The 43529-nt window shown below is 42.0% G+C and carries 41 protein-coding genes, 1 rRNA gene and 1 riboswitch; of the genes, 37 read left to right on the top strand and 5 right to left on the bottom strand.

Annotated features, from left to right (window positions below; all coding sequences use genetic code 11):
* The first annotated feature begins 179 nt into the window (after positions 1 to 179).
* The 15 genes from rrf to purD all read left to right on the top strand — a co-directional run bounded on the left by rrf (position 180) and on the right by purD (position 14644).
* Positions 180 to 296 (top strand): 5S ribosomal RNA (gene rrf, locus M3610_RS25665).
* 130 nt (positions 297 to 426) lie between these two features.
* Positions 427 to 1284 (top strand): mechanosensitive ion channel family protein, encoded by an 858-nt coding sequence (locus M3610_RS25660; RefSeq protein ID WP_251463358.1) that lies wholly within the window; start codon positions 427 to 429, stop codon positions 1282 to 1284.
* Positions 1285 to 1311: 27 nt separating this feature from the next.
* Positions 1312 to 1509: an NETI motif-containing protein gene (locus M3610_RS25655; RefSeq protein ID WP_373561645.1), complete on the top strand. Its 198-nt coding sequence runs from the start codon at positions 1312 to 1314 to the stop codon at positions 1507 to 1509.
* 94 nt (positions 1510 to 1603) lie between these two features.
* Positions 1604 to 1705, top strand: a riboswitch (purine riboswitch).
* A 126-nt stretch (positions 1706 to 1831) separates the two neighbouring features.
* On the top strand, positions 1832 to 2320 hold the full coding sequence (gene purE, locus M3610_RS25650) for a 5-(carboxyamino)imidazole ribonucleotide mutase (protein ID WP_251463357.1): 489 nt from the start codon (positions 1832 to 1834) through the stop codon (positions 2318 to 2320).
* Positions 2313 to 3461: a 5-(carboxyamino)imidazole ribonucleotide synthase gene (gene purK, locus M3610_RS25645; RefSeq protein ID WP_098571090.1), complete on the top strand. Its 1149-nt coding sequence runs from the start codon at positions 2313 to 2315 to the stop codon at positions 3459 to 3461. The genes purE and purK overlap by 8 nt, the downstream gene beginning before the upstream one ends.
* A gap of 3 nt (positions 3462 to 3464) precedes the next feature.
* A complete protein-coding gene (purB, locus tag M3610_RS25640; protein ID WP_098571089.1) occupies positions 3465 to 4763 on the top strand; it encodes an adenylosuccinate lyase in 1299 nt (432 codons plus the stop codon).
* A 196-nt stretch (positions 4764 to 4959) separates the two neighbouring features.
* Positions 4960 to 5673, top strand: coding sequence for a phosphoribosylaminoimidazolesuccinocarboxamide synthase (purC, locus tag M3610_RS25635; RefSeq protein WP_098571088.1), 714 nt, complete (start codon positions 4960 to 4962; stop codon positions 5671 to 5673).
* Positions 5666 to 5920, top strand: a complete 255-nt coding sequence (gene purS, locus M3610_RS25630) for a phosphoribosylformylglycinamidine synthase subunit PurS (RefSeq protein ID WP_098571087.1) — start codon at positions 5666 to 5668, stop codon at positions 5918 to 5920. The genes purC and purS overlap by 8 nt, the downstream gene beginning before the upstream one ends.
* The gene (purQ, locus tag M3610_RS25625) at positions 5917 to 6600 is read left to right on the top strand and encodes a phosphoribosylformylglycinamidine synthase subunit PurQ (RefSeq protein ID WP_098571086.1); all 684 of its coding nucleotides are present in this window, start codon (positions 5917 to 5919) and stop codon (positions 6598 to 6600) included. Before purS ends, purQ begins: the two co-directional genes overlap by 4 nt.
* On the top strand, positions 6584 to 8809 hold the full coding sequence (gene purL, locus M3610_RS25620) for a phosphoribosylformylglycinamidine synthase subunit PurL (RefSeq protein WP_098571085.1): 2226 nt from the start codon (positions 6584 to 6586) through the stop codon (positions 8807 to 8809). The genes purQ and purL overlap by 17 nt, the downstream gene beginning before the upstream one ends.
* Positions 8785 to 10188, top strand: a complete 1404-nt coding sequence (gene purF, locus M3610_RS25615; RefSeq protein WP_098571084.1) for an amidophosphoribosyltransferase — start codon at positions 8785 to 8787, stop codon at positions 10186 to 10188. The genes purL and purF overlap by 25 nt, the downstream gene beginning before the upstream one ends.
* Positions 10189 to 10203: 15 nt before the next feature.
* Positions 10204 to 11238, top strand: coding sequence for a phosphoribosylformylglycinamidine cyclo-ligase (gene purM / locus M3610_RS25610; RefSeq protein WP_251463356.1), 1035 nt, complete (start codon positions 10204 to 10206; stop codon positions 11236 to 11238).
* Positions 11235 to 11837 (top strand): phosphoribosylglycinamide formyltransferase, encoded by a 603-nt coding sequence (gene purN / locus M3610_RS25605; protein WP_251463355.1) that lies wholly within the window; start codon positions 11235 to 11237, stop codon positions 11835 to 11837. The genes purM and purN overlap by 4 nt, the downstream gene beginning before the upstream one ends.
* Positions 11812 to 13350 (top strand): bifunctional phosphoribosylaminoimidazolecarboxamide formyltransferase/IMP cyclohydrolase, encoded by a 1539-nt coding sequence (gene purH / locus M3610_RS25600; RefSeq protein ID WP_251463354.1) that lies wholly within the window; start codon positions 11812 to 11814, stop codon positions 13348 to 13350. The genes purN and purH overlap by 26 nt, the downstream gene beginning before the upstream one ends.
* 19 nt (positions 13351 to 13369) lie before the next feature.
* A complete protein-coding gene (purD, locus tag M3610_RS25595; RefSeq protein ID WP_251463353.1) occupies positions 13370 to 14644 on the top strand; it encodes a phosphoribosylamine--glycine ligase in 1275 nt (424 codons plus the stop codon).
* Here the strand turns inward: purD and M3610_RS28540 are convergent.
* Entirely contained in the window at positions 14641 to 14754 is a 114-nt protein-coding gene (locus M3610_RS28540) for an EYxxD motif small membrane protein (RefSeq protein WP_373561643.1), read from the bottom strand. The genes purD and M3610_RS28540 overlap by 4 nt on opposite strands.
* Positions 14755 to 14821: 67 nt before the next feature.
* Positions 14822 to 15127, bottom strand: a complete 306-nt coding sequence (locus M3610_RS25590) for a YgaP family membrane protein (RefSeq protein ID WP_098571079.1) — start codon at positions 15125 to 15127, stop codon at positions 14822 to 14824.
* Positions 15128 to 15298: 171 nt separating this feature from the next.
* Here M3610_RS25590 and M3610_RS25585 point away from each other — a divergent pair, with 171 nt between their 5' ends.
* The 8 genes from M3610_RS25585 (at position 15299) to pruA (ending at position 26857) form a co-directional block, all read left to right on the top strand.
* Positions 15299 to 17044, top strand: a complete 1746-nt coding sequence (locus M3610_RS25585) for an adenine deaminase C-terminal domain-containing protein (RefSeq protein WP_251463352.1) — start codon at positions 15299 to 15301, stop codon at positions 17042 to 17044.
* 65 nt (positions 17045 to 17109) lie between these two features.
* Entirely contained in the window at positions 17110 to 18162 is a 1053-nt protein-coding gene (locus M3610_RS25580) for a DUF3048 domain-containing protein (protein ID WP_098571108.1), read from the top strand.
* Between the two features lie 118 nt (positions 18163 to 18280).
* Positions 18281 to 18595, top strand: a complete 315-nt coding sequence (locus M3610_RS25575) for a YerC/YecD family TrpR-related protein (protein WP_098571077.1) — start codon at positions 18281 to 18283, stop codon at positions 18593 to 18595.
* A gap of 199 nt (positions 18596 to 18794) precedes the next feature.
* On the top strand, positions 18795 to 19478 hold the full coding sequence (pcrB, locus tag M3610_RS25570) for a heptaprenylglyceryl phosphate synthase (protein WP_098571076.1): 684 nt from the start codon (positions 18795 to 18797) through the stop codon (positions 19476 to 19478).
* Positions 19479 to 19549: 71 nt separating this feature from the next.
* Positions 19550 to 21826 (top strand): DNA helicase PcrA, encoded by a 2277-nt coding sequence (gene pcrA / locus M3610_RS25565; RefSeq protein WP_251463351.1) that lies wholly within the window; start codon positions 19550 to 19552, stop codon positions 21824 to 21826.
* A 70-nt stretch (positions 21827 to 21896) separates the two neighbouring features.
* Entirely contained in the window at positions 21897 to 23906 is a 2010-nt protein-coding gene (gene ligA, locus M3610_RS25560; protein WP_251463359.1) for an NAD-dependent DNA ligase LigA, read from the top strand.
* A 13-nt stretch (positions 23907 to 23919) separates the two neighbouring features.
* Positions 23920 to 25077 (top strand): CamS family sex pheromone protein, encoded by a 1158-nt coding sequence (locus tag M3610_RS25555; protein WP_251463350.1) that lies wholly within the window; start codon positions 23920 to 23922, stop codon positions 25075 to 25077.
* Positions 25078 to 25309: 232 nt separating this feature from the next.
* Positions 25310 to 26857: an L-glutamate gamma-semialdehyde dehydrogenase gene (pruA, locus tag M3610_RS25550; protein ID WP_251463349.1), complete on the top strand. Its 1548-nt coding sequence runs from the start codon at positions 25310 to 25312 to the stop codon at positions 26855 to 26857.
* A 45-nt stretch (positions 26858 to 26902) separates the two neighbouring features.
* Here pruA and M3610_RS25545 read toward each other — a convergent pair whose 3' ends face one another.
* The gene (locus tag M3610_RS25545; RefSeq protein WP_251463348.1) at positions 26903 to 27733 is read right to left on the bottom strand and encodes a hypothetical protein; all 831 of its coding nucleotides are present in this window, start codon (positions 27731 to 27733) and stop codon (positions 26903 to 26905) included.
* A gap of 143 nt (positions 27734 to 27876) precedes the next feature.
* On the opposite strand from M3610_RS25545, the gene M3610_RS25540 reads away from it, so the two are divergent.
* The 10 genes from M3610_RS25540 to M3610_RS25495 all read left to right on the top strand — a co-directional run bounded on the left by M3610_RS25540 (position 27877) and on the right by M3610_RS25495 (position 38077).
* Positions 27877 to 28104, top strand: coding sequence for a hypothetical protein (locus M3610_RS25540; RefSeq protein WP_098571072.1), 228 nt, complete (start codon positions 27877 to 27879; stop codon positions 28102 to 28104).
* Between the two features lie 23 nt (positions 28105 to 28127).
* Positions 28128 to 29114: a hypothetical protein gene (locus M3610_RS25535; protein ID WP_251463347.1), complete on the top strand. Its 987-nt coding sequence runs from the start codon at positions 28128 to 28130 to the stop codon at positions 29112 to 29114.
* Positions 29115 to 29312: 198 nt separating this feature from the next.
* A complete protein-coding gene (gene nirB / locus M3610_RS25530) occupies positions 29313 to 31727 on the top strand; it encodes a nitrite reductase large subunit NirB (RefSeq protein WP_251463346.1) in 2415 nt (804 codons plus the stop codon).
* A gap of 6 nt (positions 31728 to 31733) precedes the next feature.
* On the top strand, positions 31734 to 32054 hold the full coding sequence (gene nirD, locus M3610_RS25525; protein WP_251463345.1) for a nitrite reductase small subunit NirD: 321 nt from the start codon (positions 31734 to 31736) through the stop codon (positions 32052 to 32054).
* A gap of 27 nt (positions 32055 to 32081) precedes the next feature.
* Positions 32082 to 33530, top strand: a complete 1449-nt coding sequence (gene cobA / locus M3610_RS25520) for a uroporphyrinogen-III C-methyltransferase (protein WP_098571068.1) — start codon at positions 32082 to 32084, stop codon at positions 33528 to 33530.
* Positions 33531 to 34172, top strand: coding sequence for a precorrin-2 dehydrogenase/sirohydrochlorin ferrochelatase family protein (locus M3610_RS25515; protein ID WP_251463344.1), 642 nt, complete (start codon positions 33531 to 33533; stop codon positions 34170 to 34172).
* Between the two features lie 178 nt (positions 34173 to 34350).
* A complete protein-coding gene (gene aceB, locus M3610_RS25510; RefSeq protein WP_098571067.1) occupies positions 34351 to 35943 on the top strand; it encodes a malate synthase A in 1593 nt (530 codons plus the stop codon).
* A 42-nt stretch (positions 35944 to 35985) separates the two neighbouring features.
* Entirely contained in the window at positions 35986 to 37269 is a 1284-nt protein-coding gene (aceA, locus tag M3610_RS25505; RefSeq protein ID WP_098571066.1) for an isocitrate lyase, read from the top strand.
* Between the two features lie 119 nt (positions 37270 to 37388).
* On the top strand, positions 37389 to 37607 hold the full coding sequence (locus tag M3610_RS25500) for a hypothetical protein (RefSeq protein WP_251463343.1): 219 nt from the start codon (positions 37389 to 37391) through the stop codon (positions 37605 to 37607).
* 32 nt (positions 37608 to 37639) lie between these two features.
* Positions 37640 to 38077, top strand: a complete 438-nt coding sequence (locus tag M3610_RS25495; RefSeq protein ID WP_251463342.1) for a YueI family protein — start codon at positions 37640 to 37642, stop codon at positions 38075 to 38077.
* An 80-nt stretch (positions 38078 to 38157) separates the two neighbouring features.
* Here the strand turns inward: M3610_RS25495 and M3610_RS25490 are convergent, their stop codons facing one another.
* Positions 38158 to 38610 carry an OsmC family protein gene (locus M3610_RS25490; RefSeq protein ID WP_098571064.1) on the bottom strand — a complete coding sequence of 151 codons (453 nt, stop codon included), beginning with the start codon at positions 38608 to 38610 and terminating at the stop codon, positions 38158 to 38160.
* A 91-nt stretch (positions 38611 to 38701) separates the two neighbouring features.
* On the opposite strand from M3610_RS25490, the gene M3610_RS25485 reads away from it, so the two are divergent.
* Entirely contained in the window at positions 38702 to 39196 is a 495-nt protein-coding gene (locus tag M3610_RS25485; protein WP_251463341.1) for a VanZ family protein, read from the top strand.
* An 18-nt stretch (positions 39197 to 39214) separates the two neighbouring features.
* On the opposite strand, the gene M3610_RS25480 is transcribed toward M3610_RS25485, so the two are convergent.
* A complete protein-coding gene (locus M3610_RS25480; RefSeq protein ID WP_098571062.1) occupies positions 39215 to 39871 on the bottom strand; it encodes a lysozyme family protein in 657 nt (218 codons plus the stop codon).
* Between the two features lie 235 nt (positions 39872 to 40106).
* Between M3610_RS25480 and gatC the strand changes: the two genes are divergently transcribed.
* Genes gatC through gatB form a run of 3 tightly spaced genes read left to right on the top strand, consistent with a single transcriptional unit; the run spans position 40107 to position 43307 of the window.
* Entirely contained in the window at positions 40107 to 40406 is a 300-nt protein-coding gene (gene gatC / locus M3610_RS25475; RefSeq protein ID WP_026564693.1) for an Asp-tRNA(Asn)/Glu-tRNA(Gln) amidotransferase subunit GatC, read from the top strand.
* 3 nt (positions 40407 to 40409) lie between these two features.
* Entirely contained in the window at positions 40410 to 41867 is a 1458-nt protein-coding gene (gene gatA / locus M3610_RS25470; RefSeq protein ID WP_098571061.1) for an Asp-tRNA(Asn)/Glu-tRNA(Gln) amidotransferase subunit GatA, read from the top strand.
* Between the two features lie 12 nt (positions 41868 to 41879).
* Positions 41880 to 43307, top strand: coding sequence for an Asp-tRNA(Asn)/Glu-tRNA(Gln) amidotransferase subunit GatB (gene gatB, locus M3610_RS25465; RefSeq protein ID WP_098571060.1), 1428 nt, complete (start codon positions 41880 to 41882; stop codon positions 43305 to 43307).
* Positions 43308 to 43529: the final 222 nt, after the last annotated feature.

Genomic DNA, 43529 nt, shown 5'->3' with positions numbered 1-43529 from the left:
CTGAGATAAAGGAAACACGAAGAGCGATAGCGATTCGATGTTGACTTATCGTAGGGAAAAGACCGAAGGACACTAGTTGCTGGACGCTGGAGCTAGACAATTATATAGGTGAACTCAAGTTTACAAAAAACTTCTTCTGCATTATCTAGTTTTGAGGGAATGATTCCTCAATTAAATAGTCTGGCAGCAATGGCGAGAAGGTCACACCCGTTCCCATACCGAACACGGAAGTTAAGCTTCTCAGCGCCGATGGTAGTTGGGACACGCGTCCCTGTGAGAGTAGGACGTTGCCAGGCACATTAAGGACAACCTGAAAAGGTTGTTCTTTTTTGGTTTAAATTAAATTATTTTTCCACCGATAGTTTTTAACATCAAATATTGCAAACACTAACACTAGGTATGATTGGAAGACAAGTGGGTGGTTTAATGGATTGGATGGATTTACTTCATCACTATAAACTGACAAGCATTTTTTTAGCAGCTATTATTGCAAGGATCATTGTTTTTATCATAAATAAAACTGTTCATAATTTTTTTCTAAAAACCGATTTCATTGAAGAACGGATAGAGCAGACGATTGAAAGTATGATTCGCTCTTTAACCAAATATACGGCAACTCTCTGTTTCATCTTTTTTGCCATATCTCAATACGTTAGTAATTTTGGAAGAATTTTGGCTGGAGCAGGTATACTCGGGGTAATCCTTGGGTTTGGAGCGCAAAGCATCATTAAGGATATTCTATCAGGTATTTTCTTGATTTATGAAAAGCAGCTGCATAAAGGTGACTTCATCACCATCAATAATACCTTCAATGGGACAGTTGTTGATATAGGACTAAGATTCCTAAAGATTCGAGAATGGACCGGCAAGGTTTTAACGATCAGCAATGGTGAAATAAAACAGATTCATAACTACAATATTGAAGAAATGCGGGTGATTGAAAGAATAGTGGTAAGCTATCGGGAAAATCCTGAAAGGGTGTTTGAAATTCTTGAGATCGCCTGTGAAAAAATCAATGTGCTGCACGAAGCATGTTTAAAGTTAGACCTCGCTAATTGTCCAATAGAACCATTCCAAGTATATGGGATGACCACTATCAATTCAGGATACCGAGGGATTGAATATACGGTTACAGGCCTTGTTGATGATACTCTATACTGGGATGCAGCAAAAGAAGCGAGGAGGATTATAGCTCAAACACTTTTTGATTATGAAATAAAATTGGCAGAGGACACAATGTTAGTAAAGCCAGTTGACGATGTTTTTTTAAAAGAGGGAAAATAACAGTGGAAAGAGAGGTACTTAATGGTAATGGGTAAAAAGAAAATGCAATTTGAGGTACAATCAAATGAAAATATTGAGGACTGCTTGAATAGAATGAAACAGTTGGGCTATACGCCTGTACGACGAACGGAAAAGCCGATTTTTCAAGAAATAAAAAAAGGCAATGAGACTATTTATGAACCAATTGCCCGCCAAATTATCTTCGAGGGCACTTTAATAGAGTAAAACACGAACATTATGGTGGTATTTAAAAATAATGTTCGATTTATTGGTTGACACCTACCGAAGATGATTGTAAGATATAGAAGTGAATTAATCAATAACAATTTATCTTTACCCTCGTATATCCATGGGAATATGGCCCATAAGTTTCTACCCAATAACCGTAAATTATTGGACTATGAGGGAAAGTCAATATGTTCGGTATAATTAAGGGCAGGAACCTTAATTTGGTATCCACTGCCACTATGCCCGAACAAATGGCTTTCTCTTACATGAGAAGCTATTTGTTCGGGTTTTTATTTTGGAAAAAAAAGGGGGATTTTCGATGTCCATTCTTGTTGGAGTAATCATGGGAAGTAAATCGGATTGGGAAACAATGAAACATACGTGTGAGATTCTCGACCAGTTAGAAATTGCTTATGAAAAAAAGGTGGTATCTGCTCATCGGACACCTGATTTGATGTTTACATATGCAAAGGAGGCCAGAGAAAGAGGTTTGAAGGTGATTATTGCCGGAGCTGGCGGAGCGGCCCATCTTCCTGGGATGGTAGCAGCCCAAACCACTTTGCCAGTAATCGGGGTTCCTGTCCAAACACAGGCCTTAAAGGGGTTAGATTCATTACTGTCTATCGTCCAAATGCCAGGTGGTGTACCCGTAGCAACTGTGGCAATAGGCAAAGCAGGTGCAACGAATGCTGGTTTACTAGCAGCACAAATCTTAGCAACGGGTGACACTGAATTAGCTGGAAAATTAGCAGCAAGAAGAGAAGCCACTAAACAAGAAGTACTAGAAAGTAGTGATCAACTTGTCTAACCAAACGATTTTACCAGGATCAACGATTGGAATTATCGGCGGCGGTCAACTTGGCAGAATGATGGCTCTAGCAGCAAAGGCTCAAGGCTTTCGGATTGCGGTATTAGAACCAACGACAGACTCTCCGTGTGGACAGGTTGCAGATATTGAGGTCATTGGTGCCTATGATGATCGCCAAGCTATTAGTAAATTAGCGGAAGTTAGTGATGTCATAACCTATGAATTTGAAAACATTGATGCAGATACACTTGAGTGGCTATGTAATCAGGCAAATGTCCCGCAAGGTCCACGGTTATTAACCATCACGCAGGACAGGATTAAGGAAAAGGCAGCAATCCAACAAGCGGGTGTGGAGGTTGCTCCATATGAAGTGATTAATAACATTGAGGAATTATTATTAAAGATAAATACGATCGGATATCCGGCTGTCTTGAAAACGGCAAGAGGCGGATATGATGGAAAAGGTCAACTTGTGATTCGGGACCAGCAGGATTTATCTAAGGGTGAACCCCTTTTAAAACACGGTGCCTGTGTATTAGAAAAGTGGATTCCTTTTGAAAAAGAAATTTCAGTGATTGTAACACGCAAGCTTGATGGTGAAACAACATTTTTACCAGTGGCTGAAAACATTCATAAAGATAATATTTTAGATACAACGATTGTTCCAGCTAGAATTTCAGAAGTTTTACAAAGTGAAGCTGTTCAACTGGCAAATAAGCTGGCTGATTCGTTACAATTAGTCGGGACGCTGGCTGTTGAGATGTTCTTGACTAGTAATGGAACCATTTATATTAATGAATTAGCACCACGACCGCATAATTCTGGGCACTTCTCCATCGAGGCTTGCGAAACGTCACAGTTCGAGCAGCATATCCGAGCCATTTGTAATTGGCCGTTAGGAAGAACGGGGCTATTAAAACCGGCTGTTATGGTCAACCTATTAGGAGAGCATCTTGAACAACTGTATAAGGAAATTCCGTCCTTGAATGACTGGAAGATTCATTTATATGGAAAAAAAGAGGCGAAAATCAAGCGGAAAATGGGCCATGTGACTATTTTGCGCGAAAGTGTCGAGGCGGCCCTTGCAGAAATGAACGAGAGCAGCATCTGGAAACCAGTAAAAGAAAAGATCGGGGGATAAAACATGATTGATCGTTATACACGACCGGAAATGGGAGCAATTTGGACAGAGGAAAACCGTTTTAATGCTTGGCTTGAGGTTGAAATACTAGCCTGTGAAGCATGGGCAGAACTAGGTGACATCCCAAAGGAAGATGTGAAGAAATTACGCGAAAATGCTTCCTTCAATATTGACCGCATTAAAGAGATTGAAGAAGAAACACGGCACGATGTAGTTGCTTTTACCCGCGCGGTATCTGAAACATTAGGAGAAGAGAAGAAGTGGGTGCATTACGGATTAACGTCAACGGATGTTGTTGATACGGCCCTATCTTATATCCTAAAGCAGGCCAATGCGATTTTACAAAAGGACTTGGAAAACTTCATTGAGATTTTAAGAAATAAAGCAATTGAACATAAGCTTACTGTCATGATGGGACGGACGCATGGGGTCCATGCTGAGCCGACAACTTTTGGCTTAAAGCTTGCTCTATGGTATGAAGAAATGAAACGGAACCTAGAGCGATTTAAGCAGGCAGCAGAAGGAATCGAGTTTGGAAAAATCTCTGGTGCGGTTGGTACTTATGCAAATATTAATCCGTTTGTGGAACAGTATGTTTGTGAAAAATTAGGACTGCAAAGAGCACCAATCTCTACGCAGACTTTACAGCGTGACCGTCATGCCCACTATATGTCAACGATTGCGTTGATTGCTACTTCCATTGAGAAGTTTGCAGTGGAGGTTCGCGGGCTGCAGAAGAGTGAAACTCGTGAAGTAGAGGAATTCTTCGCAAAAGGTCAGAAAGGATCCTCAGCAATGCCTCATAAGCGGAATCCGATTGGTTCCGAGAATATGACGGGAATTGCACGTGTAATCCGAGGATATATGCTTACTGCCTATGAAAATGTACCGCTTTGGCATGAGCGTGATATTTCACATTCATCAGCGGAACGGATCATCCTGCCTGATGCAACGATTGGTTTGAATTATATGCTGAATCGTTTTGGTAATATCGTGAAGAACTTGACGGTTTACCCAGAGAATATGAAGCGTAATATGGACCGGACACTTGGCTTAATTTATTCTCAACGTGTATTACTTGCGTTAATTGATAAAGGTTTATCTCGTGAAGAAGCGTATGATACTGTTCAGCCAAAAGCGATGGAAGCATGGGAAAAGCAAGTTCCTTTCCGCAGCTTGATTGAATCAGAGGAAAAGATTACTTCACTGCTATCAGAAGCTGAAATTGCTGATTGCTTTAATTATAACTACCATCTGCAACATGTAGATACGATTTTTGATCGCTTAGGGTTGAATGAATAAGGTCTATTGACGACCGAGCAAGCAAAAAAGGCAGAGTTATGGTGGCCAATAAGGGTTATTGGCTGCCAAACTCGATAATAATGGATCAGTTAGAAAGCCAATAGTCATTCTCAAAAAAATAGTTCACTTATTTAGGGCTTCTGACACCTTAACTATCCTGAAGATTCCCAATATTGCAAAATAGGAGGCGTTTCCCATGAAAAAACCTTTATACGAAGGAAAAGCAAAACGAATTTACGCAACAGACGATGAACAGATTGTTTTGGTTGAGTATAAGGATTCAGCAACGGCCTTTAACGGAGAAAAGAAGGCTGATATAACTGGAAAAGGGCGTTTAAATAACGAGATTACTAGTTTGTTATTTTTAAAACTTAAAGAACAGGGAATTGAGTCTCACTTTATCGAGCGTGTTTCTGAAACGGAACAACTAGTGAAAAAAGTATCGATCATTCCACTTGAAGTAGTTGTACGAAATATTGCGGCAGGAAGCCTTGCAAAGCGATTGGGAATTGAAGAGGGACGTCAGTTATCAACTCCAATCGTCGAGTTTTACCTGAAAAACGACGAACTAGGTGATCCACTCCTAACAATTGATCACATCCTTGAATTGCAAGTGGCAACTACTCAGGAGACAGCAATTTTACGAGAAAAGGCACTCCAAATTAATACAGTTTTATCAAGCTTTTTCAATGACCTTGGCATACGTCTCATCGATTTCAAACTTGAGTTTGGTAAAGACGCTGAAGGCACAATATTATTAGCCGATGAAATCTCGCCTGACACCTGCAGGCTGTGGGATAAAGAAACAAATGAAAAGCTCGACAAGGATGTATTCCGACGTGATTTAGGAAGCTTAACAGATGCTTATGAAAATATTTTAGCGAGATTGGGAGGACGTCAGCATGTATAAAGTAAAGGTATTTGTCACATTAAGAGAAAGTGTTTTAGACCCGCAAGGAAAAGCTGTAACCAACTCTTTACACTCTTTGAACTATAAGGAAGTAGCCGATGTCCGAATCGGTAAATATATGGAATTAACAATTGAAAAATCCGAGCGCGATATTAATGAAGTGATCAATGAGATCTGTTCAAACCTTTTAGCTAATCCGGTTATCGAAGACTACCGTTACGAAGTAGAGGAGTGTGTTACACTGTGAAATTTGCAGTAATCGTCTTCCCTGGATCGAATTGTGACATTGATATGTTCCATGCCATTCAAGATGAACTCGGAGAGCAGGTTGAATATGTTTGGCATGATTCTGAGAGTTTAGAAGAATTTGATGGAATTCTGCTTCCAGGCGGTTTCTCCTATGGTGACTATTTGCGTACGGGGGCTATTGCTAGATTTAGTAATGTCATGAAGGAAGTCATTAAAGCAGCAGAAGCAGGAAAGCCGGTTCTTGGCGTTTGTAACGGATTTCAAATTCTGCTCGAAGCAGGCTTACTGCCAGGTGCAATGAGACGAAATGAAAGCCTATCGTTTATTTGCAAGCCAGTGGAGTTGAAGGTAGAAAACAATCAGTCGATGTTTACGACTGAATACAGCAAAGGCGAATCAATTGTCATCCCTGTCGCCCATGGTGAAGGAAATTACTATTGTGACGAGGAAACTCTTGCGAAGCTGAAACAAAATAATCAAATTGTCTTTACTTATAACCAGAACCCGAACGGAAGTCTTGCAGATATCGCAGGAATTACCAATGAAAAAGGAAATGTCCTTGGAATGATGCCACACCCGGAAAGAGCCGTAGATGAATTACTAGGCAGCGCCGATGGTTTAAAGATGTTCCAATCGATTGTAAAAGCTTGGAGGGAAGCACATGTTGTCAACGCTTGAACCAAATCCTACTCAGATCAAAGCAGAAAAAATATATCAGCAAATGGGTTTGTCCGATGAAGAATTTGCAATGATTGAAAACATTCTTGGCCGCACACCAAACTATACCGAAACAGGTCTTTTCTCGGTTATGTGGTCGGAACACTGCAGCTATAAAAATTCAAAGCCTATCCTAAAAAAATTCCCGATTACAGGTGAAAAGGTTCTTCAAGGGCCAGGGGAAGGTGCTGGTATCGTTGATATCGGTGATGAGCAGGCGGTTGTTTTTAAAATTGAGAGTCATAACCATCCATCCGCAATTGAGCCTTATCAAGGCGCAGCAACAGGTGTAGGCGGAATTATCCGTGATGTTTTCTCGATGGGAGCACGTCCAATTGCCATGTTGAACTCACTGCGTTTCGGTGAACTAGATTCTGCCCGCGTACGCTATTTATTCAAAGAGGTTGTTGCTGGTATCGCCGGCTATGGAAACTGTATTGGTATTCCGACGGTTGGCGGCGAAATCCAGTTCGATCCTTGCTATGATGGAAATCCTCTAGTTAATGCGATGTGCGTTGGGTTAATAGACCATAAAGACATCAAAAAAGGGCAGGCACATGGTGAAGGAAATACGGTGATGTATGTGGGGGCAAAAACCGGCCGTGACGGTATCCATGGTGCAACATTCGCTTCTGAAGAATTGACAGAGCAATCAAGCGAAGACCGTCCAGCGGTTCAGGTTGGCGATCCATTCATGGAGAAGCTGTTGTTAGAAGCTTGCTTAGAACTGATTCATTGTGATGCCCTCGTTGGTATTCAAGATATGGGTGCAGCCGGACTTATTAGTTCATCTGCAGAAATGGCCAGCAAAGCTGGAATGGGTATTGAGATGAATTTGGACTTGGTGCCACAGCGTGAAACAGGCATGACTGCCTACGAAATGATGCTGTCTGAGTCCCAAGAACGGATGCTTATCGTTGTTAAAAAGGGTAGAGAACAAGAAATCGTTGAGCTTTTTGAAAAATACGGTCTTGAGGCTGTAGGGATTGGAACGGTTACTAGCGATAAACAGATGCGCCTTTTCCATAAAGGAGAAATCGTGGCGGATGTTCCAGCTGATGCCCTAGCGGAAGAAGCACCAGTTTACCATAAGCCATCAAAAGAACCAAGCTATTACGCTGAATTCCAAGCGATGGAAAATGAAGTTCCTCAGGTGGACGATTTAAAAGGAACGTTAGTAAGTCTGTTAAGCCAGTCAACGGTGGCGAGCAAGGAATGGGTTTATGAGCAGTATGACTATATGGTGCGTACAAACACGGTCGTTTCACCAGGTTCTGATGCAGCGGTTGTAAGAATCCGCGGCACACGAAAAGCACTGGCAATGACAACGGATTGTAATTCACGTTATGTCTATTTGGATCCTGAAGTAGGCGGGAAAATCGCCGTAGCTGAAGCTGCGCGTAATATTGTATGTTCTGGTGCAGAGCCTTTAGCGATTACAGATAACCTAAATTTCGGTAACCCAGAAAAGCCTGAGGTGTTCTGGCAGATTGAAAAAGCTGCCGATGGCATGAGCGAAGCCTGCCGCGTCCTTGAGACACCAGTTATCGGCGGAAACGTTTCTTTATATAACGAAACTAGCGGCACAGCGATCTATCCAACACCTGTAGTAGGAATGGTTGGTTTAGTAACGGATCTTGATCATATTACAACACAGCACTTCAAACAGAACGGTGACCTTATTTATTTAGTAGGGGAAACGAAGGACGAATTTGGCGGCAGTGAGCTGCAAAAGCTTCTGAACGGAAAAGTATTCGGTAAAGCCCCTGAATTAAATGTAACAATCGAAAAAGAGAGACAAAACCAGGTTCTTGCTGCGATTCGTGCTGGAGTAGTAGAATCCGCGCATGATTTATCAGAAGGCGGTTTAGCCGTTGCGGTAGCTGAATGTCTATTCACAAATGAACAACTTGGTGCAGAAGTAACCATCGCTGGAAATTCAGTTTCAGCTTTATTCAGTGAAACACAATCTCGTTTCTTATTGACTGTTAAACCTGAACATAAAGATGAGTTTGAAAGTTTAGTAGATGCAGTACAAATTGGAACAGTGAACGAGACAGCAAAACTGCAGATTACAAATGGTGAGTCAACTGTACTTGAAGCTTCGATTGAAGAATTAAAAGCGGCCTGGAAAGGGGCGATCCCATGTTACCTGAAATCAAGGGATTAAATGAAGAGTGTGGCATCTTTGGTGTCTGGGGGCACCAGGATGCAGCCCAGTTAACCTATTACGGACTTCACAGCCTGCAGCATCGCGGCCAGGAAGGGACCGGAATTGTGGTCTCAGATGGCAAACAGCTTAAAGGGGTAAAAGGTGAAGGGTTAGTTGCTGAGATCTTTACCACGGAAGCGATGAAGGAACTGACAGGCACATCAGCCATCGGTCACGTTCGTTATGCAACGGCAGGAGGCGGCGGTTATGAGAATGTTCAGCCGCTCTTGTTCCATTCACAAACTGGCAGCCTTGCGCTGGCCCATAATGGAAACTTAGTGAATGTTAATTCATTAAAACATCAGTTGGAAGCTCAAGGGAGCATTTTTCAAACAAGCTCAGATACCGAGGTTTTAGCACATCTAATGAAAAGAAGCGGCTACACTGATTCAAAAGACCGTGCTAAAAACGCGCTTTCTATGTTAAAAGGCGCCTATGCATACCTGATTATGACTGAAAACGAATTAATGGTGGCATTAGATCCGCACGGATTAAGACCTCTTTCACTTGGTTCCCTAGGTGATGCCTATGTTGTTGCTTCGGAAACCTGTGCCTTTGATGTCGTGGGTGCGGAATATATTCGCGATATTCGACCAGGAGAACTATTAATAATCAATGATCAGGGGCTAGTGTCTGAACAATTTGCGGTAAGTTCAACAAAAGCGATTTGTACGATGGAATATATTTATTTCTCAAGACCGGACAGCAATATTCAAGGAATCAATGTCCACACCGCCCGCAAAAATATGGGTAAAAGATTAGCAATAGAAGTACCAATCGAAGCCGATGTTGTTACGGGTGTTCCTGATTCAAGTATTTCAGCGGCGATTGGCTATGCTGAAGAAGCAGGAATTCCTTATGAAATGGGCTTAATCAAAAACCGTTATGTCGGTAGAACCTTCATTCAACCTTCTCAATCGTTACGGGAGCAAGGGGTTAAGATGAAACTCTCAGCTGTTCGTGGAGTTGTGGAAGGGAAACGAGTGATCATGGTTGATGACTCAATCGTACGCGGGACGACGAGTAGAAGAATTGTTAATCTTTTGAAAGAAGCAGGGGCGACAGAAGTACATGTGGTTATCAGCTCCCCGCCTATTAAGAATCCATGTTTTTATGGGATAGATACATCAACAAAAGAAGAATTAATTGCCTCTGATAAAAGTGTCGAGGAAATAAGAGAACTTATTGGTGCGGATTCATTAACCTTTATCAGTGTGGAGGGCATGATGCATGCCTTAGGCCAAGAAGGCACGAATGGCTATTGCCTAGGCTGTTTCACAGGGAATTATCCAACGGAAATTTATCCAGATACACTCCAATATTATTATCAGAAGTAGGAAGGAGCGAGCAGCGTGGCAAATGCATATAAACAAGCAGGAGTTAATATCGAAGCCGGCTATGAAGCGGTAGAGAGAATGAAAAAGCATGTTCAAAAAACAGCCCGGGCTGGCGTCCTTGGCAGCCTAGGCGGATTTGGCGGTATGTTTGACTTATCCGCACTGCAATTAAAAGAACCTGTTTTGGTGTCAGGCACCGATGGGGTGGGCACGAAACTAATGATTGCTTTTTGGATGGATCAGCATGATACGATTGGGATCGATGCGGTCGCCATGTGTGTCAATGATATTGTCGTTCAAGGCGCAGAGCCTTTGTTCTTTCTAGATTATATTGCCTGTGGTAAAGCACAGCCTGAAAAAATTGAGGCAATCGTTAAAGGGATTGCGGACGGATGTGAGCAGGCTGGTTGTGCACTCATTGGCGGTGAAACAGCGGAAATGCCTGGATTATATAGTGAAAATGAGTATGACCTTGCCGGATTTACGGTTGGTGCTTGTGAGAAATCACAGCTTATCACGGGTGAAACTATTCAAGAAGGTGATGTCCTGATTGGCTTAGCCTCAAGCGGCATTCACAGCAACGGTTATTCATTGGTACGAAAAGTGTTTAATGACTGGTCGTTATTAGATTTCGTCGATGAGCTTGGCTGTACATTAGGAGAAGAGTTACTCAAGCCTACAAAAATTTATGTAAAACCGATTTTGTCCGCATTGAAAAAGTTCCAGTTAAAGGGAATGGCTCATATTACAGGCGGCGGGTTTATTGAAAATATTCCTCGGATGTTACCAGAAGGTCTAGGAGCCGAGCTGTATGAAAAAAGCTGGGAGATTCCACCCATTTTTAAACTAATCTCTTCCCATGGACAAATTGATTACCAAGAGATGTATAATATTTTTAACATGGGTATTGGTATGGTAATTGCTGTAAATCGTGAAGATGCAGCTGAAGTGTTAGAACACTTTAGACAATCTGGGGAAACTGCCTGCGAAATTGGCATTGTTACCAGTAATCAAGGAATCAACATCAAAGCTCAGGGTGGCCGCCTATGAAAAAGATCGCGGTGTTTGCATCAGGGAGCGGAAGTAATTTTCAAGCGATTATTGATGTAGTCGAGTCGGGCGACCTTGATGCAGACATTTCTCTTTTAGTTTGTGACAAACCGGGCGCTTATGCAATCGAAAGAGCCAAAACAGAGAAAATTCCAAGTTTTATTTTTAGCGCAAAGGATTATCCTAGTAAAGAACATTATGAAGAAGAAATTTTAGCTCAATTAAAGTCCTATGGTGTAGAATTCATTGTCCTAGCCGGATACATGCGTTTGATTGGTCCTAAATTGTTAGCCGAGTATAAGGGAAGAATCGTCAATGTCCACCCATCCCTGCTTCCAGCCTTTCCAGGGAAGGATGCAATCGGGCAGGCATTGGCCGCTCAAGTGAAGTGGAGCGGAATTACTATCCATTTTGTTGATGAGGGAATGGATACAGGTCCCATTATCGTTCAGGAACGGGTTCGTATTGAAGAAAATGAGACAAGAGAGAGTCTGCAGCAAAAAATCCAGAAAAGCGAACATAAGCTTTATCCATCCATACTTCAAATGCTATTGACACAAGGAGATGTAATCAATGACACAAAAGCGCGCGTTAATTAGTGTTTCTGATAAAAATGGAATTACTGACTTTGCGAGAGAACTAGTCAGCCTAGGGTTTGAACTAATCTCAACCGGTGGTACAAAAAAAGCTCTTCAAGAGCAGGGAATTCCTGTAATGAGTGTTAGTGATGTAACAGGTTTTCCGGAAATTTTAGAAGGCCGTGTAAAAACGTTAAATCCATTTATCCATGGCGGCCTGCTTTCTAAGCATGACAATCCTGATCATTTAAAACAGCTGGACGAGCACGGAATTCAGCCTATACAGCTAGTTTGCGTCAATCTTTATCCTTTCCAGCAAACCATCGCTAAACCAGATGTAACGGAAGCAGATGCGATTGAGAACATTGATATTGGCGGCCCATCAATGCTGCGCGCTTCAGCTAAAAACCATCAATATTTAACAGTTGTCGTTGATCCTGCCGATTACGCAACGGTTATTGAGGAGTTAAAAGCAGATGGTGCAACCACACTAGAAACAAGAAGAAAGCTGGCAGCTAAGGTATTCCGTCATACAGCCGCTTATGATGCATTGATTGCTGAATACATGACAAACCTAGCACAAGAAGAGACACCTGAAACCTTAACGGTTACTTATGACCTTAAGCAGACACTCCGTTACGGAGAAAATCCACATCAAAAAGCTGCTTTTTACAAGAAGCCACTTGGTTCGACGTTCTCGATCGCCAATGCGGTTCAGCTTCATGGAAAAGAACTTTCCTATAACAATATTAATGATGCGGATGCAGCTCTGCAGATTGTTAAAGAGTTTTCAGACCCAGCTGCAGTAGCTGTAAAGCATATGAATCCATGCGGTGTCGGAACAGGTGAAACTGGATTTGAAGCATTCACAAAAGCATTTGAGGCCGATCCTGTTTCAATTTTTGGCGGAATTATTGCCTTTAACCGGGAAGTGGATGCCGAAACAGCTGCAAAGCTTCATGAAATTTTCCTAGAAATTATTATTGCACCATCTTTCTCGGAAGAAGCGTTAACGATTTTAACAGCGAAAAAGAACCTTCGCCTGTTAACTATTCCATTTAATGATGCCAAAAAACCTGAGTTTAAAATGACTACAATAGAAGGCGGATTGCTTGTTCAAGAGCAGGACCGTTACACGTTGGAAGACGCGAATGTTACGATCGCAACAAAACGACAACCAACAGATGCGGAATGGGCAGCATTAAAACTTGGCTGGAAGGTTGTTAAACATGTGAAATCCAATGCTATTGTTGTGACGGCAGAGGATATGACAATTGGGATTGGCGCAGGGCAAATGAACCGAGTAGGAGCAGCGGAAATTGCCCTTAAGCAAGCCGGTTCAAAAGCAGAGGGAGCAGCCCTTGCATCCGACGCCTTTTTCCCAATGGACGATACCGTTGAAGCAGCAGCAAAAGCTGGTATTACAGCAATTATTCAACCAGGCGGATCAATCCGTGATGCAGATTCAATTAAAAAAGCAGATGAATATGGAATCGCCATGGTATTTACGGGCGTAAGACATTTCAAACATTAATTGGTTGGAGGGCTTTCGAATGAACGTACTGATTATCGGCCGCGGCGGTAGAGAACATGCAATTTGCCGAAAAGTAAGTGAAAGTGTGAATGTAGAAAAAGTATTTGTTGCACCGGGGAATGTCGGAATGACCGATGTAGCGGAGCTTGTCTCAATTGAAGAGTCAGCACATGAATTACTGCTTCAATTTGCCAAGGAAAACCGTGTCGGCTTGACGATTATTGGACCTGAAGTTCCTTTGCTTGAAGGTTTGGCCGACAAATTTGAAGCAGCTGGTTTGGCTGTATTCGGTCCGCGTGCTAACGCAGCCGAGATTGAAGGCAGTAAGTCATTTGCGAAAGAACTAATGGAGAAATATCAAATTCCTACCGCTGACTATGCTGTGTTCACTAACTATGAGGAAGCCCGTAACTATATCGAAGAAAAAGGGGCACCGATTGTCATTAAGGCAGACGGATTGGCAGCGGGGAAAGGTGTCACGGTTGCGCTTACGAAAGAAGAAGCGCTTTCGAGCATAGAGGAAATGCTCGTTGATGCAAAATTTGGGGCTGCCTCTTCTCGGGTGGTAATTGAAGAGTTTTTAGCAGGTGAAGAATTTTCATTGATGGCATTTGTAAATGGAGAAGTAGTCGTTCCACTTGAAATTGCTCAGGACCACAAACGGGCCTATGATGGGGACCTTGGTCCAAATACAGGCGGAATGGGAGCCTATTCCCCTGTTCCTCAGATAGGTGCGGAAACGATTCAAACGGCGGTTGAAACGGTCCTTCTTCCCGCAGCTAAAGCGATGGTCGAAGAAGGAAGAAGTTTTTGTGGAGTCCTTTATGCCGGCTTGATCAAAACTACATCTGGGCCAAAGGTAATTGAATTTAATGCTCGTTTTGGTGACCCAGAAACACAAGTTGTTTTACCTAGATTAAAATCGGATCTTGTTCAAGTCATCTTAGAATTATTAGCTGGTAAAACACCGGTTTTAGAATGGGATGAGCAAACAATGATTGGTACAGTAGTTGCTGCAAAAGGGTACCCTGAGGCTTATGAAAAAGGGGCAGTGCTAACTGGATTGACTGATTTCAATTCCGCTGAGGTGTTTACTTTTCATGCTGGAACCGCCAGAAATGAAGAAGGTGAGTTTGTAACTGCAGGAGGCAGGGTGCTTCTAGTTGGGGCTAAGGCTGAAAGCTTAGTGGAAGCACGTGAAAAAGTGTATCATGAACTTGAAAAGTTAACGTCACAGGATGTTTTTTATAGAAAAGATATCGGGGCAAAAGCAATTCACCCCGTGAAGAGTTAACGAGCTCGTCTTTTACTAGTTCGCCGGATAAAAGTATAAAGAAGTGCCACGATGCTGCCAATTATGGCAATTAAAATGAACGACATATCCGTTAGATACTCCCAAAACATGAATACTCAACTCCTATGAAGGGCTGACCACTGAGGGTCAGCCCTTTAGAATAACCGCTAATTCACTTTAAGTTGGATTATAAGGCAACATTTCATCGCCATTTTGGCTAGTTAATCCTTCCATCCCATCCATTGAATCCATTGCCTGATCATGCTCAGAAATCATGCATTGGCATTTTTCAAATAAGGCAGTAAGGGGACAAAAACGGACAATTCCTTCCGCCACCTTCATAGCCCCGCACATAGCAACAAATAAATAAGAATCGCGCCAAGGGTGTTTGACAAGCTTGGAGGTAGTCCAAGAAAGAATTGTTAATCCAAGGGTGATACGAATTAAAGCATTAATAATACTAATATTTGGTCTCACATTCATTTTGTTCACTCCTTCACAAAATATTTACCATTCTTAGCAATTCTTTAATGCGTTAAACAGCAAAATATGATAGTATAGTATCTAAAGAATTTTTTGTAAGGGCTTTCTTTAGTGTTAATTCAACTTATTCTTATATAGATTAGAAAGTTTTTTGAAAAGGGAGGAAGACGTATGCTAGAACAACGCTACCGCTGGAAAAATAAACACTTACGCATGCATGTTTCCATTTTAGATGGAAAAGCGTCTCCAACCATTTTATTGAAAAACGCCTTGTACTTAAATCAGACGTTTCGAAAGTGGTTGAGAGCAAATATTTGGATATATGAAGATCGGATTATTTATGTGGGCGAAAACTTACCAGCTCAACTTGATAACTGTGAAATCATCGATTGTACCAATGAGATTCTTGTTCCCGGTTATATCGAACCACACGCTCATCCGTTTCAATTATATAATCCCCTAACGCTTGCAGCATATGCATCCCAGTTTGGGACGACAACATTAATCAATGATAATATGGCTCTTATTTTACATTTAAATAAAACGAAAGCGTTTTCATTACTGAAGGATCTTCGTTCAATTCCAACAACGATGTTTTGGTGGAGCCGTTTTGATTCTCAAACTGAAATTTTGAATGAAGAAGAAATCTTTTCACATAGTAATGTTAAATCATGGCTCGAGCACGATGCGGTCCTGCAGGGCGGGGAATTGACAGGCTGGCCGAAACTGCTTGATGGCGATGATATGATGCTCCATTGGATTCAAGAAGCGAAACGGATGCGCAAGCAAATTGAAGGACATTTCCCTGGAGCTTCGGAAAAAACATTGGCAAAAATGATGCTGCTTGGGGCAGACAGTGACCACGAAGCGATGACGGGTGAAGAGGTATACAATCGCTTAATGCAGGGGTATATGGTGTCCTTAAGGCATTCCTCGATTCGACCGGATTTACCAAATATATTAGACGATATGAAGCGTATGGGTATTGATGCTTATGATCGATTAATGCTAAATACAGACGGTGCTTCCTCGACTTTTTACGAGCAGGGAGTCACCGATATGACGATTCGTATTGCCATTGAAAAAGGTGTTCCAGTCATTGATGCCTATAATATGGCCACGGTTAATATTGCTCGATATTACAAGATTGAGCATCTCCATGGTACAATTGCGACTGGCCGGGTGGCCAATATTAACTTTTTAACGAGTATTGAGGATCCAACACCTAAATCCGTTCTCGCAAAAGGGAAATGGGTGAAAAGGGATGGAAATTCAATTTTGGATGCCTATCCTCCAATTACATGGGACGAATATGGACTAAAACCATTGGAAGTGGATTGGGACTTGACGTTAGATGATTTGCAATTTTCAATGCCCTTTGGAATCAAGATGGAAAATGCGGTCATCACAAAGCCCTATTCGATTTCAATCGATGCTTCAGGAGATGAATTATCATCGAATCATGATGAATGCTATTTTACCTTGATGGACCGAAATGGGAAGTGGAGAATTAATACTTTATTAAAAGGATTTGCTAACAATTTATCGGCTTTGGCAAGTTCCTATTCCAACACAGGGGATATTATTTTAATAGGTAAAAATAAACAAGATATGCTTCATGCTTTTAATAGAATAAAAGAATTAGGCGGCGGTATTGTGATGGTTGAGAATAGTCACGTAGTTTGCGAGCTGCCATTAACTTTACATGGAATTATGTCAAACGTTCCGATTGAAGAGTTAATCTGCCAAGAAAAGCAGCTGCTGATTGAGTTAAGAGAGCGGGGCTATGGATTTTCTGATCCTATTTATAGTCTTGCCTTCTTTTCTGCGACACATTTGCCGTACATTCGGATTACTCCACAGGGAATGTACGATGTAATGAATAAAACAGTACTCTTTCCGTCAATAATGCGTTAAACTGTAAGTGAGTAAAGGGTTAAAGTGTGAAAGTGAAAAGAAAGTAAATAGGGGTGTTCATGAAAATGAAAAAATGGACTGTTTTCATGTTAGTTTTCCTGTTACTACTTTCTGGATGTAGTAATAAGGAAAAGGAAAAGAAACCTGTTGAGAAGGAAAAAACAGTGACACAAACAGAAACAGAAAAAGAGCAGCCAGAAGAGAAACCAGTTGCCCCCTATTCCTATCCATTAACCGGGGTAGGATCTGAAACAAGTACTGATACAAGAGCTGTAGCTGTTATGATTAATAATCACCCAAAAGCAAGACCGCAATCAGGTCTAACCAAAGCAGATCTTATATATGAAATTCTTGCAGAAGGGGATATTACACGCTTCCTAGCTGTCTTTCAGAGTGAAAAACCTAAGAATATCGGCCCTGTAAGGAGTGCGAGGGACTATTATATTTTCTTGGCCAAGGGACTTAACGCTCTCTACATTGCTCATGGATATAGCCCGGAGGCAAAGAAACTCCTTAATAGGAACTATATTGATAACCTAAATGGAATCGTCTATGACGGTACGCTCTTTAAACGTTCGAAGACCCGTAAAGCACCTCATAATTCCTATATTACGTATGAAAATATTTTAAAAGGTGCAAAGCAGAAGAAATATTCCATGGAAAAAGGTCCAGCCCCATTTACTTTTTTGACAGAGGATGAATTGAAGAATATCACAGGTTCCGATGCAAAATCTGTGAAAATTAAATATTCAAATGGCGGCATTTCTAACTCCAAGTTTGAATTTGATGCAGCCACTGGCAAATATAAGCGGTTTTCAGGAGATGAGCAAACGATCGATTTAGAAACAAAAGAGCCTGTGTTAGTGGATAATATCTTTATTGTTGAAGCTAAGCATCGATTTATCGATTCGTATGGGCGTAGGGAAATTGATCTTGAGTCTGGCGGCAAAGCCTATCTGCTGCAAAAGGGGAAGGTTAACCAAGTGGAATGGAAGAATAAGAACGGAGAAATTGTTCCCGTCAAAAATGGCGCAGATGTTCCACTGGTACAAGGAAAAACATGGATCAACGTAATTCCAACCAATCCAGGTCTAGAGAAAAGCATCTCGCTTGATTAGAACTAAATATAAGAACTTTTCTAATTTTATAAACATGTTGATTTTTGCGGAAAGCGAAGCTCCTGGAGTGAAAATCAACAGACATTTAAAACACAGTCAACACTAAAGGAGTAATAAAATGCAAATTAATAAATTACGTGGAAAAGAACTTGACCAGTTATTTCAGGCAGTTCTTTCATTAAAAGATCTAGAAGAATGCTATCGTTTTTTTGATGATTTGTGCACGATAAATGAAATACAATCATTAGCACAGCGTCTGGATGTGGCAAGAATGCTTCGCGAAGGGAATACGTATCATAAAATTGAAACAGAAACTGGAGCAAGCACAGCTACCATTTCTAGGGTAAAGCGGTGTTTAAACTATGGAAATGATACCTACGAAATGGTGCTAGAACGTGTGAAAAATGAAAAAGTACAAACTGAACAAGAATAAACAAGCCGGAGAGAATGCTCTTCGGTTTTTCTTTTTTGGAATCTAGCTACAGCGCCAGGGGCTCGGGTCATAAGCCCCTGGTCAAGGCGCTTCCGCTTTTTAATTTGGTTAAATTTAGATTTAATGTATTGTTTTTTTATCGATTCGGCTAGTGCTATAATGGTGTAATGGAATTGATGAGTGTGGGAGGATTTTTTTGATGTATGATTTTCGCGAGTGGCGGCATGTGTTCAAACTCGACCCAAATAAAGAACTATCGGATGATCATCTAGAAATCATCTGTGAGTCTGGAACGGACGCAATAATTGTAGGGGGGACAGATGGGATTACACTTGAAAATGTCCTCGATTTAATGGCGAGAATTCGTAGATATTCAGTGCCGTGTGTCCTTGAGGTTTCAACAATTGAGACAGTTACACCAGGGTTCGACCTTTATTTTATTCCAACCATATTAAATAGCAGGGATGCTAAATGGATTACGGGACTACACCATCAAGCAGTTAGTGAATTTGGTGAGATTATGGATTGGGAAGAAATTGTCATGGAAGGTTATTGCATATTGAACGATGACTGCAAAGCTGCAAAACTGACAAATGCGAATGCCAACTTAACTAATGAAGAGGTAAATGCCTACGCCATTATGGCAGAAAAAATGTTTCATCTGCCCATTTTTTATATCGAATATAGCGGCAAATATGGGGATGTTAACTTGATTGCTGACGTGAAAAAGTCGCTTGAAAAGACGGTTCTTTTTTATGGAGGCGGAATAACAACGATTGAACAGGCTGCAGAAATGGCCAAACATGCAGACGTGATTGTCGTGGGTAATGTAATTTATGAAAATTTTGATCTAGCGCTAGAAACCGTAAAGGTCAATCGATAGATCATTGCTTATATAGCTGAAAAAAGTTATGATAAAAATAAGAACAAATGTTTGTATTGGTGGTGGATAATATGCAATATTTAAGTGATAAGCTATTAAACGGACTGAATCCAGAACAGCAAAGTGCTGTGAAAACAACCGATGGGCCGCTGTTACTAATGGCTGGAGCCGGAAGTGGCAAGACTAGGGTGCTTACTCATCGAATTGGATATTTAATCGTAGAAAAACGGGTGAATCCTTATAATATTTTGGCAATTACATTTACAAATAAAGCCGCTCGAGAGATGAGAGAACGGATTGGAAAAATGATGGGCGGAGCTGCCGAAGAAATATGGATTTCCACTTTTCACTCGATGTGTGTAAGAATTTTACGCAGGGATATCGACCGAATTGGTTTCAACCGGAATTTTACGATTCTTGATTCTACCGATCAGCAATCCGTGGTGAAGACAATCCTAAAGGAAAAAAATATTGATCCGAAGAAATTTGATCCCCGTGCGATTCTAGGATCAATCAGTTCAGCTAAAAATGAGTTGATTGACCCGGAAGAATATAAGAAAGCAGGCGGAGGCTATTTTGAGGATGTCGTCGCTAAGGTGTACGAAGAATACCAAAAGAGATTGCGAAAAAATCAGGCACTAGACTTTGATGACCTCATAATGATGACGATTCAATTATTCAAACGCGTTCCGGATGTTCTGGAATATTACCAGCGTAAATTTCAATATATCCATGTTGATGAGTATCAGGATACGAACAAAGCCCAGTATCTGCTCGTAAAGCAGCTGGCTAGTCGTTTTAAAAATTTATGCGTGGTCGGGGATTCAGACCAATCCATTTATCGGTGGCGCGGAGCGGATATTGCCAATATCCTTTCGTTTGAAAAAGACTATCCGAATGCAACAGTTATATTACTAGAGCAGAACTACCGCTCCACAAAAAGAATCCTTCTAGCAGCCAACAAAGTGATCGAAAACAACCTGAACCGGAAAGCGAAGAATCTTTGGACCGAAAACCCAGAAGGAAACAAACTGGTTTATTACCGAGCCGACAGCGAGCAGAGTGAAGCGCAATTCGTTGCTGGGAAAATTAAAGAATTAACTCGGAATAATGAGCACAAATTGACCGACATTGCCATTCTTTATCGTACGAATGCTCAATCCCGTGTGATGGAGGAAGTCCTTCTTAAATCGAATATCGAATACTCCATCGTCGGCGGAACAAAGTTCTATGACAGAAAAGAAATTAAGGACATGCTTGCTTATTTACGGTTAATTTCGAATCCTGATGATGATATCAGTTTACGCAGAATTATCAATGTGCCAAAACGCGGAATAGGATCAAGCTCACTCGATAAAATCGCCAATTTTGCTGACATGCATGATTTATCGATTTATCAAGCGCTTGAGTCCGTTGAACTGTTAGGACTAAGTCCGAAAATCACGAAGGCAGCTAGGGAATTTCGCGATTTGATTGGTAATTATACCAATATGCAAGAGTATCTTTCTGTTACAGAACTCGTTGAAGAAGTTCTAGATAAAACAGGGTACCGTGAAATGCTGAAGGCGGAAAAATCCCTGGAAGCACAAAGCCGTCTTGAAAACCTTGAGGAATTATTGTCAGTAACAAAAAGCTTTGAAGATGCAAGTGAAGACAAGAGTCTAGTCGCCTTTTTAACTGATTTGGCCCTTGTTGCTGATATTGATGCCCTTGATGAAGATACCCAAGAAAAGGTTGATTCGATTACGCTGATGACCCTTCACTCGGCAAAAGGTCTTGAATTCCCAGTAGTCTTCTTAATCGGAATGGAAGAAGGAGTCTTCCCGCATAGCCGTTCGTTGATGGAAGAAGTAGAAATGGAAGAGGAGCGCCGTCTTGCCTATGTAGGGATCACTAGAGCGGAGCAAACACTGTTCCTGACCAATGCTCAAATGCGGACATTATTTGGACGGACCAACATGAACCCGCCTTCCCGCTTTATTAAGGAAATCCCTGCGGACCTGATCGAGGGAGTTGAACTGGCAGAGAAAAAGCTGAGTTCGCCATTTGGATCAACTGGTAAATCATTTGGTTCTGCGCGAAGCGCCTCATTCGGAATGCCGAAGACCTCATTTAGTACACCGGCTTCGGCAAGAAAACCAGTTATGCGGCCTGTTTCCGCTGCGTCTGCTGGAGGAGAGGAACTCGGCTGGAAGGTGGGCGATAAAGCCCAGCACGGAAAATGGGGCACAGGAACCGTTGTCAGTGTAAAAGGACAAGGGGAGGGAACGGAACTCGATATTGCTTTTCCGAGTCCGGTTGGAATCAAACGTCTGTTAGCTAAATTTGCTCCGATTACGAAAGCATAAATACCTAGAGAAAAATTCATGAGCCGCTCGGGATCGGCTCATGAAAATCCTTTTAGAAAGGACTGGATATATGGACCTTCAAACTGCAGAAAAGAGAATTGCAGAAATAAGCAGCCTGCTAAACCACTATGGCTATGAATATTATGTGTTAGACAAACCTTCCGTACCAGATGCTGAATATGACCAATTAATGCAAGAGTTATTGGAGCTTGAGGAAAAGTTCCCACAATTAAAAACAGCCGATTCCCCGTCAGTACGGGTTGGCGGGGCCGTACTCGATTTGTTTGAAAAAGTCGAGCACCGTACGCCAATGCTTAGTCTCGGCAATGCCTTTAATGAACAAGACTTAAAGGATTTTGACCGCCGTACACGTCAAGCGGTCGGTGAGGATTTTTCCTATGTATGTGAGTTGAAAATAGACGGTCTTGCTGTCTCTTTACGGTATGAGGATGGGGTCTTTATCCAAGGTGCAACCCGTGGAGATGGGACCATTGGTGAAGATATCACGGCTAATATAAAAACGATTAAGTCTGTCCCGCTGCGTTTGCGTGAAAATGTGTCCATGGAAGTACGCGGGGAAGCCTTTATGCCAAAACGTTCGTTTGAGGCCTTGAATCAGGCGCGAGCAGAACGCGGTGAGGAGTTGTTTGCGAATCCAAGGAACGCAGCGGCAGGGTCGCTGAGACAACTGGATCCTAAAATAGCAGCATCTAGAAGGCTGGATGTCTTTTTATATGGAATCGGTAATATAAGTGAAAGCAGTGGAATCGATTCACATAGCGAAGGTCTAGATTACCTAGATCGTCTCGGGTTTAAAACCAATCAAGAGCGAAAAAAATGTGCTTCCATTGATGAAGTCATTGAATATGTAAACAGCTGGGTGGAGAAGCGTCCGCATCTTGCTTATGAAATAGACGGGATTGTTATTAAAGTAGATTCCTATGCCCATCAAACAGCACTCGGAACGACTGCAAAAAGCCCGCGTTGGGCAATTGCATATAAATTCCCTGCAGAAGAAGTGGTCACTACCCTTTTAAATATCGAGTTAAGTGTAGGCAGAACAGGTGTGATTACTCCAACGGCGATTCTTGAGCCTGTTAAAGTGGCAGGAACAACCGTTCAACGTGCCTCTCTGCATAACGAAGATTTAATCCGTGAAAAAGATATTAAACTAGGTGACAAAGTCGTTGTTAAAAAAGCAGGCGATATTATACCAGAGGTGGTCAATGTCTTGGCAGATCAGCGTACGGGCGAAGAAGTGGAATTCCACATGCCAACGCATTGTCCGGAGTGTGAAAGTGAACTAGTCCGTTTGGAAGGCGAAGTAGCCTTGCGTTGTATCAATCCTAAGTGCCCGGCACAACTTCGGGAAGGCTTAATTCATTTTGTTTCAAGAGTCGCTATGAACATCGATGGCCTTGGTGAAAAAGTAATTAGCCAGCTTTTTGCTGAAAAATTGGTTGAAGATGTTGCTGACATTTATAAACTGACCCGTGAACAGCTGTTAGCCCTTGAAAGAATGGGGGAGAAATCTGCAACGAATCTAATCAAAGCGATCGAAATTTCAAAAGCAAATTCACTAGAAAAACTTTTATTTGGATTAGGGATTCGTCATGTAGGGGCCAAAGCTGCAAAGACGCTCGCGCAGCAATTTGGTACAATGGACAAACTTGCACAGGCATCTAAAGATGATTTACTGGCCATTAATGAAATCGGTGATAAAATGGCGGATTCGATTGTTGCCTATTTTGAAAAAGAAGAAGCAGTCGAGTTAATCAACGAATTAGCCGCAGCCGGTGTCAATATGGAATATAAGGGTGCAAGGCCCGTTGCTGCGGATGAGTCTGATTCCATTTTTGCAGGTAAGACAGTGGTTCTCACTGGAAAGCTCGAACAATTATCCAGAAATGAAGCGAAGGATAAAATCGAAGCGCTTGGTGGAAATGTGGCTGGCAGTGTCAGCAAAAAGACACATCTGGTTATTGCAGGTGAGGATGCAGGATCTAAATTAACCAAAGCACAAGAACTAGGAATTGAAGTGTGGGACGAGGAGAAACTCCTAGCTGAATTAAATAAATAAGAGGTGTATCAACGTGAGAAAATTCTCATTGCTCGCTCTCTCCCTTGTCTTTTTGCTGAGTGCCTGTGCACCAAATTTTGAGAAGCAAAATGAAACGGTGCAAACAAAGGAGAAAGTGAAAGGGAAGGCAATTATTCCAAAATATAATATTTCAGACAGCTATTATCGGACAATATTGCCGTTTGAACCAGGGGAAGCGCGCGGATTGGTCGTAAATAATATAAATACAAGATATGACTTAAACGAGTTTGAAATGGGCCTCATGCGAATTGCCCAAAATTCGTTTGATACGGAAAAATATTTATTTCGAGAAGGACAGGAAATCAAGGAAGATGAAATACGACGTTGGTTAAACCGTAAATATACAAAAGCACAGTTAACAGACAAGAAAATTAAAGAGGCCAAAAATACCGGCCTAAACCCTGTTGACACAGGTAAAAAAGGTGAACCGAGCTCGCCGATTTATTTAGCTCATATATTAGAGCACGACTATTTAATAAAAAATGATAAAGGGAATGTAACGCTCGGTGGTGTTACGATTGGTCTTGCCTTAAATTCCGTTTATTATTATAAAAAAACAGCAGACGGGGATACCTTTGAGCAAAAAATTCCTCATTCAGAACTCGTCAGGGAAGGAAAGAAAATTGCAGCAGAAGTAGTAAAGCGCATGAGGAACATGAAAAACTTAAAGAATGTTCCGATTACGATTGCCCTGTTTGAACAGGCAAGCAAATCATCTGTTGTTCCTGGTAACTTCATTACTTATGCCACTATCGACGAAGGCAGTGCGACCTTAAACAGCTGGGAAAAGGTAAATGAAAAGTACTTTCTTTTTCCCTCCAACGAAGCAAAGAATGCACACCGTGATGACCTGACTGCATTTTTAAACTTTAAGCAGGATGTGGAAGAGTACTTTCCTAATTATAATGGCGTAATCGGAAGGGCCTTTTATATCGGAGATCAACTGCAGGATTTGAATATTAATATCCCGATTCAATTCTATGGAAAAACGGAAGGGATTGGCTTTGCTCAATATGTCACCGGACTTGTCATGGAACATTTTCCTAAGTATTTATCCGTTACGGTAAGTGTTACATCAGTAGACGGACCAGAAGCCTTGATTGTACGCAAGGCGAATGAAACCGAACCATTTGTCCATATTTATCAATAAGATCCGGCATTATGCTGGTTCTTTTTTTATTTCCAAGCATGGATAAAGAAACTAATCAAACGATTGATTAAATGTACATGGAAAAACAACAAAATTTGAGGAAAATCCACTGCCTTTTGTGCAAGGAAAGCCTTCTATTTTTAGAATTGACTATCAATTGCTACAAAGAAAAGAAACATGTTAGAATGAAAAGTGGATTGTAAACGTTTTTAATACATAGGAGGTTTAAGAAATGGTCCAACCTTACAAACACGAACCCTTTACAGATTTTACAATTGAGGAAAACCGCCAGGCCTATCTAAAAGGATTAGAAATAGTTGAAAGTTATTTAGGTCAGGATTACGATCTAGTTATTGGCGGAGAAAGAATTAAAACTGAAGATAAAATCGTTTCCTATAACCCTTCCAATACGCAAGAAATCATTGGCAGCGTGTCAAAAGCCAGCCAAGATCTAGCTGAAAAAGCGATGCAAGCAGCCGTTGAAGCATTTAAAACTTGGAAAAAAACAAAGGCAGAAGTTCGTGCTGATGTACTTTTTAAAGCAGCAACGATCATTCGCCGCCGCAAGCATGAGTTTTCTGCTCTTTTAACAAAAGAAGCAGGTAAGCCATGGAGAGAAGCTGATGCAGATACAGCAGAAGCGATTGACTTCCTTGAATATTATGGACGCCAAATGCTGGCCATTAAAGATGGTGTGCCAGTAAATAGCCGTCCAAACGAATTTAACCGTTACAATTATATTCCGCTAGGCGTGGGAATTATCATTTCACCTTGGAACTTCCCATTAGCGATTATGGCTGGTACGACTGTGGCAGCGATTGTAGCTGGGAACACGGTTCTATTAAAACCAGCTTCTACAACTCCAGTAGTTGCAGCGAAGTTTGTGGAAGTTATGGAAGAGGCGGGTCTTCCTAAGGGCGTCTTAAACTTTGTACCAGGCAGTGGTGCTGAAGTGGGCGATTATTTAGTTGACCACAAAGATACTCGCTTTATCAGCTTTACTGGTTCACGTGATGTTGGACTTCGCATTTTCGAACGTTCTTCAAAAGTGAACCCAGGTCAAGTATGGATGAAGCGTTTAATCGCTGAAATGGGCGGAAAAGATACGATTGTCGTTGACAGTGAGGCAGATCTTGAACTTGCAGCACAATCTATTGTTGCCGGTGCATTTGGCTTCTCAGGTCAAAAATGTTCAGCATGTTCACGGGCAGTCATCGTTGAGGATGTTTATGATACAGTCTTAAACCGCGTGGTTGAATTAACGAACCAATTAACGGTGGGTGACCCTGCAGAACAAGGAACATACATGGGTCCAGTAAACGACAATAATGCGTTCAAAAAAATCATGGAATACGTTGAAATCGGTAAGCAAGAAGGTAAGTTAATGGCTGGAGGCGAAGGAGATAATTCTAAGGGTTACTTCATCAAGCCAACTGTAATTGCTGACCTTGCTCCAGATGCGCGCATCATGCAGGAAGAAATCTTTGGTCCAGTTGTTGGATTTACAAAAGCGAAAGACTTCACTCATGCTATTGAAATTGCCAACAACACAGAGTATGGCTTAACTGGTGCGGTAATCACGACGAATCGTGAACACCTAGAACAAGCTCGTGAAGACTTCCATGTTGGTAATCTTTACTTCAACCGTTCTTGTACTGGAGCGATTGTTGGTTATCAGCCATTTGGCGGCTTTAATATGTCCGGAACTGACTCCAAAGCAGGCGGTCCTGACTACTTATTGCTTCATATGCAGGCAAAAACAACTTCTGAAATGTATTAATAATAAAAGTGAAACCCCTTCTCGAGAACGAGAAGGGGTTTGTTTTTACTTTGCCACATCTATCACAAACGGAACGGTAAATACTTTCCCATCCTGTTGAAACTGGCCCCACACCTTATAGATCCCCTTTTCAGGAAACACGGTCATAAAGGTGACCTTTGGACCGTTTCCTTCCGTTGTCATCGGATGGATGTGCAAATATTTTTCCACATCATCACTTATGGCAACGGCATGCCCCAAGGCGCCTAAATAAGGCTGTAAGTTTTTAATCGGTTGGCCGCTGGCAGCGTCACTTATTGTAAAATTCATGTGAACCGTCATTCCTGCCATCAAATGGTCAAAGGAAAGCGCCACTTTTTTTCCATCGACGACTTTGGTCAGCTTCTGATCCGGGACGAGGGGCTGCTCTTTTGTGGTCTTCCCCTCAATTTCGACCCAATGACTTTCTACGCTAGGGTCCCCTCCACCCTTAGGAGTAAATTCAGACAGAAGCATATAATCTCCGCCGGCAGGGAACTTTGTGGTAAAGGCAAATTCGCCTTTCCCCTTATAATTTGGATGGATGTGAGAAAAATAAGCTAAATCCTTACTAAAAATAAAGAGATGCATTTTTTTCTCATGAACCGTATCAAACGATTGAATTGGTTTATTTGATTCATCCTTAATGAACACTGAAATGGGTATTTCCTTGTTTGCGTTGGGATGATCCTCGATTTTCCATTCAGACTTTGTGGGAATGACATCAGTTGGAGTGGCACTCATTCCATGGTCCATCCCCGACGACTTCGGGACTTTAATCGGATTACAAGCAGATAAAAGTGCCATGTACAAAAGGGAAATAACGATTATGGACTTTTTCAGTTGGAATTCCTCCATTCATAAACAAACTTACTTTCTATAAAATACATTACCTAATTCAACCATTGCAAGAATTTTATGTAATTAGTAAGTTCCTTAGCATATAAATAATGATAAAATAGGAGTAGGCAAAAGGAAGTAAAGTATGGGGGATTATAGAATTGATTCCATTGTATCTATTTCACGTCACAACCGTCGAACACAGTGAAAGTTTACTGTGGACCTTTTTACTCTGTAATGTTTTTGTTGTTACAGCAGGGATTGTATTTATTTATAAATTATTTCGACAGAAGCCTGTTCGAGCCTCGGGAATAACGTTTGCAATTGCTTTAGCCATCAATTATATCCTAATTGCCATCTTTGGGGATATATTCGACCTGCTTGGATGAGGGAAAGAGGGGAGATGTTATCATTGAAATATTACCGTTTGTGGGTACTTGCCTTTCTATTGAAATTCATAGGATCTGCATGGGATGCTTCCTATCATTTTAGATATTTATTTGAGGAATACTCTATTCCCCATATTGTCAATACGATTGGATTTATCTTAGGGGCCTTTTTGTTATTACAAGAGTGGCGGAGTCCACACTTTATGGACCGATTTTCAAGGAATCTTATTACCATTGGATATGTTTTATTTCTAATTGGCATTCCCTTAGATTTTACGTACCATATTGCGTATGGAATTGATTTAACTACCTGGAGTCCGACTCATTTTATTTATTATATCGGAACGAGTATGATGATCATCGGCGTATGGCGCGGGTATTTTATCCATACGAGAGAAATTCAACCGTCATGGAAGTCCCTTCATACTTGGTTTGCGATGTATCTCCTTGAATGCTTAATGTTTCCGAATATGCAGCAGGAAAATGGTGCGATCTCCTATGATCAATACATTCATGGAAGGTCAATTGCTTCAAAAGAAATCCTTGAATTAATCTCAGACCCGGCCTCCCAGATTTTTGGCGGCATTCCAGAATGGGTATATCCGATCTATTCCATCCTAATGGTTGCTCTCCTAACGATTTTAATTATTCGCTTTTGCCGGGATTATACGATCCCAGTTATGGCGACAGCACTATATATCTTATTTCGATTTGTCGGAAAAGCCATTTTTTACTCCGTTGGTTACCCTACCTCCTATGTTCCAATCACGCTATTATTCATTCCATTAAGCTTCTTATTAATTAGAAAATACTCTCGATTAGCCGGGGGTGTGGGCAGCATCGCTTACTTTATCGCCCTGTATCTGATTCATATCTCAGGAATACTCATCACACCGCCGCTTGAATTATGGGAACTTGTTCCGGTCGCTGTCATTGGAGTACTGGTACCATCAATAAATTTATGGGTTAAACCATACCCTTTACAAAAAACAGAGAAAAAAGTTGTTTAACCAAAATAGCATACAATGTGTGCTATTTTTTTTTGTTTACAGCGAGATTTTGACAGTTATGTGAATTTATTCACAAGTTAAAGTTAGAATGTGACGTACTTCACAATTTTTATCAACACTAGCCTTTACAATGTAACTATAAAGAAAATCTTATAATATTTAAAAATATAGATTTAACATATAAGGAGCGATCCAAAAATGAAAAAACTAGTGATGATCGGGAACGGGATGGCAGGAGTTAGAACAATTGAGGAGATTCTAAAAGTATCTGCTGAACCCTTAGAGATCACAATTTTTGGCCAAGAGCCGTATCCAAACTATAATCGGATCAAACTATCAAATATCCTTCAAGGGGATATAAACTTTGAAGATATCATTATTAATCCAATAGATTGGTATAAAGAAAATAATATTCAATTATACACTGGCGAATCCATTGTTAGCATTGATGTGGACACAAAACGAGTAATTAGTCATCTTGGCCGGAAAGTCGAGTATGATGATTTGATCATTGCTACTGGCTCGAATTCTTTTATTCTGCCAATTGCAGGCGCAGACAAACAAGGTGTGACAGGGTTTCGTGATATCCATGATTGTGAAATGATGATCAAAGCAGCGCAGCAATATAAAAAGGCTGTCGTCATCGGCGGAGGACTACTCGGACTAGAAGCTGCAAGAGGCTTGCTGAACTTAGGAATGACCGTTGATGTAGTTCATCTAATGCCGCATCTAATGGAGCGCCAGTTGGACCCAGTTGCATCCTCACTACTTAAGGCGGAACTTGAAGGACAAGGCATGAATTTCTTAATGGAAAAGGAAACGGTGGAAATTCTCGGTGACGAGCGTGTTACTGGCCTTCGCTTTAAAGATGGCTCACAAGTGGAAGCAGACTTGGTTGTCATGGCGATTGGAATTAAGTCGAATACGGAAGTGGCAAAAAACAGCGGCATCTATGTAAATCGCGGCATTGTCGTCAATGACTTTATGGAAACGAGTGTCCCACATGTGTATGCAGTCGGAGAATGTGCGGAGCATCGGGAAATTGTTTATGGTTTGGTTGCGCCTTTATATGAACAAGGAAAAATCCTTGCCAGCCGCATTTGTGGTGCCGAAACGAACCCATATGAAGGCTCTGTTACAGGTACTCAGTTAAAGGTAGCGGGCGTTGATCTTTTCTCTGCTGGAGAAATCTTTGAGGATGGTACAACCAAATCGATCATGATCTACAATGAGTACGAAGGTCTCTATAAACGAGTGCTTACTAGAAACAACTTGATTGTAGGGATCGTCCTATATGGTGACACAAAAGACAGTACTAGATTATATCGAATGCTGACTAAAAAAGAGGACATCAGCGGTGTATCAATATTCCATACCGAATGCACTGGTGAAGGCGAGACTGATGATGTGGCCTCTATGCCAAATGACGAATTGGTTTGTGGCTGTAACGGAGTCACAAAAGGTGCCATTGTTGAAGCGATTAAAACACAGGGATTAACTACTTTAGACCAAGTGAGCCATTGCACGAACGCCGGCCGTTCTTGCGGTCGCTGTAAGCCAATGGTTAGCAGTATTCTCGCATACACACTTGGAGATCAATTTGATGCAGCGGCAGCTCAAAAAACAAGTATCTGTGGCTGCACTACAATAAGCCGTGAAGAATTGTTGGCTGAAATCAAAGAAAAAGGCTTAACAAGTGTGAAGGAAGTCATGCACGTACTTGAGTGGAACAATGAGGAGGGCTGTACCAAATGCCGTCCTGCCATTAACTACTACTTAGGTATGATTCATATGGATGAATACAAAGATGATCGTGACTCTCGTCTCGTCAATGAAAAAATGCATGCTAACATCCAAAAAGATGGAACTTATTCTGTTGTCCCAAGGATGTATGGCGGGGTAACAACGGCAGCTGATTTGAAGAAAATTGCTGAGATTGCCGAAAAGTATGAAGTACCACTCGTGAAATTGACAGGCGGGCAGCGAATTGGCTTGTTCGGGGTGAAAAAAGAAGACCTGCCAGCCATGTGGGAAGAGTTGGACATGCCATCAGGTTATGCCTATGGTAAAACACTTCGTACGGTGAAAACGTGTGTTGGTGCACAATTCTGCCGCTATGGCACACAAGATTCGATGGCCCTTGGAATTGAATTAGAAAAGAAATTTGAGCGCCTTGATACCCCGCATAAAGTTAAAATGGGCGTATCTGCCTGTCCGCGAAACTGCTCCGAAGCAGGCATTAAAGACATTGGTTTTGTCGGTATTGACGGCGGCTGGGAGATTTATGTGGCAGGTAACGGCGGCGTCGACCTCCGTGCAGGTGACCTGTTATGTACGGTGAAAACACAGGACGAAGTGATGGAAATGACAGGTGCTTATATTCAATATTACCGTGAAACGGCCAATTACTTGGAGCGTACGTCAAAATGGGTAGAACGTGTTGGTTTAGAACATGTCAGAGAAGTGCTCGCTAACGAAGAAACGCGAAGGGCTTTAAACGAGCGCATGGATAAAACATTGAAAAAATATATTGAGCCTTGGAATGAAGCGATTCAAAGTGAGGAAATCCAAGATAAATATTATGCACAACATACAATCAAGGTGGGGGAGTGATTCATTATGCTTCAAACAATTACTCGGATTCCAGTAGCAAACTATTCAAATTTAAAAGTTCGGTCAGGCTATACACTTAAAATCGATGAAACCAATATTGCGCTTTTTAAAGTAACGAGCGGAGAAGTATATGCGATTGAAAATCGCAGTCCACATCCGAAAGGCGGCGTTCTTTCAGAAGGGCTTATTAGCGGCGAATATGTATATTGCCCCGTGTATGATTGGAAAATTTCTTTAAAAGATGGTAAAGTACAGGCACCGGATGAAGGTCAAGTGCGGACATTTAAGGTAGAATTAGAGGACGATATCGTGTTTATTGTCAGATAAGAAGGAAATGGGAAGGATTGCTGCAGGATGAAGACAGGAAAAGTATTTTTAGTAGGAGCAGGGCCAGGGGACGTACGTTTAATCACTTTAAAAGGCATGGAGGCCATTAAACAAGCAGAGGTCATATTATATGATCGGCTTGCCAATCCAAAATTGTTGGAATATGCTCCAGCCGATTGCGAACTGATTTACTGCGGAAAATTACCGAATCGCCATATTATCCGCCAAGGAAATATCAATGAACTATTGGTGGAGAAGGCGCTGGAAGGTCATCGGGTGGTCCGCTTAAAAGGCGGAGACCCTGGTGTGTTTGGCAGAGTGGGCGAAGAAGCAGCAGCCCTGGCCCAACATGAGATCCCTTTTGAAATCATTCCTGGTATTACATCGGGGATTGCTGCCCCTCTTTATGCAGGCATTCCTGTTACCCACCGTGAATATGCGGAATCATTTGCAGTCGTCACTGCCCATGATAAATCGAAAGAGGGAAAACCAGTGCTCGACTGGGAAGGACTGGCCCGTGGTGTCGATACGATCGCATTTTATATGGGCGTCGGCAACTTACCATTTATTTGCGAAAATCTCATCACGTACGGGAAACCATCGTCGACCCCTGTTATTTTGATTCAATGGGGTACATTTGGCCGGCAAAAAACATTGCAAGGGACGCTGGCTGATATTTCTGAAAAGGTCGTAGAGGCTAAGTTTAGTAATCCGTCGATTATTCTGGTAGGTAAAGTCATATCCCTCCGTGAAAAAATCAGTTGGTTTGAAAAATTGCCCCTGTATGGCAGGCAAATTCTGCTGGCCCGTACAAGTGAGGGCTCTAGTGAATTAGCAAAAGCATTAATGGATGGTGGAGCTGATGTCATAGAGTTTCCAAAATGGAAAAAAACCGTGCTGCCAGTTGATTTAACCAAGGTGGCTTCTTACGAAAAAATTCTCTTCACTTCTCCAGAAAGTGTCGATGAATTTTTTACTGCGGTAGTCAATCATGGAGTCGATATCCGAACCATTCGTGCGGACTTCTATGGAGCTTCTCTTAAATCGAAAAATGCACTTAAGAAGCATGGTTTTATAGCCGCCCATGCAGAGGAGATGCAAGAATCCAGCTCATTGCTTATTGTCGGAGATGATAGCATTTTGAAAAAAAAGACGGATGCGAGAGACGTCATGGTGACCAGCAAAAAAGAGCTAGATGAGCAGTTTTTGCCTCTTTTTAAAAGAATGTTAGATGAAGCAGAGTTGAATACGATGATATTCCCGAGCAGTGCCTCGGTTGAATTGTTTATAAACGCGTTACGAGAGTGTGATTTGAATGCCTTTGAACTATTGAAAGGGCTGCAGGTGGTCAGTATGGGAAGACAAACGGAAAAGGCCGTTGTCAGTTCAGGCCTTCCTTCACACGGCATGCCGGCATTCGCAACGAAGGAAGCTTTGGTTGAATATTTAGCCGAACGACCTGTTGGGGAAGTGTAAATGGTGAAAACAGGCTATCCAGTGATCTTAAGATTAGAAGGGAAAAGCGTAGTGGTGGCAGGAGGCGGGAAAGTAGCCGAACGGAAAGTGGTTGGCCTGCTAGGAACAGGTGCTGAAGTGGTTGTTATCAGCCCGGATGCAACAGATGAAATCCAAAGGCTTAGTCATGAGGGAAGAATCATATGGAAACAAAAGACCTTCTCGGCCAGTGACATTGCCAATGCCTTCCTAATTTTTGCGGCAACAAATAGTCGGGAGATCAATCAGTCGATTCAGGAGTCAGCAGGTACCCATCAATTGGTAACTATTGCTGATGATCCAGCTGGCTCCAATTTTCATGTCCCCGCACACGTTCAACGAGGGTCTTTGAGCATTGCTATCTCAACAGGCGGGGCGAGTCCAACCCTGGCGAGCCAAATTCGAGACCAGCTCGAGCAGCAGTTTGATGCTTCCTATGAGGGCTATCTTGACTTTCTCGCCTCGAAACGAAAATGGATTTTGAAGGAAGTAGCTAATCCATCTTTGAAGAGAGAGCTCTTAAAATCTATAGTGAGCCCGGAGTTCTTAACTAGTGTTCATCGGGAAGAGGATTTTATCCGATTATATGAAGCATGTTGTAAAGAAACGCATAATAGCAATTAAAAGAATGTCTGCGGACGTTCTTTTTTTTATAGGCTTTTATCCTTTTGGTACAAGCCTTAGGTAGTTTTTACCTATTTTTATAAAAATTATCAGAAAAGTAGTTCCATTTTTGAAAGTTGTGTTATATAATACAAAACGTAGATTGTTTCTGTATTATAACAAAGAGGTGATGTAGTTCATGTCGACGCAAACAACAGGTATTGAAGTGGTAGGGGCAATGAAAGCCCAGTACGAAGAGATTTTAACAGCTGAGGCATTAAATTTTATTGAAGAGTTGGAGCGAAAGTTTGGCGGACGAAGAGTTGAACTGTTACAGTACAGGCAAAAACGCCAAGCGGAAATAAATAATGGAACATTACCTGATTTCCTCCCGGAGACAAAGCATATACGAAACGGGGACTGGACGATTGCTCCTTTGCCTGATGATCTCCAAGATCGCCGGGTAGAAATTACCGGACCGACTGAACGGAAAATGGTAATCAACGCTTTGAACTCGGGCGCAAAAGTATTTATGGCCGATTGCGAGGACGCCACTTCACCAACCTGGGAAAACATCGTCGAAGGACAAATCAACTTAAGAGATGCGGTAAATCGGACGATATCTTTTGAAAATGCCAATGGCAAGAAGTATGAACTAAAGGGCGAGACAGCCGTGCTGTTTGTGAGACCACGCGGCCTTCATTTAGAAGAAAAGCATATTTTGCTAGATAGCAAGCCTATTTCAGGAAGTTTCTTTGATTTTGGCATGTACTTTTTCCATAATGTGAACCAACTGCTTGCGAGGGGAACAGGTCCGTATTTTTACCTGCCAAAGCTGGAAAGTCACTTGGAAGCAAAGCTTTGGAATGATGTATTTGTTTTTGCACAAGAGAAACTGGGGATTCCGAATGGAACCATTAAAGCGACAGTATTACTAGAAACCATCATGGGTGCCTTTGAGATGAATGAGATTTTATTTGAGCTAAAAGACCACTCCGCAGGCTTGAATTGCGGAAGATGGGATTATATTTTCAGTTACCTGAAAAAACTGCGTCAACACAAGGATATTATTTTACCCGATCGCTCACAGGTAACGATGACCGTCCCGTTTATGCGTTCGTATTCGTTACTAACGATTCAAACCTGTCACCGCCGCAATGCACCAGCAATTGGCGGGATGGCTGCCCAAATTCCAATTCGCAATAACCCGGCTGCTAATGAAGAAGCCTTTGCTAAGGTTCGTGCTGATAAAGAGCGCGAAGCCCGTGACGGTCATGATGGTACATGGGTTGCGCATCCAGGCCTGGTCCCAGTTGCTCTGGAGGTATTTAACCGCGAAATGCCGATGGCCAACCAAATCCATACGAGTAAACAACAGAAGATTACCGTGACCGCTCAAGATTTGCTTGAGTCACCAGGAGGGACGATTACAGAAGAGGGAGTTCGTTTGAACATCAATGTCGGGATTCAATATGTAGCTTCGTGGCTTAGAGGCAATGGTGCAGCCCCGATTCACAACTTGATGGAGGATGCCGCAACCGCTGAGATTTCAAGGGCCCAGCTGTGGCAGTGGATTCGCCACCCCAAAGGGATTCTGAACGACGGACGGAAAGTCACAGTGGAAATGTATGAGAAATATAAACTGGAGGAATTAGAAAAAATTAAACAGGAAATGGGTGAACCGGCATTTGAGGGCGGCCGATTCGACGAAGCTGTTGAATTGTTTGATCGGTTGATTCTGAATGAGGAGTTTGCTGAATTTTTAACTTTGTCTGGGTATAAGCTTATCTAGTTTTAAAAATATACTTAATAGATTAATAGGGGGAATATGAAAATGACAAATTCAAGAGCTGCGCAATTACAAGAAAGCTGGGAAATGGATAGCCGGTGGAAAGGGATTACGAGGCCTTACACTGCTGAGGATGTTATCAAACTCAGAGGGTCGATTGATATTGAGCACACATTGGCTCGAAAAGGGTCCGAAAAGCTTTGGAAGCTATTAAATGAGGAAGACTATGTAAATGCGCTAGGTGCGTTAACCGGTAATCAAGCGGTTCAGCAAGTAAAAGCTGGGCTAAAAGCCATCTACTTAAGCGGCTGGCAGGTAGCAGCTGATGCCAATCTGTCTGGACACATGTACCCTGACCAAAGCTTATACCCAGCCAACAGTGTACCAAATGTGGTCAAAAAGATTAACCAGGCCTTGCAGCGTGCAGATCAAATCCACCATGCAGAAGGCGATCACTCAGTCGATTGGTTCGCCCCGATTGTCGCTGATGCAGAAGCAGGTTTTGGCGGCCAATTAAACTGTTTCGAGTTAATGAAAGGCATGATTGAAGCAGGTGCATCAGGCGTCCATTTTGAAGACCAGCTTTCTTCTGAGAAAAAATGTGGTCACTTAGGCGGGAAGGTATTGCTGCCAACACAAACAGCGGTTCGCAACCTGATTGCTGCTCGTCTCGCTGCTGATGTTATGGGGGTTCCAACCGTACTCGTTGCCCGGACTGACGCTAACGCAGCCGACTTAATCACCAGTGATATTGATATGAATGATGCCCCGTTTATTACGGGTGAACGTACAGGCGAAGGTTTCTTCCGCGTGAAAGCGGGGATTGACCAAGCGATCTCCCGTGGGCTGGCTTATGCGCCATATGCAGATCTTGTTTGGTGCGAAACGTCAGAGCCGAATCTTGAGGAAGCAAGACAATTTGCAGAAGCCATTCATGAACAGTTCCCAGGTAAGCTGCTGGCATATAACTGTTCACCATCCTTCAACTGGAAAAAGAAACTCGATCAAGAAACAATTGCGAAATTCCAAGTCGAGCTTGGTAAAATGGGCTACAAGTTCCAGTTCGTTACTCTTGCCGGCTTCCATGCTCTAAACCACGGCATGTTTGAGTTGGCCCGCGGTTATAAAGAGCGCGGCATGGCAGCATACTCCGAATTGCAGCAAGCTGAATTTGACAGCGAAAAATACGGCTACACGGCCACACGTCACCAACGTGAGGTAGGTACAGGATACTTTGACCAAGTTTCCATGGTTATTACAGGCGGGACTTCATCAACAACCGCATTAAAAGGCTCAACGGAAGCCGAACAGTTTACGGGCAAAAACTAAGAGTCGATCCTTCTCTCCTTTTTGGGGGGGAAGGATTTTTTGCTGGGTTCACTTTAGCGGTGATGGATGAGCTTACTGTCGGATAAGGAGTGGTTACTAGCGGATGGGGTGGGTTTACTGTGGATAAGCCAAGTTTACTAGCGGATGGGGTGGGTTTACTGTTGGATAAGCCAAGTTTACTGGCGGATGGGATCGGTTTACTGTCGGATAAGCCAAGTTTACTAGCGGATGGGCTGAATTTACTGGCGGATAGGCCAAATTTACTCTCGAATAAACTAATTCGCCCGCCATGGAACCCCCCTTTTTGGTATGGAACTTTTTTTAGGGTATCATCATAGTTAATAATAGTATTTATATGGAGTTGATTTATTTGAAAAAGCAAACCGTTGACGAGGTTTTACAGCAGGGAATCTATGGACCGCTACAAACAAAACCAGATGAGCGGCGGAAATTCTTAGGTACGCTCCGAGAGCGGATTGTCTTAGCTCTGACAAAAAGCCAAGTAGGAGAAGCAAACATATATCCCCAAGTTGAGAAGCAGATGAAGGAAAAACCGCAGTCCCGCCTTTTCTTAAATGGAAATATGAGCTATGAAACCCTTTCGAAATACGTAAAGCTAGCCACAAAATATAAAGTTGAACATACTCTGGTGACCAATAAAGACCACGACTCGGAAATCGGCTTAGTATTAGCCATGGACCACGCGATTGATAAGGAAGATATATATATTACTAACAAGGAACCAAAAATAATCAAGGATGAAGGTAAAAAGAGCAAGGGATTCTTTTCAAAATTATTTAACCGCTGAAACGATGGTCCTCATGTGGTAGTCATGGGGACCAAAAGCCACGTCCTAGAGAACAAACTATTTTTATCACTTCACTTTTTTCACTCAACTGCCACATCCACCGCAGCCTGCAGCTCAATCTCCACATTCCCCTGAATCGCGCGGCTGATCATGCAGGATGTCTCCGCCTTTTTGGCGAGCCTCACAGCCATCTCGACATCTTTCTTCGCTGCACCTGATTTCAGGACAAGATACGGACGATGAATAATCTTTTTGTAGGTAAAAACCCCCTTGGTAACATCGACGATGCCCTCCGACTCCATTGTTAGGCTTTCCTTCATTAAACTGCTCCGTTCCAGCATCGCAGCAAGGGTGATAATATAGCAGGTCGCGGCAGCCCCCAGCAGCATCTCATCTGGATTTGTGCCAATACCAGGTCCATCCATTTCTGGCGGTATGGAAATCTTTGTGACCAAATTCCCTGCCTCAATCTCTCCAACATCGTTCCGTAAACCTGGCCAGTTCGCCTTTAAGTGAAATATATGCTCTGCCATTCTAAATTCCTCCAATTCCAGTTTTGACCCCACGACGCATAAAAAATATGGTAAGGTTATTTTTGATATGTAATAAATGGAGCAGTGATGAATGAAAATTATTTATAAAATGACCCTTTTCCTAATTCTTTGTTTATATTTAGCGATTCTTTCGAAATTAATTTTGTTTAAATACATACCGTTATCTGAGATTATAAATCATTTCAACTTTACTTATGATGAATATCATTGGCGGTCGAATAATTTCGTCCCTTTTAAAACGATTAATTTTTACCTTTTCTTAGCGGACATCAATTTAATTATTCGGATTGAAAACCTGGCAGGGAATATCATTGGTTTTATGCCGTTTGGATTTATCCTACCATTGCTGGCGAAGAGGTTTCAAAAACTTAGCGCCGTCATGCTTGCCACCTTCGGCTTAAGTCTGGCATTTGAACTCCTGCAGCTGATATTTGAATTCGGCAGCTTTGATGTAGACGATTTAATATTAAATACACTAGGTGGAATCCTAGGGCTTTTTCCAATTAAACTTGTTCTTCTGTTCAGCCGCTTTAAAAAGAAGAATATGACCGAAAATATCAATTAAAAAACCACTGATGAATCCTTAAAACGATTCACCCGTGGTTTTTTCTTCACCCGTAACAGGAATGCTGTCTGCTAACAGTTGAATATTTTTGGTTACCTTTGTGCTATAGGTGAAATCACCATAACAGTACGGGTAGCGGAAATTATTTTTATTGCCGCCACATGTATAAATGGTCGGCTTTTCTTTTACCTGCTGGAGAGAAAATTCCTTCGCTAACGTCTCACTATGCTTTCCTCCATGCTGGGCTACAAAGTCAATGTAGCCAATTCCCATGTTATAGGACTGGATAATGGCCTGGAAATCTACTTTTTTCTTATTCCCATAACTGAGGACGCGCTGAAAATGTTTCACACCAACCTGAATACTTTTTTGCGGATCTGTTATTGTATTTCTTGCCAACCCTGCCGATTCGGACGCCTGCATAGGGTCCCCGCCTTTGCCGCGGCTTTCCTGCTGCATTAGAGCGACAACAACTGTTGTATGATTTTCGAGATGATATTTCGCTAATTCATCATGTATGAGGGGTTGATATTTTTTTACATCAGCAAATGGATCGTTATTCACTATATCAAGGGAGCCTTGTTGTTGAAAATAATTTTGGAACCAAGCTAACGCGCAAAAAAGGATGAACAGCACAAAAAAGGTTTTGAATTTCTTTCGTTTACGTTTTTTCATTCAGAAGCCCTCCCATCCATGACCATTATAAGGGAAGTTGCCAAGAAAGTCTGTGATAAACTTTTTAGAAAAAATTTGCATTATTAAGAGAAAAATAGACTGAAATTTCAAGAATTATGAACAAAAATTCATTCCCTTGCCCATACTGATGAAGGAATCATTGCGGTGAAGCGGAAAAGTTTGGTATCATCATTAGTATTGATATGACAAGATTGAAGGGATAGGGGGTTATACTATGTCACGAATTTCAAAGGATCAGGTAAAGCATGTAGCCAATCTGGCACGATTGGCCATAACCGAAGAAGAAACAGACATGTTTACGAAGCAACTGGATGCGATTATTACCTTTGCTGAGCAGTTAAATGAATTGGACACGGAAAATGTGGAGCCTACATACCATGTGCTGGATATGAAAAATGTCTTGCGTGAAGATAAATCCAAACCTGGATTATCACGTGAAGAGGTACTAAAAAATGCACCTCTGCATCAGGACGGACAAATTAAAGTACCATCGATTATGGGGAAGGAGGATTAAAAGGTGAGTTTATTTGATTATAAAGTTTCAGATCTACATGAACTTTTTACAAAGAAGGAACTAAAAGTTTCCGATCTTGTCGATGAATCCTATAAGAGAATTGGACAAGTTGAAGATAAGGTTCAGGCGTTTTTAACATTAGATGAAGAGCGGGCACGTCTATCAGCGAAAGCATTAGATGAGAAAATCAATAGTGAGGCTGCCAAAGGTTTGCTATTTGGGATGCCGATTGGCTTAAAAGATAACTTAGTTACAAAGGGACTTCGGACAACTTGTGCGAGTAAAATCCTTGAAAACTTTGATCCGATTTATGATGCGACCGTTGTTCAGAAACTGCAACAAGCAGAAACAGTAACGATTGGGAAGTTAAATATGGATGAGTTTGCCATGGGGTCTTCCAACGAAAATTCCCATTACCAAACGACACGTAATCCATGGAATCTTGAGACAGTTCCAGGCGGCTCTTCAGGCGGTTCAGCGGCAGCTGTAGCAGCAGGAGAGGTCCTATTTTCGCTTGGTTCTGATACGGGCGGTTCGATCCGTCAGCCAGCTTCTTTTTGTGGTGTCGTAGGATTGAAACCAACCTATGGACGTGTTTCCCGGTTTGGTCTCGTTGCCTTTGCTTCATCCCTTGATCAAATTGGACCAATTACTAGAACTGTGGAGGACAATGCCTACCTGCTTCAAGCCATTTCCGGCCTTGATCCGATGGATTCGACCTCTGCAAATGTGGATGTACCAAACTTTGCGAGTGGTTTAACTGGTGATGTGAAGGGCCTCAAAATTGCTGTACCAAAAGAGTATCTTGGTGAAGGTGTCAGCGAATCAGTAAAACAGTCCGTCTTAAATGCCTTAAAAGTACTCGAGGGTCTTGGTGCAACATGGGAAGAGGTTTCCTTGCCGCACTCGAAGTATGCACTGGCTGCTTACTATTTGCTGTCTTCCTCAGAAGCATCAGCCAACCTTGCTCGTTTCGACGGAGTCCGTTACGGCTACCGCTCAAGGGATGCTGAAACATTAATCGATTTATATAAAAAATCCCGTGCAGAAGGTTTTGGTGATGAAGTAAAACGCCGGATTATGCTTGGTACATTTGCATTAAGCTCAGGGTACTATGATGCTTATTACAAAAAAGCACAGCAGGTACGGACATTGATCAAGCAAGACTTTGAAAATATCTTTGCAAAATATGATGTGATCGTCGGACCTACGACACCAACACCTGCTTTTAAAATTGGTGAAAATATTGAAGACCCATTAACGATGTACATTAATGATATTTTAACCATTCCTCTTAATCTTGCAGGCTTACCGGGAATATCAGTTCCATGCGGCTTTGATGGCGGGTTACCGTTAGGATTACAAATCATCGGCAAGTATTTTGATGAAACAACGATTTATCGTACAGCACACGCATTTGAACAGGCAACAGACTTTCATAAAGAAAAGCCGGAATTATAGGGGGTGAAGAAAATGGAATTTGAAACAGTGATTGGACTTGAGGTCCATGTAGAGTTAAAAACAGAATCTAAGATTTTCTCGTCGAGCCCAAATCATTTTGGGGCTGAACCGAATACAAATACAAGCGTGATCGACCTTGGCTACCCTGGTGTATTACCAGTCCTTAATAAAAAAGCGGTAGAGTTCGGGATCAAAGCAGCGATGGCGATTAATTGCGAGGTTGCTACTCATACGAAGTTTGACCGGAAGAACTACTTTTATCCGGATAATCCTAAGGCCTATCAGATTTCCCAATTTGATAAGCCAATTGGGGAACATGGCTATATTGATATCGAGGTAAATGGCTATACCAAACGAATTGGCATTACGCGCATCCACTTGGAAGAAGATGCCGGGAAGCTGAACCATGGCAAAGGGTATTCACTATGTGATTACAACCGTCAGGGCACTCCGCTTGTAGAGATTGTTTCCGAACCGGATATCCGCACACCTGATGAAGCTTATGCGTATCTTGAAAAATTAAAATCGATTATTCAATATACAGGTGTTTCCGATTGTAAAATGGAAGAGGGCTCACTCCGTTGTGATGCGAATATTTCGATTCGTCCCGTGGGACAAAAAGAATTCGGAACAAAAACAGAACTGAAAAACCTTAACTCCTTTAATTTTGTCCGCAAAGGTCTTGAATTTGAAGAGAAGCGTCAACGAGAAGTAGTTTCTGCAGGTGGGACGATTGAGCAGGAAACACGCCGTTTTGATGAAGCAACGGGGGCTACTCTGTTGATGAGGGTTAAAGAAGGTTCGGATGATTATCGTTACTTCCCTGAGCCGGATTTAATGGATTTGTACATTGATGAGGACTGGAAAGCCCGCATTCGTGCGGAAATTCCAGAGCTGCCGGATCAACGTCAAAAGCGTTATATAGACGAACTTGGACTACCAGTTTACGATGCAAAGGTATTAACGGTTACGAAAGAAATGGCGGATTTCTTCGAAGCGACCGTTAATGGCGGAGCGGATGCAAAGCTTGCATCGAACTGGATCATGGGAGATGTTTCTGCCTACTTGAACGCAGAGCAAAAGGAACTTCACCAAGTAGCCTTAACTCCAGAAGGTCTAGCTAGCATGATTAAGTTGATCGAGAACGGCACGATTTCTTCGAAAATTGCTAAAACTGTTTTTAAGGAATTAATTGAAAACGGCGGCGATGCGGAGCAAATTGTGAAGGACAAGGGACTTGTTCAAATTTCTGATGAAGGCACCCTTCTTAAAGTCATTTCAGAGGTATTGGATGCGAATCCGCAATCAATTGAAGACTTTAAGAATGGAAAAAATAAAGCTGTTGGTTTCTTAGTAGGGCAGTTAATGAAAGCTACGAAGGGTCAGGCCAACCCACAAATTGTTAATAAGTTGTTGCAGCAAGAACTACAAAAACGTTAATACGAAAGCTGGCAGAATACAGTCTGCCAGCTTCAGACTGTCGACAAATCCGAAGGATTTCGGGTTTTAAATTGACAGTCTTTTTTGTTTGGCTACATTAAACTAGTCTGTTGATTTCCGTTCCAGGCGGCTTCGCTTTCCGCGGGCGGTTCGGGGAGCCTCCTCGGCGCTTTCAGCGCCTGCGGGGTCTCCCCTGTCCCGTACTCCCGCAGGAGTCTTCGC

This window comes from Neobacillus sp. MER 74 (assembly GCF_023714155.1).
This window is presented reverse-complemented; position numbering and strand designations above follow the sequence as displayed.

Coding starts and splice junctions, on each gene's coding strand:
- M3610_RS25660 (WP_251463358.1), top strand. CDS start 427: ATGGATTGGATGGATTTACTTCATCACTATAAACTGACAAGCATTTTT.
- M3610_RS25655 (WP_373561645.1), top strand. CDS start 1,312: ATGGGTAAAAAGAAAATGCAATTTGAGGTACAATCAAATGAAAATATT.
- purE (WP_251463357.1), top strand. CDS start 1,832: ATGTCCATTCTTGTTGGAGTAATCATGGGAAGTAAATCGGATTGGGAA.
- purB (WP_098571089.1), top strand. CDS start 3,465: ATGATTGATCGTTATACACGACCGGAAATGGGAGCAATTTGGACAGAG.
- purC (WP_098571088.1), top strand. CDS start 4,960: ATGAAAAAACCTTTATACGAAGGAAAAGCAAAACGAATTTACGCAACA.
- purS (WP_098571087.1), top strand. CDS start 5,666: ATGTATAAAGTAAAGGTATTTGTCACATTAAGAGAAAGTGTTTTAGAC.
- purL (WP_098571085.1), top strand. CDS start 6,584: ATGTTGTCAACGCTTGAACCAAATCCTACTCAGATCAAAGCAGAAAAA.
- purF (WP_098571084.1), top strand. CDS start 8,785: ATGTTACCTGAAATCAAGGGATTAAATGAAGAGTGTGGCATCTTTGGT.
- purN (WP_251463355.1), top strand. CDS start 11,235: ATGAAAAAGATCGCGGTGTTTGCATCAGGGAGCGGAAGTAATTTTCAA.
- purH (WP_251463354.1), top strand. CDS start 11,812: ATGACACAAAAGCGCGCGTTAATTAGTGTTTCTGATAAAAATGGAATT.
- purD (WP_251463353.1), top strand. CDS start 13,370: ATGAACGTACTGATTATCGGCCGCGGCGGTAGAGAACATGCAATTTGC.
- M3610_RS28540 (WP_373561643.1), bottom strand. CDS start 14,754: ATGTTTTGGGAGTATCTAACGGATATGTCGTTCATTTTAATTGCCATA.
- M3610_RS25590 (WP_098571079.1), bottom strand. CDS start 15,127: ATGAATGTGAGACCAAATATTAGTATTATTAATGCTTTAATTCGTATC.
- M3610_RS25585 (WP_251463352.1), top strand. CDS start 15,299: ATGCTAGAACAACGCTACCGCTGGAAAAATAAACACTTACGCATGCAT.
- M3610_RS25580 (WP_098571108.1), top strand. CDS start 17,110: ATGAAAAAATGGACTGTTTTCATGTTAGTTTTCCTGTTACTACTTTCT.
- M3610_RS25575 (WP_098571077.1), top strand. CDS start 18,281: ATGCAAATTAATAAATTACGTGGAAAAGAACTTGACCAGTTATTTCAG.
- pcrB (WP_098571076.1), top strand. CDS start 18,795: ATGTATGATTTTCGCGAGTGGCGGCATGTGTTCAAACTCGACCCAAAT.
- pcrA (WP_251463351.1), top strand. CDS start 19,550: ATGCAATATTTAAGTGATAAGCTATTAAACGGACTGAATCCAGAACAG.
- ligA (WP_251463359.1), top strand. CDS start 21,897: ATGGACCTTCAAACTGCAGAAAAGAGAATTGCAGAAATAAGCAGCCTG.
- pruA (WP_251463349.1), top strand. CDS start 25,310: ATGGTCCAACCTTACAAACACGAACCCTTTACAGATTTTACAATTGAG.
- M3610_RS25545 (WP_251463348.1), bottom strand. CDS start 27,733: ATGGAGGAATTCCAACTGAAAAAGTCCATAATCGTTATTTCCCTTTTG.
- nirB (WP_251463346.1), top strand. CDS start 29,313: ATGAAAAAACTAGTGATGATCGGGAACGGGATGGCAGGAGTTAGAACA.
- nirD (WP_251463345.1), top strand. CDS start 31,734: ATGCTTCAAACAATTACTCGGATTCCAGTAGCAAACTATTCAAATTTA.
- cobA (WP_098571068.1), top strand. CDS start 32,082: ATGAAGACAGGAAAAGTATTTTTAGTAGGAGCAGGGCCAGGGGACGTA.
- M3610_RS25515 (WP_251463344.1), top strand. CDS start 33,531: ATGGTGAAAACAGGCTATCCAGTGATCTTAAGATTAGAAGGGAAAAGC.
- aceB (WP_098571067.1), top strand. CDS start 34,351: ATGTCGACGCAAACAACAGGTATTGAAGTGGTAGGGGCAATGAAAGCC.
- aceA (WP_098571066.1), top strand. CDS start 35,986: ATGACAAATTCAAGAGCTGCGCAATTACAAGAAAGCTGGGAAATGGAT.
- M3610_RS25490 (WP_098571064.1), bottom strand. CDS start 38,610: ATGGCAGAGCATATATTTCACTTAAAGGCGAACTGGCCAGGTTTACGG.
- M3610_RS25485 (WP_251463341.1), top strand. CDS start 38,702: ATGAAAATTATTTATAAAATGACCCTTTTCCTAATTCTTTGTTTATAT.
- M3610_RS25480 (WP_098571062.1), bottom strand. CDS start 39,871: ATGAAAAAACGTAAACGAAAGAAATTCAAAACCTTTTTTGTGCTGTTC.
- gatC (WP_026564693.1), top strand. CDS start 40,107: ATGTCACGAATTTCAAAGGATCAGGTAAAGCATGTAGCCAATCTGGCA.
- gatB (WP_098571060.1), top strand. CDS start 41,880: ATGGAATTTGAAACAGTGATTGGACTTGAGGTCCATGTAGAGTTAAAA.